Source organism: Streptomyces sp. RKAG293, from assembly GCF_023701745.1.
Taxonomy (GTDB): domain Bacteria; phylum Actinomycetota; class Actinomycetes; order Streptomycetales; family Streptomycetaceae; genus Actinacidiphila.
The window spans coordinates 5,681,556-5,739,226 of record NZ_JAJOZB010000001.1 but is presented as its reverse complement, the minus strand read 5'-3'; the positions used below and the strand labels follow the sequence as shown (position 1 = coordinate 5,739,226).

Below are 57,671 nucleotides of genomic sequence, written 5' to 3'. Positions count from 1 at the left end.
ACCATCGACAGGCCGCGCTCGACCTCACCACCGAAGTCGGCGTGGCCGGGGGTGTCGATGATGTTGATCGTGATGACGTCGCCGCCACCCTTGGGGTGGTACTTCACGGCCGTGTTCTTGGCCAGGATCGTGATGCCCTTCTCACGTTCCAGGTCGTTCGAGTCCATCATGCGGTCGTCGAGGTGCTGGTGGGCAGCGAATGCGCCGGCCTGCTTGAGCATGGCGTCGACAAGGGTCGTCTTGCCGTGGTCGACGTGGGCGACAATGGCGACGTTACGAATATCGTGGCGCGTGGACATGCTGCGGCGCTTCTCCCGGGATCGTGGATGGCTGCGCGTTCCGTGTTGACGCACTCGCCCGCCGGGCAGGACAAGCCGCGGCCTTACCCCATGGTACGGGGCTCGCGGCGACTCGGCCGCCCGGGCGAGGTTTGAACGCCGGTATCACCGGCCCCGCAGGCTCCTTCCGGAGCCGGCGGGACCGGTGGGACGACCGGAAGGACCCGTGGCAGCGGCGGTATCCGCGCGTATTCCGCCATCCGGGCGCCGGGGCGGCCCGATCCGGCAAAAGCGCTGCACGCGGACCCCTACTTACGGAACCCGATGTCCTGGTATCGGGGGGACTCGAAGCCGAAGGCGCCGGCGTTCGCGACCGTGGGCCGCAGCGCCACGAGCTCGGGGCGCTGGAAGAGCGGGACGGAGCCGGCCGCGGCCCAGATCCGGGAGTCGGCCCGTGCGGCGATGTCGTGGGCCGCCTTCTGGTCCAGTTCCGAGCTCGCCTGGTCGAGCAGCTGGTCGATCTGGTCGGTGCCGACCCGTGAGTAGTTCTGCTCGACGGTCAGCGATCCGTCGGGGGCGGGCAGCGGCTTGGCGAAGATCGGCCGGTCGTCGGTGGCCGGGTAGGCCGTGCCGGGCCAGGAGTACAGGGCCAGATCGAAGTTTCCGGCCGCGACGTGGTCGTGGAAGAAGCTCGTGTCGGCGACCTTGGTGATCTCGGTGCGGACCCCGATCTTCGACAGCATCGCGGCGATCCGGTTCCCCACGTCGGCCAGCATCGGCGAGGTGGAGGGGACGACGAACCGCAGGCTCAGCTGCTTGCCGGCCTTGCGGAGCGTTCCGCTGGGCTCGACCACCGTCACGCCGAGGGCCGGGGCCGCCGCGTCGGGCTTGGCCGGTACCGGAGCGGCGGGCTTGGCCGGGTTGGCGGCCTTGGCCCCGGGCTGCGACTGCGGTGCGGTGTGCTCCCAGCCCGCGTCCGCGAGCAGCGCCTGGACCTGGCCCGCGTCCGCGGAGCCGAGGGCCGAGCTGTGGTCCGCGTAGCCGTTCTGCGAGGCGAGGACCAGGTGGTTGCCGAGCGGCTTGGCGGGCAGGCCGAGCGGCTTCAGCACGGCGTCGGCGATGGCCTGCCGGTCGACGGCGCGGGCCACCGCGCGGCGGACCCGTTCGTCGGCCAGCGGGCCCGTGCTGCCGTTGAGGGCGAGCTGCGAGTACGCGGCCCCGGGGGCCTTGCGGACGGCGAGCTTCTTGGCGGCCGCGGCCTTGCGGACCGAGGCGAGGGCGGTCGGGTCCAGCTCCGCGACGTCCAGCTTTCCGCCGGTCAGCGCGGTGGCGCGGCCCGCGGACGGTACGGCGGTCAGCACCAGCTGGTCGAGCTTGGCGCGCTGGCCCCACCAGGCCGGGTTCCTGACCAGGGTGACGGCGCCCCCGGTGCGGTTCACGTCCTTGATCCTGAACGGCCCGGCGACGGCGGTGAGCGCGGAGCGGGCGCCTTCGTTGAAGGCGTCCGGGCTGCCGGTCACGGCCTTGGGATAGAGGGGTGTGAACAGCGACCGCCAGTCGGCGTACGGGGCGGCGAAGGTGACCTTGACCTCATGGCTGTCCGCGCCCTGGCTGACGTCCGCGATCCGGTCGTAGCCGGCGTTGCGCGCGGTCCAGTACGCGGCGTTCCGGCCGCTCAGCGCCTTCCACTGCGCGCTGAAGTCGTCGGCGCCGACGGCCCGGCCGTCGCTCCACTTCGCCTTCGGGTTGAGCTTGTACGACACGACCTGCTTCGGCTCGGTCTCGACGACCGAGGCGTCGGCCAGGAAGTCCGCGTCCCGCTGCGGGGCGCCGCGGTTGTCGAGGCGGAACATCACGGGCAGCACGGCGCCGGCGATCCGGGCCGTGTCCTCGTCGGCGTCCGCCTGGTAGGCGTTGAGGGTGGCCGGTACGCCGTCGACGGCCCAGCGCAGTGTTCCGCCGTCCTTGACGCCGGCGCGGGGCGCGGCCGCGATGTCGGTGCCCGAGACGACCGCGCCCGCGGTGGTCTCGGCGGAGCAGCCGGCGAGGGCGAGCGCGGCGGCGCCCAGGAGGGCCGCACCGCGCAGCCCCGGCCCGGTGGGCCGGGGGCGATGCCGGGGCCGGGGCTCTGCCCCGCCTACGGATGCGGGAATGACGCTGCGGGACATGGGTCAGGTACCTCCGCGGGCTCTCCGGCCGCCTTCGGTCCGGCATACGCCTTCGGGACGTGCACCAGTAATACTCAGTTGGCGGTATTTGTCGCTTATCGCACCTACTGAATGCGACAGGTACCCGCGCGGCGGCGCGACACGGCGCGAACCGGGCCACAGGCCACCCGAACGGCGGCGGGGCGCCCACCGGCGGCCCGCGCGGGCGCGCGGCCGCGGCGTGATCCCGGGCCGGGCGCCATTTCCCCTGCACGCGCTCTTCCCAATGGCGCATGTGACGCGCGACACTCGCTTCCGCATGAGCGTCACCAACCGCACTGCGGCAGAGCTGAGGGCAAATCCATGTCCCTGCAAGACGATCTGACATCGGTTCAGCGCCGGCTGGACGACCTGGTCCGCTGTGTGGGCCGCCTGGAGCAGCACGTCGGGAACAGCCTCGACATGCGTCGTGTACGTGCCGACGCGGACCACCTCCGCGAGAGCCTGACCCTGCTGCGCGAGGCCGCGCCGTCCGCCGCCCCACCGGGCCCGGTGGAGATGGTGATCGTGCCCGACACCCCGTACGACCCCGCGCTGTGGTCCGACTGCGAGGACGAAGGCCTGGGATCACCCCACGGCCACGCGCCGTAACAGCGCCTCCCCGCAGCCGCGGGCCTCCCCGCGACCGCAGAGCCAGCCCGTCACCGCAGCCGTCACCGGCTCCCGCCCCTTCCGCTCCCCTCCGGAGTACGCATTGGCCACCGGAACCACCTCCAGCACCGAGTCCGCCGACAGCAGTCCCGCCCGCCGCGGTGTCCACACGCAGGGGCGCGCGGCCATTCAGAACCGACATCTGCGGACCGACCGGTGGTGGGTTCCGCCCCTGGTGACCGCGCTCGGGCTGGGGGCGTTCGTCGTCTACTCGACGTGGCGCGCGTTCGCGAACGGGGACTACTACGCGGCGCCGTACGTCTCGCCGTTCTACTCCCCGTGCCTGGCGTCGAACTGCACCGACATGAACGGCGGCGCCGACTGGCACCTGTTCGGGAGCTGGTGGGGCATCTCCCCGGCCCTGATCGTGCTGATCTTCCCGCTCGGCTTCCGGCTCACCTGCTACTACTACCGCAAGGCGTACTACCGCGGGTTCTGGGCCTCGCCCCCCGCCTGCGCCGTCGCCGAGCCGCACGCCACGTACACCGGTGAGACGCGGTTCCCGCTGATCCTGCAGAACATCCACCGGTACTTCTTCTACTTCGCGATCCCGGTCGCCGGGATCCTGACGTACGACGTGGTGCTGAGCTTCCGCGACGAGGACGGCAACTGGGGCCACGCGGGCCTCGGCACCCTCGTGATGCTGGTGAACATCACCCTGATCTGGGCGTACACCTTCTCCTGCCACTCCTGCCGGCACATCATCGGCGGCCGGCTGAAGCACTTCTCCAAGCACCCGGTGCGGTTCCGCCTCTGGGGCTGGGTCGGCAAGCTCAACCGGCACCACATGCTGCTCGCCTGGGTCTCGCTGATCAGCGTGGCACTCGCGGACTTCTACGTATATCTCGTCGCCAGCGGCGCCTTCGACGACCCGCGGTTCTTCTAAACGAAGGGGATGCCAACAAGCATGACGCAAGTCGAAAGGCACACTTACGACGTGGTCGTCGTCGGCGCGGGCGGAGCAGGTCTGCGCGCCGCCATCGAGGCCCGCGAGCAGGGCATGCGCACGGCGGTCATCTGCAAATCGCTGTTCGGCAAGGCGCACACGGTGATGGCCGAGGGCGGCATCGCGGCCAGCATGGGCAACGCCAACTCCAACGACAACTGGGAAGTGCACTTCCGCGACACCATGCGCGGCGGGAAGTTCCTCAACCAGTGGCGGATGGCCGAGCTGCACGCCCGCGAGGCGCCCGACCGGGTGTGGGAGCTGGAGACCTGGGGCGCGCTCTTCGACCGCACCAAGGACGGCCGGATCTCGCAGCGCAACTTCGGCGGCCACGAGTACCCGCGGCTCGCGCACGTCGGCGACCGGACCGGCCTGGAGCTGATCCGCACCCTCCAGCAGAAGATCGTCTCCCTGCAGCAGGAGGACTTCGCCGAGTTCGGCGACTACGAGGCGCGGCTCAAGGTCTTCCAGGAGTGCACGGTCACCCGGGTGCTCAAGGACGGCCCGGCGGTCAGCGGGGTCTTCGGCTACATCCGCGAGTCGGGCCGGCTGTTCGTCATCGAGAGCCCGGCCGTGGTCCTCGCGACCGGCGGCATCGGGAAGTCCTTCAAGGTGACCTCCAACTCGTGGGAGTACACCGGCGACGGGCACGCGCTGGCGCTGCTCGCGGGCGCCCCGCTCATCAACATGGAGTTCATCCAGTTCCACCCCACCGGGATGGTCTGGCCGCCGTCCGTCAAGGGCATCCTCGTCACCGAGTCGGTCCGCGGCGACGGCGGGGTGCTGCGCAACAGCGACGGCAAACGGTTCATGTTCGACTACATCCCGGACGTGTTCAAGGAGAAGTACGCGCAGTCCGAGCAGGAGGCCGACGGCTGGTACGCCGACCCGGCCAAATTCCGCCGGCCGCCGGAACTGCTCCCCCGCGACGAGGTGGCCCGCGCCATCAACTCCGAGGTCAAGGCGGGCCGCGGCACCCCGCACGGCGGGGTCTTCCTCGACGTGTCGACCCGGCTGCCCGCCGAGGAGATCAAACGGCGGCTGCCGTCGATGCACCACCAGTTCAAGGAACTCGCCGACGTCGACATCACCGCGGAACCCATGGAGGTCGGTCCGACCTGCCACTACATGATGGGCGGCGTCGACGTGGAGCCCGACACCGCGGCGGCCCGCGGCGTGCCGGGGCTGTACGCGGCGGGCGAGGTGGCCGGAGGGATGCACGGCTCGAACCGGCTGGGCGGCAATTCCCTCTCCGACCTGCTGGTCTTCGGCCGCCGGGCCGGACTGCACGCCTCGGAGTACGTGGCCGCGCTCGGCACCGGGCGGCCCGCCGTCCCCGAGGACCAGATCGACAGCGCGGCCGCCGAGGCGCTGCGCCCGTTCAGCGCGGAGGCCTCCGACCCGGACCTGCCGCAGGGGCAGGTCGCGGAGAACCCGTACACCCTCCACCAGGAACTGCAGCAGGCCATGAACGACCTGGTCGGCATCATCCGCCGAGCCCCGGAGATGGCGGAGGCGCTCAGCCGCCTCACCGATCTGCGGATGCGCTCGCGGCGGGCCGGCGTCGAGGGCCACCGGCAGTTCAACCCCGGCTGGCACCTGGCGATCGACCTGCGGAACATGCTGCTGGTCAGCGAGTGCGTGGCCCGCGCCGCCCTGGAGCGCACCGAGAGCCGCGGCGGCCACACCCGCGAGGACCACCCCGGCATGGACCGGGCCTGGCGGAAGGTCAATCTCGTCTGCGAGCTGTCCGACCCCAGCGGCGGGCTCGCCGACACCGACCCGGACCGCGGCCAGGTCACCCTCCGGCACCGCGACATGGACCCGATGCGGGAGGACCTCCTCGCCCTGTTCGAGAAGGAAGAACTGCTGAAGTATCTGACGGACGAGGAGTTGGCCCCGTGACGTACACAGCACACTTCAAGGTGTGGCGGGGCGACGCCGACGGCGGGGACCTGAACGACTACCAGGTGGAAGTGAACGAGGGCGAGGTCGTCCTCGACATCATCCACCGGCTGCAGGCCACCCAGGCGTCCGATCTCGCGGTCCGCTGGAACTGCAAGGCCGGCAAGTGCGGCTCGTGCAGCGCGGAGATCAACGGCAGGCCGAGCCTGCTGTGCATGACGCGGATGTCGGTCTTCACGGCCGAGGAGACGGTCACCGTCACCCCGATGCGGGCGTTCCCCGTCATCCGGGACCTGGTGACCGACGTGTCCTTCAACTACGCGAAGGCCCGCGAGGTGCCGGCGTTCGTGCCGCCGGCCGGTCTCAAGCCGGGCGAGTACCGGATGCAGCAGCAGGACGTGGAACGCTCCCAGGAGTTCCGCAAGTGCATCGAGTGCTTCCTGTGCCAGGACACCTGCCACGTGGTCCGCGACCACGAGGAGAACAAGATCGCCTTCTCCGGGCCGCGCTTCCTGATGCGGATCGCCGAGCTCGACATGCACCCGCTGGACGCGGCCGCCGAGGAGGGCCTGGACCGCAAGGTGTCGGCCCAGGACGACCACGGGCTCGGCTACTGCAACATCACCAAGTGCTGCACCGAGGTCTGCCCGGAACACATCAAGATCACCGACAACGCGCTCATCCCGCTCAAGGAGCGGGCGGTCGACCGCAAGTACGACCCGCTGGTCTGGCTGGGCAACAAGATCCTGCGGCGGCCGTAACCGCACCGTACGGCCTCCGGCACTCGGCCGGAGGCCGTACGGTCGCGATCCGTACAAACCGCGCATACGCTCCCGAACAGAGCCATGCCGCAGGCGCGTGGCGCGGCGAAGGGCGCGTACCGGATGCGGCGACTCGGCGGAATCGTGGTGCTCCTCGGCGCCCTGCTGCTGCCGCTCGCCGGCACCGCGCACGCCGACGACCCGATCACGCTGTCGCGCACGGGCCAGATCACCGACAAGGTCGGCGCGCTGGGCGACCGTAAGCAGCAGGTGGCGGACGCGCTCGAGAAGCTCTACGCCGGCCATCGGATCCAGCTCTTCGTCGCCTATGTGAACGGCTTCTCCGGGCGGGACGCCCAGGAGTGGGCCAATGCCACCGCGCAGCGCAACGGCCTCGGGCAGAACGACGTGCTGCTGGCCGTCGCGACGCACGACCGGCAGTACGCGGTCTCCGCCGACCAGACCTCGGGGTTCACCCAGGCGCAGCTGGACGAGGTCAACCGCTCGGCGATCGAGCCCGCGCTGAAGCAGAACGACTGGGCGGGCGCCGCCATCGGCGCGGCGAACGGGTTCGGCGCGGTGCTCGGCGGGCAGCCGGTCGTGGCGCCCGCGATCACGCCGGGGACCGAGGATCCGGGCGGCGGCCCGGACGGGAACGGGTCGAGCAGCCTGTGGATCCCGGTCGCGGCGGTCGGCAGCGCGGGTGTGCTCGGCGCGCTGGTGTACTCGCGGCGCAAACGGGGCGGCCGGGGCGTGCCGCCGCAGGGCGGCGGCTGGGGCACCGGGGGCGAGAAGCCCCGGGTCACGCCGCTACCCGAGCTCGACGCCCAGGCCAAGCAGCTGCTGGTGGAGACGGACGACGCCGTCCGCACCAGCCAGGAGGAGCTCGGCTTCGCGGCGGCGCAGTTCGGTGACGAGGCTGCCCAGCCGTTCACCGAGGCGGTCTCGTACGCGCGCGGTGAACTGACCGCCGCCTTCCGGCTGCGGCAGAAGCTCGACGACGCCTTTCCCGAGGACGAGGCGACCCGGCGGCAGATGCTCGACGAGATCCTGAGCCGCTGCACCCAGGCGAACCGCCGGCTGGACGCCGAGTCCGACGCGTTCGACCGGTTGCGGGCGCTGGAGTCCAACGCCCCGCAGGCGCTCGCGCAGGCCGAGGCGACCGCGGCGGCGCTCGACGCGCATGTGACCGCGGCCGAGACCGCGATCGGCACGCTCACCCGGACGTACGCGGACGCGGCCGTCGAACCGGTCACCGGCCATCCGGCCGAGGCGCGGGACCGGCTGGTGTTCGCCGGGACCGCGATCGACGGGGCCCGGAAGGCGATCGACGCGGGCGACATGTCCCGGGCGGCGGTGTTCGTACGGGCCGCCGAGGGCGCCCTCGACCAGGCCGGGACGCTCGCCGAGTCGGTGGTACGCCGTGCGGAGGAACTGGAGCAGGCCGACGCCCGGCTCCAGGACGCGCTGACCGAGACCGACACCGACCTGGCCGATGCCAAGGGGCTGCTCAGCGGGACCGCCGACGGGGCGCCGACGGCCGATCTGCGGGGCCGCATAGCCCGCGCCGAGTCCGTCCTCGCCGACGTACGGCAGGAACTGACGGCCGGCCGCCACGACCCGATCTCGGGGCTCCGCCGGATCGAGGAGGCGGACGCCGCTCTCGACGCGGCACTGACCGGCGCCCGCGAGGGAGCCGTGAACGAACAGCGGGCCCGCGGTCTGCTCGGCCAGGCCCTCCTGGCGGCCCGCAGCGAGGTGGCCGCGGCCCGGGACGTCATCACCACGCACCGCGGCGCGATCGGCAGCCAGGCCCGTACCCGGCTCGCCGAGGCCGAACGGCGGCTGGAGCAGGCCGAGTCGCTGGCCGCCACCGATGCGGCGGGCGCGCTCTCCGAGGCCCAGCAGGCCGATCAACTGGCACGTCAGGCACAGCAGTTCGCCCAGCAGGACGTGAGCGGCGGCGGCTTCGGCGGCGGGGGGTTCGGCGGTGGCGGGCGCGGCGGTGGGGGGATGAGCGGCGCCGTGCTGGGCGGGATCATCCTCGGCGGAATCCTGAACGGCGGCGGGGGCGGGTTCGGCGGCGGTTTCGGCGGTGGCGGGGGTCCCGGGAGCTTCGGCGGCGGCGGTACCCGGGGCCGGATGGGCGGCGGCGGCCGCTTCTGACCAGCTCCTTGCTTCTCCTACCTACCTGTGAAGGAACCCCAGCCATGACGAAGCAGACGATCCTCGGCCGTGTGACCCAGCTCGCGAAGGCCAACATCAACGCGCTCCTCGACCAGGCCGAGGACCCGCAGAAGATGCTCGACCAGCTCATCCGCGACTACAGCAACAACATCTCCGAGGCCGAGGAGGCGGTCGCCGCCACCATCGGCAATCTCCGGCTGATGGAGCAGGACCACGACGAGGACGTGGCGGCGGCCGCGGAATGGGGCGGCAAGGCCCTCGCCGCCAGCAAGAAGGCCGACGAGCTGCGGGCCGCCGGGAACACCGCGGACGCCGACCGCTTCGACAACCTCGCGAAGGTCGCGCTCGGCCGCCAGGTCACGTCGGAGAAGGAGGCGAAGACCGCGGAGCCGGTCATCGCGAGCCAGACCGAGATCGTCGACAAGCTCAAGTCCGGGCTCGACCAGATGCGCACCAAGCTGGGTGAGCTGCAGGGCAGGCGGGACTCGCTGGTGGCCCGCGCCAAGTCCGCGCAGGCGCAGAACCAGATGATGGACGCGGCCAAGAACATCAACGTGCTCGACCCGACCAGCGAGTTGGGCCGCTTCGAGGACAAGGTCCGGCGCGAGGAGGCCAAGGCCAAGGGCAAGGAGGAGCTGGCCGCGTCCTCGCTGGACGCCCAGTTCGAGAGCCTCGACACCCTCTCGGACAGCGCGGAGGTCGAGGCCAGGCTCGCCGCCCTCAAGACCGTCAAGTAGCCGGCCCCGGGCGGCCCGGCGCCTAGTACATGCTCAGCAGCTCGTCCACGGTCGGTTCGCGCCCCGGCCCGCCGGGGCCGCCGCCGCCCGGCAGGGCGAGCTCGAACCAGACGGTCTTCCCGCGGTGGGTGCGGCGGCTGCCCCAGCTCTCGCTGAGCAGGCTGACGAGCTGGAGGCCGCGGCCGCCCTCGTCGGTGTCGCGGGCGCGCCGCCGCCTGGGCTGGACCAGCGCGCCGTCCCAGACCTCGCAGACGAGGGTGCGGTCGCGCAGCAGCCGCAGCCGGATGTCGCCGTCGCCGTGCCGCAGGGCGTTGGTGACCAGCTCGCTGACGAGCAGTTCCGTGGTGTCGACGAGCTCCTCCAGGCCCCAGGAGATGAGCCGTTCGCGGGCGTACTCACGGGCGCGGGCGACCGAGGCGGGGTGCGGCTCCAGCGTCCAGTCCCCGACGGAGTCGGCCGGCAGACCGTGGACGCGGGCCATCAGGAGGGCGATGTCGTCCTCGCCGTGGGCGGTGTCCAGCGTCGCGAGGATGTGGTCGCAGACGTCCTCCAGGGGACGCTGCGGATCGTCGAACGCGGCGCGGAGCGCTTCGAGGCCCTCGTCCAGCGGATGGTTGCGGGACTCGACGAGGCCGTCGGTGTAGAGCCCGAGGAGCGCGCCGTCCGGGAGCTCGACGTCGACCTCCTCGAAGGGCTCGCCGCCCACCCCGAGCGGCATCCCGGTGGGGACCTCCAGCATGAGCGCGGGCCCGCCCGGCTCGACGACCACCGGCGGCAGGTGCCCGGCGTTGGCGATCGTGCAGCGCCGGGTGACCGCGTCGTACACGGCGTAGACGCAGGTGGCGAGGTAGACCTCGGTGAGGTCCGTGCCACCGCGGTCCTTGCCGCGCCGGCTGCGGGTCTCGGGCGGCGCGCCGAGCCCGCGGGCCACCTCGTCGAGTGCGGTGAGCACCTCGGCCGGTTCCAGGTCGAGCAGTGCCAGCGTCCGTACGGCGGTGCGGAGTTCACCCATCGCCACGGCGGCGCGCAGGCCGCGGCCCATGACGTCGCCGACGACGAGCGCGGTGCGGTGCCCCGGCAGCTCGATGACGTCGAACCAGTCGCCGCCGACCTCGGTCTCCATGTTGCCCGGCAGATAGCGACAGGCGATGTCCAGCCCGGCCGCCTCCGGATTGCCCGGTGGCAGCAGGCTGCGCTGCAGTATCAGCGCCCGCTCGTGCTCGCGCCGGTACAGCCGCGCGTTGTCGATACAGACCGCGGCGCGCGCGGCGAGCTCCTCGGCGAGCATCCGGTCCCGCTCCGAGAACGGCTCGCTGCCCTTGGCCCGGGAGAACTGCACCAGGCCGAGGACGGTGTCACGGGCGACCATCGGAACGATCAGCGTGGACTGGACGAGCGCGCCGCCCAGGTCCGGCTCGGGGTCCACCCCCAGCATCTGCGTCTGGGCGGTCCTGAGCGCGCTGGCGCAGGGCGAGTTGAACGGATGGCGGTGGACGGATCCGACGGGCACCGAACCGTCCTCGCCGTCATCGCCCAGGATCGCGGAGGGCGCGTTCGAGACGGCACTGGCGAACGCCACCCGGCGCACCTCGCCGCTGCCGTCCGACGTACCCCCGAGGTCCTCCTCGCCGACGAGCAGCGCCTGGTACAGGTCGACGGAGGCCAGATCGCAGAAGTGCGGCACGGCGACGTCGAGCAGTTCGCGGGCGGTGGTCTCCAGGTCCAGCGAGTTGCCGATCCGCACCCCGGCCTCGTTGAGCAGGGCGAGATTGCGGCGGGCGTGCGCGGCCTCGCGCTCGGCCCGCTGCCGCCCGGTGACGTCCATGGCGAGCCCGGCGACCCCTATCGGCCGCCCGCTGCCGCTGTGCAGCCGGTACAGCGAGATCGCCCAGCGGCGGCGCCCGCTCTCGCCTGGCACGGTGCCGACCAGCGGCATGTCCAGGACCGGATCGCCGCTCTCCAGCACCTGGCGCAGCGCGGCGGTGAGCCGGTCGGCCTCGACCCGGGAGAGGAAGTCGTGCGGGCCGCGGCCGCGGTGCTCCTCGGCGGTGCGGCCGAAGACGGTCGCGAAACGTTCGTTGACGCGCAGCAGCCGCAGATGGGTGTCGAAGAGGACGAAGCCCATCGGGGACTGCCCGAAGACGGCCTGCGAGGCCGCCAGGTCGGTCTCTATCTGCCGCAGCGACGAGACGTCGACGGCGATGCACAGCGCCCCCCGGTCGGCGGGCATCACATAGATCTCGGCGATGCCCTCGGTACCGGCGGCGTCACGGTAGGGCGCGAGACCTATCCACTCCCGGCCGTCCAGGATCTCGGCCACCCGCTCATGGGCGCGGTCCCAGGTGTCCGGCGGCGCGAACGCGGTGATGGGGTCCTTGCCGAGCGCCTGCGCGGCCGGCACCCCGAAGAACTCGGCGGCCCGGTCGCTCCACTGGTCGATCCGCCCGTCGGGGCCGATCGAGAAGGAGGCCACGCGGATGTAGTCGTAGATCGAACCCGGCGGGCTGGACTGCCAGACCGCGGCCCGGGGAGAAGTGCTCCCGCCCCGCTCATCAGACACATCGGCCCCCGCTGGCACGTCGTTCACTAGCCCGACCCCTCCAGCTCAGCACACATGGACCGGTTTGGAGCCGAGTATTCAGCATCACGACCGTCCCGCACACGGTCTTGACGATCACAGCATCATCTCGGCTCCCACTGGTTCCCGTTCGCCTCTACTCGCTACCCGGTGGGGACTCGCTGAACCACTCTGTCAGGTGCTGGACACGGCGGGAGGCATCGCCAGCTCGAACCAGACCGTCTTGCCGAGCCGCCCGTGCCGGGTGCCCCAGCGCCGTGAGGCCCGCGCGACGAGTTGCAGACCGCGCCCGCCCTCGTCCTCGGTGGTGGCCTCGCGTTCCAGCGGCGGATCGGGGAGCGGGTCGGAGACCTCGACGAGCAGCGAGCCGCCGCGCACCATCCGTACGCCGATCGGACCGTGCGCGTACCGCAGGGAGTTGGTGACCAGCTCACTGACGAGCAGCACCGTCACATCGGTCAGCGATTCGAGATGCCAGTCGGCGAGGGTCTCGCGGACATGGCGGCGGGCCCGCCGCACGGCACTGGGCTCGGCCGGGAACGTCCACGAGGCGGTGCTGCCCTCGGGGAGGCCGCCGAGCCGGGCCATCAGCAGGGCCACGTCGTCCGGCTCCCGGCCCGGCACCATCGTCGCGAGCAGGTCGTCACAGGCGTCCTCCAGTGAGGAGAGGGGCCGGGACAGCACCGTGGAGAGCCGGTCCAGGCCGTCGGTGATGTCCTCGCCGCGCGCCTCGACCAGCCCGTCGGTGTAAAGCACCAGCACCGTGCCGTCCGGCACGTCCAGCTCCACGGACTCGAACTCCACGCCCTCGACGCCGAGCGGCGCCCCCGACGGCATCTCCAGCAGGGTCGCCCCGCATCCCGCGAAGCCGCACTCCTCCCCCGGATAGACCAGCACCGGCGGCAGGTGCCCGGCCTTGGCGAGGGTGCAGCGCCGGGTCGCGGGGTCGTAGACGGCGTACACGACGGTGGCCATCCAGCCCTCGTCCTGGTCCTGGGCCAGGTCGTCGCCGAGGTCGTTGACGCGGCGCAGCAGTTCGTGCGGCGGCATGTCGAGCCCGGCGAGGGTCCGGACGGCGGTACGCAGCCGGCCCATGGTCGCGGCGGCGCCGAGCCCGTGCCCCATCACATCGCCGATGACGAACGCGACCCGGCCGCCGGCCAGCGGGATCACGTCGAACCAGTCGCCGCCCACCTCGGTGCCGCTGCTGCCCGGCACGTACCGGAAGGCGACCTCGACGCCCTGCGGCTGCGGAACGGTCTGCGGCAGCAGGCTGCGCTGCAGCATCAGGGCGCCCTCGCGCTCCCGGACGTACAGCCGCGCGTTGTCAAGACCGGAGCCCGCCCGGTCGGCGAGCTCCATCGCCAGCGCCAGGTCGTCGCGGTCGAACGGCTCCCTGCCGTCGGCCCGGCTGACCACCAGCAGCCCCAGCACGACGCCGCGCGCCCGCAGCGGCAGCACCAGCAGCGAGTGGATGCCCAGCTCCATGGTGGCCCGCACCTTGGGGTCGCCGGGGAACGTCGTCGCGAGCAACTGCTCGTTGTTCTCCACCAGCTGCGGCCGCCCGGTGGCCAGCACCGTGCCGAAGATGGACTTGCGGGTGAACGAGATGACCGAGCCCAGCTTGATCATCCGGTCCACCTCGGGACCCTGCCGGATCGCGCCCACGCCCAACTGCCGCATCGGTGTGCTCTCGCTGTACTGCACCGTCGGCAGCTCCCCGCCGTCGGCGACCGCCGCGTGCAGGATCACCCCCGAGTAGTCGCTGAACCTCGGCACCAGCGCCCGCGCCAGCTCCTCCGCGCCCCTGCGCACGTCCAGCAGGCCGCCGATCCGCGCACCGACGTCGTTCAGCAGCGCCAGCCGGCTGCGCGCCCGCTCGACCTTGTCGGCCGCCTCCTTCCGCTCGGTCACGTCCATCACCGTCGCGCTGATGCCCAGCACCCGGCCCGCCCGGTCCTCCAGACGGTGGTAGGAGATGGAGCGGTGGCCGAGGCCGCGCGGAGCCAGCATCATCAGGTCGATGACGGGGCGGCCGGTGGCCAGCACCGCGCGCTGCAACGTGGTCAGCTCGGCGGCCGCCCCCGGGTCGTCGACGATCTCGCTGACGGTCCGGCCGATGTGTTCCGCGGAGGACAGCCCGTTCATCCGGGCCAGCGCCTCGTTGACCCGTACGTAGCGCAGCTCCGTGTCGAAAACCGCGACGCCCAGCGGTGACGAGTCGTAGAGCGCGTCCAGCGCGGCGAGGTCGTGCTCCAGGGTGCGCAGCCGGGCCGTCTCGGCGACCGAGGCGAGGACGAACGGCCGGCCGTCCCCGTCCACCAGCAGCGACGCGCGCGCCTCGACCTGCACGCTGTGGCCGTCGCGGTGCCGCAGCGACAGGATGCCGTCCCAGCGGCCGTTGCGCAGCAGGTCGGCCAGGATCCGCTCGGCCCTGCCGGGCTCGGGCACCGCCGCCATCCGGCGGGCGCCGCCACCTGCCGCCTCACCCATGTCGAAGAGCCCGCCGACGCGCCGCCCGACGATGTGTTCCCCCGCCCACCCCAGCATCTCCTCTGCGAGGGGGCTCCACAGCAACACCCGGCCCGACGTGTCCAGCATGACGACGGCCACCCGCAGCGTGTCCAGCAACGTGCCCGTCGGGCTGTCCCCGGCCTCGGCCACCGGCCCCGGCTGCAGCCCACCGCGCCTCCGCGCCCCCGCCGCCTCATCGCTGCTGCTCAAGCCGTCCACATCGTCCCTGACCGAATCGGGCCGGATCGCCCGGCTATGAAGAGGGATCAACCCCCACATACCCGATATCTCCCCCTCCGTACCGCGCCGCTTCCGGCGCGGTGGGGGAGTACGGCGGGGCGGGGCCCGGTGGCGGGCGGGGGCGGGCGCCGCCAGGGGCGGGGGTCCGCTTGCGGCGCGGTGGGGGGTCATGGCCTCAGCCGGGGACGGGTGCTGCGGCGCGGGGCCCGCCTCCGGTGGCGGGCGAGGGGCCCGCGGTGCCGGGTCCGCCTGCGGCGCGGGGGGGTCGCGCCCTCAGTCGGGGGTACGGCCTCGGCCGGGGGTACGGCCTCGGCCGGGGGCGGGTGCTGCGGCGCGGGGCCCGCCTCCGGTGGCGGGCGAGGGGCCCGCGGTGCCGGGGTCACGGCCTCGGCCGGGGCGGGCGCTCACGGCCGAGGCGGGCGGCTGCGGTTACCACCCGGACGGCCCGGCGGTTGGCCATCCGGCGCGCAAGCGAGCCCCATCTGCCCGGCCGGCGTTTGAGGCCATCGTGCTCAGCCCACCTCGCGCCGGAACGAACCCATTCAGCCCGGCCGGCGCTTGAGGCCACCTGATGCGCAAGGGAGTCCGCTCAGCCCGGCCGGCGCTTGAGGCCACCCCCGCCCCGCCCCGCGCCGGAGCGCATCCGGCGGCACAGGTAGGAGGGGGAAACCTCAGCCGGAGGCGAGGAGGTGGGCGGCGGTCCAGGCGACCGCTGGGCGGTCCTGGTCGAGCCAGTCGACGTCGTGGATGCGGTCCGGCGACAGCCACCGCAGCTCGTCGTGGTCCTCCAGCGGCTCCGGGGTTCCGGACACCAGCCGCGCCGTCCACGCGTGCAGGACCAGCCCCGCGCTCAGCGGCCACTCCCCCGGGATCCGGGCGATCGGCTCGACCTCGACGCCGAGTTCCTCGCGCAGCTCGCGCACCAGGGCCTGCTCGTGGGTCTCGCCCGGCTCGACCTTGCCGCCCGGCAGCTCCCAGCGCCCGGCGAGCGCGGGCGGGGCGCTGCGGCGGGCGGCGAGGAGCCGTCCCTGGTCCAGTACGGCTCCGCCCACGACCACGCGCAATGTCATGCGCGGAACCCTACGACGCCTGGCGGTCGATCCGCTCGACGAGGTAGAGCTGCTTGTGACCGCGCGCGTCCAGCATGTCGGAGACGCGTTCGGCTTCCTCACGCGTCGCGTACCGGCCGACGCGGTAGCGGTTGCCGTTGTCGTCCTGGCGTACGACGACCCACGGGAGATCGGTCATCGGACCGTCTCCCCGACCGGAGCCCCGTCGTGAGCCTCATCCGACGCATCGTCGGCAATCCCGCCGGAAGCCCCGTCGGAACCCCCGATGGAATCGACATGCTCGATGTTGGCCTGGACGTCCGCGTCGCCGCTCGCGACCGCGTCGAACCACGCGTCCAGGATCTCGGAGAGCAGCGCCCCGCTGGTCAGCCGCAGGCTGAGGGCCAGCACGTTCGCGTCGTTCCATTGGCGCGCGCCACGCGCCGTGTAGGCGTCACCGCACAGGGCGGCGCGCACGCCCGCCACCTTGTTGGCGGCGATGGACGCACCCGTACCCGTCCAGCAGCAGACCACGGCCTGCTCGGTACGGCCGGCCGCCACTTCACGCGCGGCGGCCTCGGCGCTCCACGCCCACCCGTCGCCCGCCACCACCCCTCCACCGAGCTCCGCGCCCCTCCTCATTCCCATACGATCTCCGGCCCGCAGCGCCCCGAAGGCGAGCACGGTGTGGCCGCGGTGGCGCAGCTCGTCGACGACCAGCCGCGCCACCGGTTCATCCATGTCCGAGGAAACGGCAATCCGCATATGCCCGACACTACGCCCGCGCTTCACAGCTCGGGTACGAGTTGCCACGAAGAGGTACCGATTCGGCCAACTGTACGACTGGATCAGCTGGTTCGAACGGTGGGCAGCGGCATCAGGACCGGTCCCCCGCCGCCGTCCGCGTCCTTGCAGACGTCTCCGCACCCGGCGTCGAGACTGCAGCACAGCGAGCAGATCGGCCCCGACTGGACCGGACAGTCGGCCACGTCCGGCAGTTCGTACGCGGTCGCGCACACCGCGCAGGTGTGGGTGGCCGTCACATCCGCTACTTCAACCCCTGGACCATTGACCGGATTCGGCCGGGCCAGGTAGTAGCGGCCCTTGGTCGCCCAGGCCAGCAGCGGGCTGAGCGTCAGGGCGAGGCCGAGGGCGATGAAGGTGCTGAACGCCTCCGCGTACTCGCCGAAGAGACCGAAGAAGGCGAGGATCGAGACGGTCGAGGCGATGGCCATCGCGCCGAAGCCGGCCGGGTTCACCGCGTGCAGATAGGCGCGCTTGAACTCGATGTACTTCGGGCTCAGTCCGAGCGGCTTGTTGATGACGAGGTCGGCGGTGACCGCCGCGATCCACGCGATGCCGACGTTGGAGTAGAAGCCCAGCAACTTGCCGAGCATGGAGAACATGTTCATCTCCATCAGCGTCAGCGCGATGCCGAGGTTCAGGAAGATGTACCAGACGCGGCCCGGGTGCTTGTGGGTGATCCGGGAGAAGAAGTTCGACCAGGACAGCGACCCGCTGTAGGCGTTGGTCGTGTTGATCTTGATCTGCGAGACCACGACGAAGACCGCGGCCGCCGGCAGCGCCACCGACCCCAGCCAGGGCTTGAGCGCCTCGATCTGCGGTGCGATCGGCTCCAGCGCGTGCGTCTTGCCGACGGCCGCGAGCGCGCAGAAGGCGAGGAACGCGCCGCCGAGCTGCTTGGCCGCGCCGATGATCACCCAGCCGGGCCCGGCGGCGAGCACCGCGAGGTTCCAACGGCGCTTGTTCTGCTCGGTCTTGGCGGGCATGAACCGCAGGTAGTCGGCCTGTTCACCGATCTGCGCGATGAGCGAGAGCGCCACGCCCGTACCGAGCCCGAAGCCGAGCCAGTGGAAGCCGGAGCCCGCCCCCTCGGTGCCGCCGAAGGAGCCGAACGCACCCCAGGAGTCAGGCGACTTGAAGGCCAGGACGAGGAACGGCAGCACCAGGCCGATCAGCCAGACCGGCTGCGTCCACGCCTGGAGCCTGGCGAGCGCGCCCATCCCCCGGAAGACGAACGGGATGACGATGAGCGTGGTGATCAGATAGCCGACCGCCACCGGGATGTGCAGGGCCGAGTGCAGCGCCTGCGCCATGATCGAGCCCTCGAGCGCGAAGAAGATGAACGTGAAGCTCGCGTAGATCAGCGACGTGAGGGTGGAGCCGAAGTAGCCGAAGCCCGCGCCGCGCGTGACGAGGTCCATGTCCAGGCCGTAGGTGGCGCAGGCGCGGGCGATGGGGATGCCGGTGAGGAAGATGATCGCCGCGGCGCACAGGATCGAGGCGAGCCCGCTGGTGAAGCCGTAGGTGAAGACGATCGACGCGCCGATCGCGAAGTCCGCGAGATAGGCGATCCCGCCGAGGGCGGTGGACGCCACCATCGTCGGCGACCAGCGGCGGAAGGAATGCGGCGCGTAGCGCAGCGAGTAGTCCTCACGGCTCTCGTCGGCCGCGAGCTTGGCGTAGTTCCTCTTGGGCGCGCCGGATGTGCCGGCTGTACCGGCTGGGCCGGGCGGCTCGGGGGTGCCGGGCACTGCCGGCGCCTCGGGTGTCGCGGTGTCCCTGGGTGTCGCGGTGTCCGTCATCGCCGCAAAGTAGGTTCCGGACATGACAAGCGGTGGCGGGACTCGATTGCCCGCCGGTTAAGGCCGTCGGCCTCGCGTTACGTCCGCATGACAGGCCCGGACCCCGATGTCCGGCTATCGATCACTTCACCGGTCACTTCACCGGCAGGTGGTATGCAACGCGGTACCGCTCGGCCGGCACGATGATGTCCGCGGTCTCCACCGGTCGGCCGGACGCGAAGTACGTCCGCCTGACCTCCATCACGATGTGGCCGGGCACTCCGCCGAGCGCCGCCGTCTCGTCCGCGAGACCGGGCCGCGCGCCGACCTCCTCGACCATGTTGTCGACCACGAACTCGATGCCCGCCATCCGCTCGACGACACCCTGGCCGCCGAGCGGCCCCTCCTCCGGCAGCATCACCGGGGTGCGGCCGGTGACCGCCAGCGGCTCCCACGAGGTCGCGAGCATCATCGGCTCGCCGTCGGTCCGGTAGAGGTAACGCGTGCGCATGACGCGGTCCCCCGGCTCGATCCGCAGCCGCTCGGCCACCGGCTGCGTCGCCAGGTCCTGGTTGCTGCTCGACTCCCAGGTGCCCTTCACGCCCTCGTCGCCCTGCTCCTGGCGGAAGGGGCTGGGCGGGCTCGCCGGGCGGTAGCCCGAGCGGATGATGCGGCGCGGTTCGGCGCGCTCGCGCACGTACGTCCCCGAGCCGGAGCGCCCCTCGACGAACCCCTCGGCCATCAGCACCTTGCGTGCCTCCAGCGCGACGGTGTCGGACACCCCGTACTCGGTACGGATGCGCGCCTGGGAGGGCAGCCGGGTGTGCGGCGCGAGCGTTCCGTCGAGGATCTTCTGGCGCAGGTCGTCGGCCACACGAAGGTATGCGGGCTGCTCACCGAAAGGCACGGTGCCCCTCCCTCAGGTTGACTATCTGCGACAGCTTGACAACCCTGGGTGGTTGACCGCAAGCCATGCCCAAAGGTTTACGCGTGGGTTCCCGAGTCCCCCGAGGACGCCTTGACCGAGCCGGTCATCTTCCGGCCGCCGTCGCCGAAGAAGCAGGTCACCCTGCGGTCGCCGTTCGACCAACCGCTCTTGCGCGGCAGCGAGTAGTAGATGCTGAGCGAGTCGACCGACCGGTCGGAGCCGTCGAGGTAGTCCTCCGCGAGCACGTTGCACTTGGTGTCCGCCAGCGTCTGCACCTCGTCGTCGCCCGGGTAGTCCGAGGGCGCGTCCGAGAGGGAGGTGACGCCGAAGGTCTCCGCGTCGTGCTCCTCGGCGCACGGCACCACGTCGACGCCCTTGGACTCCCCGCTGGATTCGCTGAGCGAATCACCGTGCAGGTTGAAGCACTGGCCCGTCCGCAGGTCGTCCGTGCGCGTGCCGCTGTCCAGGGCGCCGACCACCCCGAGGGTGATCACCACCGCGAGGAAGAGCGTCGCCACGCCGGAGACCGCGATACCCGAGATGGCCAGCGCCTTGCCCTGCTGCCCCCGCTTGCGGATCTGGGAGAGCGCGATGATCCCGAACACCACCCCGAACACGGGGATGCAGCTCACGGCCAGCACGAAGGACGCGATGGCCATGCCGTTCATCGACGGCGCGGGCGGCGGCGGGTACCAGTACTGCTGGTACGGCGGCGGCGGGTACGGGCCCTGCCCGTACGGCGGCTGGCCGTACGGAGGCTGCCCGTACGGACCCGGCGGCGGGAACGGCGGCCGGCCGTGCGGCCCCTGACCGTACGGCGGCTGCGGCCCGGCCGGGGGCTGCGGATACGACGGCAGGCCCGAGGCGGCGGGATCGGAAGCGGCAGGGTCGGAAGCGGTCGGATCCGGCGCGGGTGCAGCGGCTGCGCTCGGTTCGGACGCGGCGGGCTCGGGCGTGGCCGGTTCGGCCGACTTCACCAGGCTCGGCCCGTCGTTCGCCGGCGGCCGCGGCGCGTCTTCCGGCTGCGGCTGATCGTTCGCCGGCGGCCCGGGCCGGTCCTCCGGCTGCGGCTGATCGTCCTGCGGCGGCCGGGGCTGGTCCTCCGGCTGCGGCTGGGGCTGGTCTTCTGACGGCGGATGGGGCGGCGGTATGTCCACCCGGGGATCCTACGGACTCCCCGGAACCTTGCCGTACCCCCTTGACCGTATTGGTCTAGGCCAATACTTTCCTGTTCTGCACGTTTCCGCATGTCCCGGCACAGCACTCCCGCACAGCGCACCCCGCACAGCACGGCTACATTCCCGGCTCACGCACAGGAAAGAGCCCCATGCGTCGAAGATTTCTCGGCAGGCTGGCCGTCGCCGCCTGCTCCCTGTCCCTGGTGGTGGGGCTGCCCGCGCTCACCACCGCCGCCAGCGCGCACCAGCCCGAGCACCACCAGGGCCCCGAGTACAAGCGGGTCGGCTACTTCACCCAGTGGGGCATCTACGGGCGCAACTACCAGGTCAAGAATCTGCAGACCAGCGGTACCGCCGCCAAGCTGACGCACCTCAACTACGCCTTCGCCAACATCGGCACCGACGGCAAGTGCTTCGAGGCGAACGTGCCCGGCCAGGGCGACGCCTGGGCCGACTACCAGCGTCCGCTCGACGCCGCGAGTTCCGTGGACGGCACCGCCGACACCGCGGAGCAGCCGCTGGCGGGCAACTTCAACCAGCTGCGCGAGCTCAAGAAGGCCAACCCGCGCCTCAAGACGATGATCTCGATCGGCGGCTGGGGCTGGTCCACGAACTTCTCCGACGCGGCGCTCACGCCCGCCTCGCGGAGCGCCTTCGTCGCGTCCTGCATCGACGTCTTCATCAAGGGCAACCTGCCGCTGCTCGACGGCAAGGGCGGCCCCGGGTCCGCCGCGGGCCTGTTCGACGGCATCGACATCGACTGGGAGTGGCCGGGCTCGGCCGGCAACACCGGCACCGTCTACCGCCCCGAGGACAAGCGGAACTTCACGGCGCTCACCGCCGAGTTCCGCCGCCAGCTCGACGCGTACGGCCGCCGGACGCACCGGCACTACGACCTGTCGGCGTTCCTCCCGGCCGCCCCGGCCAAGATCGACGCCGGCTTCGAGGCCCGCAAGATCTTCAACTACCTGGACTTCGGCACCGTCCAGGGCTACGACTTCCACGGGCCCTACGAGGCCACCACCAACCAGCAGTCGGCGCTCACCACTCCCCGGAACTCCCCCGTTCCGAACGAGTTCAGTGACGCGCAGGCCGTCGGCGACTGGCTGAAGCGCGGCGCGCCCGCCCGGCAGCTCGTCCTCGGCGTGCCCTTCTACGGCCAGGGCTGGACCGGCGTCCCCGACGGCGGCACCCACGGCCTCTACCAACCGTCCACCGGCCCGGCCCCCGCCACCTGGCAGCCGGGCAACGAGGACTACCACGCCCTCAAGGCCCTTGCGGCCTCGGGCACTTACCAGGTGTACCGCGACACCCGTAACGGCTTCGCGTGGCTCTACGACGGCACCAACTTCTGGACCTACGACGATCCCCAGGTCCTCAAGGCGAAGACGTCCTGGATCCGCGACCACGGACTGGGCGGCGCCATGGTCTGGTCCCTGGACGGCGACACCGCCGACGGCGAACTGATCGCCGCCATCGACCGCGGTCTCAGCCACCGCTGAACCGCTGATCCGACCGGTACCGCCGCCCGGTCCACCGCCCTCACCGGCGGCGGACCGGGCGGCACTTCAGACGGCGCTTCGCAATACCGGTTCCACATCATCACGTCAAGCCGCTCAGCGATTCTGCCCGAGTCCGATACGGGTTGCGTTACGTTGAGTTAATGACAGCTCACCCAGCGCGCACCGGGCCCGGGGGCGCATCTGTCCAGCCGCGGAACAGCGGAGCGATGCCGGCTGCCCAGGGTCCCGGGTCCTGGGACCTGGCCGAGTTCCATCAGGAACTGAGCGCGCTCAGCGAGCGGATCTCCGATCTGCGCGGCCGCCGTGACGGCCGCCCCGCGGACATCCTCGGCGCACTCGACCTGGCCCTCGTCGAACTCGAGGTCGCCGAAGACGAGTTGCGGACCTGCATGGAGGAGCTGCACGCGCACGGCGAGCGGATCGCGCAGCGCGTCGAGGGCGCCGACCGTGAGTGGCAGATGCTCAACACCACCTTCCGCGAACTCCCCGTCCCGGTGTTCCTGCTCAGCCCGGAAGGCGCCATCCACCGCGCCAACGACGAGGCCGCGCGGCTGCTCGGCAGCACCGGCGAGCAGCTGACGGGACAGCCCCTGGCGGCGCGGGTCCAGGCCGAGTACCGGCGGGTCTTCCGGTCGGCGCTCGGTGCCGCGCAGCGCGGCGCCCGGCCGGGACCGCTGCCGCTGCTGCTCACCAGCACCGACGGAACGAGCGCGGTGCGGATCCAACTGGCCCAGCTGCGGACCCCGCCCGGCGCCCGCCCGCTGATCTCCGCCGTCGTCCTGTCCCCCGACTCCGGCGAATCCCCGGACGCCCACGACCCTCCCCGTCCCCGCGACGATGCCGCGCGCACGGACCGCGCAGACGCCGGCACCGTGCACCGTGCGATCGCCGCCTCGAACCGTACGAGCATCCGCGACCGGAGCCCGGACACGGCGACCCAGCGGGACGAAGTCGCCATGGGCGTACGGCGGCTGGACGTCGTCTGCAGGATGACGCGGCTGCTGGTCGGCGAGCCGCTGCGGCCGGGCCCCGGCCTGCTCGAACGGGCGGCCAGCCTGCTCGCCGACGAGTTCTCCGCCCGGGTCATCTTCTTCCTCGTGCGGGCCGGGACACCGCACCAGGTCGCCGCGATGCCCGCGGACGCGCCGCCGTACGCCCGTCCGGCGCCCGGTCCCCGGCCGGGGACCCGGGCCGGCCGAGAGGCGTCGACGGCCACGGCGCAGCGCGTGGCCCGTGCCGTCATCAGCTCCGGCGCCGCCCTGCTCGAACCGGCGCCCCCGGTCGACGGCGTCACTCCGCGGCCCCTCGGACCGGTCCTCGGCGTACCGCTGGGCACCGGCCCCGAGACCCTGGGCGCGCTGGTGCTGCTGCGCTGCGGCGGGTCCCACGGCTTCACCCTCCCCGATCTCGGTCTGCTGGAGGAGCTGGGCCAGCACCTCGCGATGGCGCTGCTCGCCGAACGGGACCACCGCCGCCAGGAGAACGCCGCGCAGGTGCTCCAGTTCAGCCTGCTCCCGTCCGAGCTGCCCGAGATCCCGTTCACCGAGGTGGCCGGCCTGTACCGGCCGCCGGGTGGCGGCCCGCAGGTCGGCGGCGACTTCTACGACGCCTTCGCCACCCTCGGCGGCTGGGGCCTGGTCGTCGGCGACGTCTGCGGCAAGGGCGTCGAGGCCGCGTCCGTCACGGCCGCCGTGCGGCACGGCATCCGCACGCTGAGCGTCTGGGAGGAGCACCCGGACGTGGTGCTGGAGAAGGTCAACCACGCGATGGCCGTGCAGCATCCGACCGACCGGTTCGTCACCGCCGTCTTCGCCCATGTCCGGGCGGAGCGCGGGCAGGCCCGGGTGCGGCTGGCCAGCGCCGGTCATCTGCCCGCCGCGGTGCTGCGGGCGGACGGCACGGTCGGGTTCGCCCGGGGCGGCGGGCGGCCGCTCGGGCTGTACGCGTCGCCCGAGGCCGAGGTCGAGGAGCTCGTCCTGAGGGGCGGGGACGTCCTGCTGATGTACTCGGACGGTGTCACCGAGGCCCGCGACCGCGACCGGTCGTTCTTCGACGACGACCGGCTGCTCACGGCCCTGGCCGGGACCCGCGGCCTGTCCGCGGAGGCGGTGGTGAGCGCGGTGGAGCAGCAGGTCATGGAATTCGCCGGCGGCTCCCCGCAGGACGATCTGACGCTGCTCGCACTGCGGGTGGTCCCACAGGAAGAGGACCGCTCATGAAGCAGCAGCCAGGGGCACTCGGGCGGAACGCGCTCCCCGCCGCCGTGCCCGTCTTAGCGACCCCGACGGCCCCGACGGCCCCTTGCGGCCCGGCCCAGGCCGCGATCCCCGCGCAGGTCCCCGTCCCGGCTCCGGGCCCGCCGGGTACGGCCTTCCGGACCTTCCCCGGCACCCCGGCGCATGTCTCCACCGCCCGCCGCTACGTCACCCAGTTCCTCGCGGACCCGGGCTACCGCCATGTCATCGACGACGCCGTGCTCCTGGTGAGCGAGCTGGCGAGCAACGCGATCCTGCACACCAGGTCGGGGGATCCGCTCGGCGGCTTCACCGTCGAACTGGGCTTCTCCGCGGACACGGTGCGCATCGCCGTCCACGACCAGGGCAGCCGCGAGGTCCCGCGGGTGCTGCACGGCAACGGGGAGGGCGGGCGCGGCCTCGGACTCGTCGAGGTCCTCGCCGCCGACTGGGGCATCACGGGTGGTCCGGCCGGTCGCACCGTCTGGTTCGCACTGACCCTGCGGCCGTGATGCCCCCGGGGGCGGTCCTCAGCGGGCCGTGAAGCCGCCGTCCACCGCCAGTGCGGCGCCGGTGATGAACGCCGCCTCGTCGCTGAGCAGGAACGCGGCGAACGCGGCGATCTCCTCAGGCAGCGCGATCCGCCCCATCGGGTGCATCGCGGCGATCGCCGCCACCGCCTCCGGTGTCGCGCCCATCGTGGCCCGGAACAGCGGTGTGTCCACTCCCCCGGTCACCAGCGCGTTGACCCGCACCCCCTGCTCGGCGGTCTCCAGCGCCACCGCCCGCGTCAGCCCGACGACCCCGTGCTTCGCCGCCACATAAGGCGAGACCCCGGCCATTCCCACGACACCGAGGTTGGACGCGTTGTTGACGATCGCGCCACCACCGGCCGCGACGATCGCCGGAATCTGGTACTTGAGTCCGTAGAACACGGTCGACAGATTGTGCGCGATATCCGCCTGCCAGCCGTCGGCGTCGATCGACTGCACCGGCCCGAACGCATTAACTCCGCCGACATTGTTGAAAGCACCGTCCAGCCGCCCGAATTCCGCGACCGCGGCCTCCACCACCCGTGCGGCCTCCTCCTCAACGGTGACATCAGCCCCCACGAACACCGCCCGCCCACCAGCGGCCCGAATCCCCGCCGCCACTTCCTCCCCGACATCCTTCCGCCGCGCGGCAATCACCACACCAGCACCTTCGGACGCGACGCGTTCCGCGACCGCCCTTCCCATTCCGGAATTTCCCCCGGTGACGACAATTACCTTGGAATCAAAGCGAGATGACATGCCTTGAGCCTGCGCCATTGCGGCCGCCGGGTCCGGCGGGAATCAGACGTCGAATCCGGTATCCCTCTTCGGGCCGGAGCGGGAATCGCTCCGCGTGGGCCGCGGGTGCACCCGCACTCTCCGCTCGCACGCCTCAAACGCGCATCCGATCCGCGCGTCCCCTCCGGCCTGCGCGATGAACGACTTCGTGGCCCGGTACCGCCCGAGTCGCTACGGTTGGTGCATGACCGCTCTGCCCGACTGGATGCTCCCACCCCGACCCGAGGGATGGTTCGCGGAGGACCTCGACCACCTCCCGGATGCACCGCGCCACACCGAGCTGATCGACGGAGCCCTCGTTTTCATGATGTCCCCGCAGCGGTCCTGGCACGGCCGCCTCGTCACCGCCCTGACCAACGCGCTCACGGCCCGGGCGCCCGACGGCACCGAGGTCGAGCGGGAGATGACCATGAAGCTCGACGCGCGGAACCGGCCCGAGCCGGATCTTCTGGTGGTCACCACGCCGTACGACCCCGACCGCACCTGGTTCGCCCCCGAGGACGTTCAGCTCGTCGTGGAAGTGGTCTCCCCCGAGTCCGCCCACCGCGACCGTACGGTCAAACTCCGCAAGTACGCGGAGGCCGGCATCGCGCACTACTGGTGCGTCGAGGACGAGGACGGAGCACCCGTGGTCCACGTCTACGAGCTGGACGGGCCGACCGGCTCCTACGCGCCGGCCGGCATCTTCCGGGAGTCGCTCCGGCGGCCGGTGCCGTTCGAGATCAGCCTCGACCTGCAGAAGCTCATCCCGCCCCGACGCCGCTGAGGGTCGGGGCGGGGCAGACGCTGCGTGGGGTGCTCAGAACTCGTCGGCGCCGTTGCGGAGCTCGTAGGTCCAGTAGCCGGTCTTCGCGGCGGACTCGTCGACGGAGAGGCCGCCTGAGGGGGCGGTGACGACGCGGCTGCCTTCGGCGGGGCCGTCGGTGGCGAAGAGGTTGACGTTGAAGGTGGTGACGACCTTGTTGTTCTCGTGGGCGCCGCCCAGGCCGACGCGGACGTTCGCGTAGGCCGGCTCGCCGGACTTCAGGACGATCGTGGTCGCGGGCTTGCTCTTCGCGACGGCGGGGACGTCCTTGGCGGTCTGGATGTCGCCGAAGGCGATCAGCGGGTACTGGAGGAGGCGGCAGGAGCGGCCGGAGGTGTTGGTGGCGGTCAGGACGATGTGCTCGGTGGGCGTCTCGTCCGCCTTCGCCATCGTGATCTTCACGTCCTGGTAGCCGCAGGCAGGGACCTTGGACGTGTCCGCCGAGCCGGTCCCGTTCTTACCGCTGCCGCCCGCGGTGGAGCCCGCCTTGCTCCTGGACGCGGCCGGGTCCGCCGTCGCGCCGGTGCCCGCCGCACCCGCCGTGCCCGCCGCCGGCTTCGACGCGGTGTCCGAGGGGGTCTGCGAAGCGCTCGGGGTCCCCGCGGCCTTCGCGTCGGTGTCGCTGCCGCCGCAGGCGGTCAGGCCCAGCGAGAGTGCGGCGACGACAACGGCGGCGGCGGCGATGGCGTTCTTGCGGTGGATACGCACGGTGGATCTCCCCGTAATGGATGGTCAGCGCACGCATTCGGTGCTGAATACCACCTTCCGGTGGCGCGCTGCCGTCCCGCTTGCGTACCGCTAACGATCGGCTGACAGCCGCGCGAGCTGTTCCGCGGCGCGTGCCGAGCCCTCCGTGAAGCCGGCCGCTTCGGCTGCCGCCGCGGCCTCTTTCAGCTGGTCGGCGGCCTCGCCGGAACGGCCGAGCGCGGCCAGCGCCTCGCCCCGGACGATCTGCAGCTGCGCCCGGCCGACCACCGCGTCGGGGGAGACGATCTCCGCCGCGGACAGCGTGTGCGCGAGCGCCTCCTCGTACGCCTCCGTGGTGAGGCAGTGCCTCGCCAGATGCTGGAGGGTCAGCACCTGGGTGGGGGGATGGCCGGTGCGTGCGGCGAGCGCGACCGCGTGGGTCATCAGTGCCCCCGCCCGCTCGTGGTCGCCGGTGGAGGCCAGGACCGCGCCGAGGTTGACGTAGGCGACCGCTTCACTGATCGCGTCGCCCGCCCGTGCGGCCAGCTCGGGCGCCTGCTCCAACTGGACGAGAGCTTCCGCGTCCCGGCCTTCTTCGTGCAGCACCCAGCCGAGCAGCGCCCGCACCCGCGACTGCGCGTCCGGATCGCCCACGTGCTCCGCCGAGGCGAGCCCGGCCTGGAGGAGCGGCACCCAGCCGTCCCTGATCCGCCACAGCATGAGCGGCCACTGCACGAGGGCGAGCCGCCAGGCCCGGTCGTGCAGGCCCAGTGCTACGGCCGCGGCGACCGCGCCCTCCAGGGCCGGACGCTCCGCCTCGTACCAGGCCAGCGCCGCCGCGCGGTCCTCGAACTCCCTGGTCGCCGGGGGCCGGCGGAAGTCGGCGGGCAGCGAGTAGCAGGGCTGGGAGCCCGGTTCGGCGGCGGCGTCCGCCGCGAGCCCCGTGTAGAGGTAGTGGTCGAGGAGCCGGTGCAGGCCCTGGGGGTCCGCCTGCGGGGCGAGGTGGCGGGCGTAGAGGCGTACCAGGTCGTGCGGCGCCCAGCGGCCGGGGACGGACTCGGTGAGCAGATGGGCCGCGGCGAGCCGGTCCAGGTCGGCGGAGGCCTGCGCGGGGGATGTCCCGGCGAGCGCGCCCGCCGCGAAACGGTCCAGGTCGGATCCGGTGTGCAGGCCCAGGGCGCGGAACATCCGGGCGGCGGGCTCGGGCAGCTGCTGCAGCGTCAGGCGCAGTGCGGCCGAGACCCCGGTGTCCTCGATGTCGAGCAGAGCCAGACAGCTCTGTTCGTCGGCCAGTTCGCCGACCATCGCGTCGAGGGTCCACTGCGGCCGCTCGGCCAGCCGTGCCGCCGTCACCCGCAGGGCGAGCGGCAGCCCGTCGCAGAGTCCGGCCAGCCGCGCGGCGGCGCCGGGCTCGGCGGCGACCCGCTCCGTGCCCAGCACGCTGCGGAGCAGCGCCACCGAGTCGGCCGGCGGAAGGTGCCCGAGCGGTACCGGCCGGGCCGCGTCGGAGGCGATGAGGCCGCCGAGCCGGTCGCGGCTGGTGACGAGCGTCGTGCAGCGGTCGCCGCCGGGGAGCAGCGGCCGGACCTGCTCGGAGGAGCGCGCGTTGTCGAGGACGACGAGGAGCCGGCTGTCCGCGGTGAGGGAGCGGAACAGCGCGCCCATCGCGTCGGGGGTCTCCGGTATCCGCTGCGCCGGGGTACCGAGCGCCAGGAGGAACTCCCGCAGTACGGCGCCGGCTTCGGGCGCCGGGGTGTCGCTGAAGCCGCGCAGGTCGGCGAAGAGCCGCCCGTCCGGGAAGTCGGCGCGCCGGTCGTACGCCCAGTGCACGGCGAAGGCGGTCTTGCCGACGCCGGCGGGCCCGGTGACGAGGCAGACGGGCGCGTCCCCCGCGCTGACGGCCCGGGCGAGCGACGCCAGTTCGGCGCCCCGCCCGGTGAAGCCGCGCGGCGGCCGGGGCAGCTGCTCGGGGATCGCGACCGCGGTGTGCAGGGCGGGCCGCTGGGCCGGCATGGGTTCCGCGGAGCGCAGGAGCGTCGCGTACGCCTCGCTGAGCGCCTCACCGGGGTCCACGCCGAGCTCTTCGGCGAGCAGCCGCCGGGTGCGGTGGTACCAGCCGATCGCGTCCGACTGGCGGCCCGAGCGGCCCAACGCCAGCATCAGCGCGGCCGCCAGGGTCTCCCGCAGCGGGTGCGCGACCGCTTCGGTACGGAGCACGGCGGCGGCCCGGCCGTGCTCGCCGAGCTGGCCGTACGCGTCGGCGAGCGCCTCCACCGAGGCCAGCCGCCGCTCCTCCAGACCGCCGGCCGCCGCCTCCAGCGGCCGGCTCTGCACGGTCCCGGTGAGCGCGGGTCCCTGCCAGAAGGAGAGCGCCTCCCGCAGCATCCGCACGGCGTCGGCGGGCCGCCGCTGCACCCCGGCGAGCGCGACGAGCTCTTCGAAGCGATGGGCGTCCACCAGGGATTCCGGCAGCTGCAGGGTGTACGCCGTCCCCTGCGTGGCGAGCTCGACCCCGTACGCGGACGCCCCGTGCTCGGCGAGCACCGCGCGCAGCCGTGAGACATGGCCCTGGAGGACGGTCTTGGCGTGGGCGGGCGGCTCGTCCTCCCAGAGGGCGCCGATCAGCTGGCTGACGTTCACCGGGGTGTTGGGCCGCAGCAGCATCATGGCCAGCAGGCTGGAGCGTTTGGCGGGCCCCAGTGCCACGTCCCCGTTCTCCGTGACGACGGCGACGGATCCGAGCAGCCGGAATTCCACCTCGTACCTCCATGATCCGCTTCGCCCCGGCCATCGAGGATACGCAGCGGTAGCGGGCCTCCGATGCCACCCCAGCGCCGGTGATCCGGCGGCGATCCCTCAGTGCTGCATCGGTCGGTGATGGGCCGGTGATCTGCCGGTCGTCACCGGCCCGGCCGGGCGGCGGCCGCCCGCCGACGGGCGGGGCCCGGCCGCCCGCCGTAAAATTTGACCATGGAAGACCGACCGGTCACTCCCATGGCACCCGAGCTCGTCGTCGAAGCCGGCGGCGACTCTCAGGTGATGGAACCGAACAGGTCCTACCGTATCGGGCGCGATCCGCAGAGCGATGTCGTGCTCAGCGACGACCGGGTCTCCTGGCACCACGCGGTCCTCCGGCCCGCCACCGGCCACTGGATGCTGGAGGACGACGACAGCACCAACGGAACGTACGCCGACGGACAGCGGGTGCGGCTGTCCTCGGTCGGCCCCGGCAGCGTGATCCGGTTCGGTGACGCGGCGGACGGCCCGCTCGCGGTCCTCAGCGCACCGGCGGTAGACCGCCCGGCGGAGGTCCGGCGGCCGTCGGCCGTCTCGCATCCCGCCGCCACCAGCACCTTCCGCCGGCCGAGTTCCGTGCGGCCGCTGCCCTCCACGGCCCGTACGGTGCGGATCGGCCGCGCTCCCGACAGCGACCTGGTGATCGACGAGCTGGTGGTCTCGCGCCGGCACGCCGAGCTGCGGGCGGGTCCTGACGGCTACGAGATCGTCGACCTGGGCAGCCACAACGGCACGTACCTCAACGGCCAGCCGGTGGCCCGTGCCCCGGTGATCCCCGGCGACATCGTCGGCATCGGCCACTCCGCCTTCTGCCTCGTCGGCGACGAACTCCAGGAGTTCGTCGACACCGGCGAGGTGTCGCTGGACGTGCAGGACCTGGCGGTACGGATCGACAAGGGCCGCCGGACGCTGCTGGACGGGATCTCCTTCCCGGTCGGCGAGAAGTGCCTGCTGGCCGTGGTCGGCCCGAGCGGCGCGGGCAAGTCGACGCTGCTCAACGCGCTGACCGGGCAGCGCCCCGCGGACGAGGGCACCGTCCTCTACGACGGCCGGGACCTGTACCGGGACTACGCCGAGCTGCGCCAGCGGATCGGCCTCGTCCCGCAGGACGACATCCTGCACTCGCAGCTGACCGTGCGACGGGCCCTCGGCTACGCGGCGGAACTGCGCTTCCCCGAGGACACCGTCAAGGCGGAGCGGCAGGCCCGGGTCGACGAGGTGATCCAGGAGCTGGGACTCGTCGAGCGGGTCGGCCAGCCCATCCACAGCCTTTCCGGCGGGCAGCGCAAGCGGGTGAGCGTGGCGCTTGAACTGCTGACGAAGCCGTCCCTGCTCTTCCTCGACGAGCCGACGTCCGGTCTCGACCCCGGCATGGACCGCTCGGTGATGCACATGCTGCGCGGCCTGGCGGACGACGGCCGCACGGTCATCGTGGTCACGCACAGCGTCCTCAGTCTCGACGTCTGCGACCGGCTGCTGGTGCTCGCGCCGGGCGGGAAGATCGCGTACTACGGGCCGCCGGACGACGCGTTGGCGTACTTCGGGTTCGAACAGTGGCCGGAGGCCTTCGAGGCCTTCGAGAACGACACGGAGCGCGACTGGTCGGGCCTGTACCGCGCCTCGCCGCTGCACCGGCAGTACATCTCGGCCGACTCGCGGCAGCCCCAGCACATCCCCGGGCCGGCGCGGGTCCCGGTCGCCCCGCCGAAGCCGCAGAGCTGGGGCGCGCAACTGCGCACGCTGGTCCGGCGGTACGCGGCCGCGCTGACGGCCGACCGGACGTTCCTGATCATCATGGTGGCCCTGCCGTTCGTGATGGGGGCGATGGCGCACGCCCTGGCCGGCAGCAAGCTCACCCAGGAGACGGCGTTGAACGGGCTGCTGATCCTGTGCGTCGGGGCCGTGCTGACCGGCGCCGCCAACGCCGTGCGCGAGCTCGTCAAGGAGCGGGTGATCTACCAGCGGGAGCGGGCCGTCGGGCTGTCCCGGTCCGCGTATCTGATGTCGAAGGTGGTGGTGCTCGGGACGATCACGGTGGTGCAGGCCGTGGTGCTCACCATGGTGGGGCTGTTCGGCGTGGATCTGAACGCCCCTGGAGGAAAAGGGGTGTTCCTGCCACCGCTCCTCGAAATCACCCTCGCCGTGGCGTTGCTGGCCTTCACCGCCATGATGCTGGGCCTGTTCGTGTCCGCGCTCGTGCGGAAGGAGGAGGTCACCATGCCGCTGCTGGTCCTCCTCGCGATCGTGCAGGTCGTGTTCTGCGGTGCGCTGCTGAAGCTGAACGGCGTACCGGGGCTGGAGCAGCTGTCGTGGCTGGTGCCGTCCCGGTGGGCGCTGGGCGCGATGGCGGGCACGGTGGACCTGCACCGGATCGTGCCGCAGGAACTCACCTCGGACCCGCTGTTCCGGCACTCGCCCGGGGTCTGGCTGCTGAACATGGGCATGTTGGTCGTGCTCTCGGCGGTGCTGGGGTTCCTGGTCGCCCGGCTGCTGCGGCGGCACGAACCCGCGATCATGCGGAAGTAGCGCCCACGGCTGTATCCGCCCCCATCCCCACCCCCCGCCTGTGCATGGAGGAGCTGCCCGTGACTGTCGCTCCCGACTTCCTCCCCACTCATGTCGTCCCGCCGGAAGGCCTGATGACCTGGTCGGCACCGGACGCGACGCAGCCGAGCGGGCCGCTGGACCCGCTGCTGCCCGTCCAGGTCGTCGACCGCCGGGGGGACTGGGCGCTGGCGCTGTGCTCCAACGGGTGGTCGGCGTGGGTGGACGGCCGGCTGCTGCTGTCCGTCCCGCACGGACCGCCCGCCGCCGGGCAGCCGTCCGCCAGGACCGCCGATCCCCGGCCGCTGCTGGCGACCGTCGAGGCCGAGGTGGGCCGCTACCGGCGGCTGGTCGAGGAACTGGCCGCCGGACAGCTGGACGGCGAGGAGTTCCGGGAACGCACGCGGGGCATGCGGTCCGGTGTGGTCGTGGACGGCGAGGCGGTCTGGCTCTACGACGCGCGGCACGAGCGGTGGTGCTACTGCGACGGGGTGTCGCTGCGGACGTTCGCCGCCTCGCAACGGCCGTCGGTTGGGGGTGACGACGGTGGTGGCGTGGCCGCGGTCGATCCTTCCGAGGAGTCGGACGTCGGCGCCGACGAGACCCGGGTCGCCGAGAAGACGAGGTTCGTCGACGAGCCGCCGGCCTCGGAGGAGCTCCCGCCCGCCGACAAGACCCGCGTCGTCCCGTCGGCCGACCATCCGCCGACGCGGTTCGGTGAGCCGCGGTGACCAGCCGGGACCCCTCGCCCGACTCCGGACTGCGCGGCCACCGGATCGCGGAGTACCAGCTGGAGGACGAGATCGGCCGGGGCGGCATGGCGGTCGTCTACCGGGCGCGGGACCTGCGGCTCGGCCGGACCGTGGCCGTGAAGGTGCTGGCGCCCGAACTCGCCCGCAACGACAACTTCCGCAAGCGGTTCGCCCATGAGTCGCGGGTGGCCGCGGCCATCGACCATCCGCACATCGTGCCGATCTTCGAGGCCGGCGAGACGGACGGAGTGCTCTACATCGCCATGCGGTACGTCGAGGGCAGCGACCTGCGGGCGCTGCTCGACCGCGAAGGGACGATGTCCCTCGAAGCCACCTGCCGGGTGGCCCTGCAAGTGGCCTCGGCGCTGGACGCCGCGCACGCCCACGACCTCGTGCACCGGGACGTCAAGCCCGGCAACATCCTGTTGGCCGAAGGCACCGACAGCGACCGTCCCGAGCACGCCTATCTGACGGACTTCGGCCTGACGAAGAAGTCACTGTCGCTGACCGGCTTCACCAGCGTCGGGCAGTTCGTCGGCACGCTGGACTACGTGGCGCCCGAGCAGATCTCGGGCCGGCCGGTGGACGGCCGGTGCGACGTCTACAGCCTGGGCTGCGTCGTCTTCGAGATGCTGGCCGGGGCGCCGCCGTTCCGCCGCGACGACGACATGGCCCTGCTCTGGGCGCACCAGTACGACTCGCCGCCGGGCCTGTCCGAGCTGCGCCCCGGACTGCCGCGGGCTGTCGACGCGGTGCTGGGCAAGGCCCTGGCCAAGGCTCCCGATAACCGTTACGAGACCTGCCGGGGGTTCGTCACGGCGCTGCGGACCGCCGGCCGGAGCGGCCGGCCGGGGATGGCGGGGAGTCCGCCGGCGGAGCGTGCCGCCACCCGGGTGAACGCGGCTACGGGAGCGGACGCGCAGCGGCAGCGGACCGCGGCTCCCCCGCCACCACCGGGCTGGGCCGCACCGGTGTTCCCGGCCCGGCCGGGCTGACGTTCACGGCTCGCGGCTCACCGCCCCCTGCCCGTCAGCCCGTCTGCCCGTCTGCCGCTCTGCCCGTCTCAGTCCGCCTTCGCGTCTCGGACGTCGCCCGGCAGATGGCGTACGTGCCGGGCCAGCAGGCTGCCGAGGAACCCGGTGACCAGCCCCCAGAGCGCCGCCAGGACCACCAGCAGGAAGAGGTGCGGTTCCAGGGAGACCTCCCCGCCCAGACCGCCGCCGAGGTCTCCGATGCCGATCAGGGAGAGCCCGTAGCGTGCGGAGATCCGGGTGGTCAGTCCGACGAGGAGCAGGGCGACGGCCGAGGCCACGGCCATGTCCACGGCGTGCCGCCACGCCGGCGTCCGGACCGGGGAACGTACCGCCGCGACGAACGCGGCGCCGAGCAGCGCCACGGCGGCCACGGCCACCAGGAGCCAGGCCCGGCCGTCGTACTGCGCGAGCGAGCTCATGTCGAGGGTCCGGTCCACACCCTTGCTGCGGAGCACCTGGTCGAGCACGTGCGGCATGGGCAGCCCGATGGCCTGGTCCACGTGCCCCTCCCACGTTCCGCCCATGCCGAGGCCCAGCGCGATCCAGACCAGGTTCGGCAGGCCGAGGAGCAGGACGGCGGCGGTCTCAGCCGGATGGCCCCGGGTGATCAGGGTGACCACCCCGGCGATCAGGCCGATCACCACATAGCCGAGCAGCACGAGCAGCATCGCGAAGGCCGGCGGCCGTACGGAGTTCTGGAAGGGCAGCAGCCGGGAGGGCAGCGGTGCCTTCCGGGAGATGAGGAAGGCGAGCGCGAGCACGGCCAGCACCCAGAGGAGGCCGAATCCGAGGGTCGGGGGGACGTCCGCGCGGAATCCGACCTGTGGCGTCGCGCCGAGCGCCTCGCCGAGGTCCTGCTCGATGCCGTCGCCCACCGGGATGCTGAAGCTGTGGCGGGCCGCGAGGGCGAGCAGCAGGAGCAGCAGCAGCCAGAGCACGGCCGTACGGGCGACGCGGCCGAGCAGCTCTCCGACGTCGGTCACCGCCCTCGCGCGCAGCGGGAGCAGGAAGACGACGGCGGTCACGAGGGAGCCGGCCAGTGTCACCGACAGCGGAATGACGTCGATGGCGGCGTCCGTCTGGGCCAGGAACCCGGCACCACCCGTCAGGTCGACAGAACCGCCGACCGCCATGACGACCACGGCTGCGGCCACTTGGGGGAATCCGCCGCCGGGAAGGTCGCCCGCGCCCGCCGCCCACAGGCCGAGCGCGGCCACGACGAGCATGGTGGCGGTCCCCGCCACGGCGGTGGCGAGGGCCTCCCCCCAGGCCCGAAGAGCACTGGGAACGGGGCTGCGCGGCTGACTCACGCTGTCTCCTGCCGGGAACGAAGGCGATGCGGAACCGGGAACGGAGGTGATGCAGAACCGGGCGCAGGACTGGATGCAGAACCGGATGCAGAACTTGCGGGCGACAGTGCACCGGATCACACAATGGACCCAAAACTGATGATTACCGGGCAAATTTCTCACTGCGGCGGACGATCCGCGCGCCGGAAGAGGGACTCGTGACATCTGCACCGCCCCCCGACAGCCACCCGACCGGCCCGCCGTCCGGCCCGCTCGCCGCGCCGCGCCCGTCGGACCCGACGCAGGCCATGCCCCGGCAGCAGCCCGCCCCCTCGGGGCAGGGCGGCTCGCCGGGCGGCCCCGAGGACGGAAGCGGCGGCCGGGGCGGCGGAGGCGGCGGGGACGGGAGCGGGGGGCCGGGTGACCACCGGCCCTGGTGGCGGTCCGCGCCCCGGGTCGCCCTCCTCGCCGTCGTCCTGGTCGCGGCCGTGGCCCTGGTCGTCTTCCTCACCCGTCCGGACAAGAAGTCCGACACGAGCGGTTCCGACAGCACGGGCACGACCCTGTCGCTCCAGCCGGCAGCGGCCGCGGGCACCGACCCCTTCACCCAGTCCACGGCGAAGGACTCCTCAGAGCCCGCCACCGCGAGCCCGATGCCCAGCCTGCTCTCCAGCGGTACGGACGGCGCCGGCACCGCGGAGGGCTCGACGCCCGGCCTGTACGGCGGCACGCTCAAGGTGTCGAGCTGTGACGTCGAGCGGCAGATCGACCTCCTGACGGGCGACGCGGCGAAGGCCAAGGCCTTCGCCGGCGTCGAAGGCATCGAGCCGTCCGAAATCCCCGCCTATCTGCGCTCCCTGACGCCCGTACAGCTGCGCACGGACACCAGCGTCACCAATCACGGCTTCAAGGACGGCAAGGCCACCGCCTTCCAGTCGGTGCTGCAGGCCGGCACCGCCGTCCTGGTCGGTGACCACGGAGAGCCGCGCGTGCGCTGCGCCTGCGGCAACCCGCTCCAGTCGCCTGCGGCGTCCTCGCAGTCCGCGAAGACGACCGGACAGGCCTGGCCGTCCTACGACCCGGCCAAGGTGGTGACCGTGCAGGACGCGAAGAAGGACGTGGACGTCTTCGTCCTCTACGACGCGCAGTCGGACCAGTGGTTCAAGCGCCCGAGGGGCGACACGGGCGCCACGGACACCGTGACGGAGCGCCCGGGCAGCATCCCCTCCACGCCTCCGACGTCCACGCATTCGTCGACCCCGTCGCCGCACTCCTCGACGACGACCCACTCCCCGTCCCCGACCCCGACACACTCCACGTCGACATCACCGACCCCGACCCCCACCCCGACCACCACCGCACCCACCACCCCGCCCCCGACCCCCGCGCCCCTCACGTCCTGACGGCGCCCTGGCGGCGTGTGGTCATTCGACCTGTTCGGTGGTCACGACGGCCCGCCGCAGGGCCCGCCGGGCGACCCACACCCCTTCCTGTTGAAGCGGCTCCACGAGTGGTCGCCATTCAGGACCGTCGCCCTGACTCAGCCGTGGTACCCGATGCGCTGACCGACTCATCGGACTGGCTGCAACGCAAGATCGTCGAGAACCTGGACAGCTCCGCCGCTCTCGCTGTCCTTGCCGAGACCGGCCACACCAGAAGGGTCTGCAACACCGCCAACGCCAGCCCCACCCGCAGACGCAGCTGATGACACGCTTGTCGCTGAGACGGGGGGGCAGGCTCGTCCTGAAGCTGGAGGTAGGCGAGCCGAAGTCAGTTCCTACGCCCTCTGCAGGACGATCTCGGCTCTCGGTCGAATCGACTCATCAGGACCTCCCGGGAGCGTTTCGCCGTAGATCGCCGCGACGACAGCACTGCGAGTCACGGACTGGCTCGCCGGGAAAACGGAGCGGAGTGGGCCATAGCCGAGCATGGGGCCACCTGATGTATAGGCGAGATGGCGATCTGCCTCGCCAGTACGCTTGGCGGGATCCGCCCAGCGAGCTTCCGGAGACCACATGCTGACCCGCATTGAAGTCCACGGGTTCAAGAACCTCCTGGACCTGTCCGTCGACTTCGGCCCTTTCACCTGCATTGCAGGGGAAAACGGCACCGGCAAGTCGAACGTGTTCGACGCCATTCAGTTTCTCTCCTTGCTCGCCGACCAGTCGATGATGGAGGCGGCCCAAGAGGTTCGGGGCGTACACGGTGAGCGTCAGGGTGACCCCCGCGACCTTTTCTGGAAGGGCTTCGAACCTGGCCATCACCGGATGCGGTTCGCCGCCGAGATGATCGTCCCGCTCCACACGCAGGACGATTTCGGCCGGGCGGCCAAGGCCACGACCACCTTTCTGCGATACGAGCTGGAGGTCGGTTACCAGGAGCCGTCCGGCCTGGACCGTTTCGGCCGTCTCACCCTCCTCCATGAGACGCTGAGCCACATCACCAAGGGCACAGCCCCCCGGCACCTTCTCTTCCCCCACAGCGCGAAGCACTTCCGCAACAGCGTCATCCAGGGCCACCGCAGTGGCGCCCCCTTCATCTCGACGACAACCGAATCCGGCGAGTCGATCGTGAAGATCCATCAGGACGGTGGCAGCCGGGGGCAGCCCAAGCCGGCCGCGGCATCGCGGGCGCCCGCAACCGTCGTCTCCACCATCACGAGCAGCGACGACCCAACCATCCTCGCGGCTCGCCGTGAGATGCAGTCCTGGCGACGGCTCGCCCTTGAACCGTCCGCTCTGCGCAGGTCCGACCGATATGCCGACCCGCAGGTGATGGGCGCCGACGGCTCCCACCTGCCCGCGACGCTCTTCCGCGTAGCCCACGACACTCCCGGGACAGATCCCAGCCAGGTATACGCCAGGGTCGCGGGGCGTCTCTCGGACCTGACCGGTGTTCATATCCGCGAGCTGGACGTCGATCAGGACGAGGTCAGACAGCTCCTCACGGTCAACGTGCACGAGGTGGCCGGCATGACGCTGCCCGCCCGCAGTCTCTCCGAAGGCACCCTGCGCTTCCTGGCCCTGTGCGTCCTGCTCGAAGACTCGTCTGTGCGTGGTCTGATCTGTATGGAGGAGCCCGAGAACGGCATCCACCCCGCAAACCTCAACGCTATGGTCGCCCTTGTCCAGGACCTTGCAGTCGACCCATCAGAGGAGCCTGGAACGGACAATCCATTCCGGCAGGTGTTGATCAACACGCACTCACCCGGGGTCGTACAACTCATCGCGCCTGAAGACCTTTTGTTCGCCGATACCGCGATGCAAAAGGCCGAGAACGGCTCGCTGAACCGGGCGCTGCGGCTACGCCCGCTCGCCGAGACCTGGCGGGCCGCGAATGCGGACGGCGCCTTCGTGACGAAGGCCGACATCCTGCCGTACCTCACCACACCCGTCGGAGCGCAGCTCACGTTGGACTGGGGAGCCGCGTGACCACTCGTGTTCTGTTCATCGGCGAGGGCAGCAGCGACAACGGCCTCGTACCGCACGTCGAGTCCATTGGTGTGCGCAAGGGGCTGGCCATCTCGGTCACCGTCCCCGACTTCGGTCTCCTTCGGCTGCCGACCGGTCACTCGCTTCCGGAAAAGCTGCGGGCAGCCCGCGAATTGCACGGGGACTACGATCTAGTGGTGGTGCAACGGGATGCAGACCGAGGCGCTGCCCAGGACCGCAGAGACGAGATCGAGAAGGCAGTTTGCGCTGAGTGGCCCGGCCTCCTGCACGTCGCCGTGGTGCCCGTCCGCATGCTGGAGGCTTGGCTGCTTCTTGACGAAGCATGTCTGCGCCAGGTCGCCGAGAACCCGCGTGGCCGCGTCAGCCTTGATCTCCCCAAGAGCATCGCGGCGGAAAGGGTCGCCGACCCCAAACAGCTCCTCAAGGACTCGCTCGCACGGGCAAGCGAATGCAAGGGGCGCCGCCTCGCCCAGTTCCAGAAGCGTTTCTCGCAGCACCGGTTGCGGATGCTCGAACTCCTGGATCCGGAGGGGCCAGTGGCAGACCTTCCCTCATGGCAGGATTTCGTCAGGGACCTCGACCTCGCGTTCGAGCGCCTCCGTGGGTGACCCATCCCAGCAGATGGTCCGCCGACCCGTCGGCAGAGACCGCCCCGCCGCACACCAGCTCGGCGAGTGGTTCCTGGCCCCGGTCGTGCAGGGGCCGGCCACTGATGCAATCCGGCCCCGCCCTCGGCTGGACGGCCCCACAAGGCGTGGCAGTCGCGCGGATCCGCAGAAGAGGCAATGAGGGGTGGCGGGGCGCCAAAAAATCCCGCACCAGTCCAGCACGGTGAAGGCCCAGGGGCCCACCCCCGGAGGAGTGGACCCCTTCTAGCCTGACTCTTTGTCAGATCAAGACCGTCGCGCCATGGAACCCGCTAGACGTTGAAGCGGAACTCGACCACGTCGCCGTCCTGCATCACGTAGTCCTTGCCCTCCATGCGGGCCTTGCCCTTGGCGCGGGCTTCCGGGATGGAGCCGCAGGCGACGAGGTCGTCGAAGGAGACGATCTCGGCCTTGATGAAGCCGCGCTGGAAGTCGGTGTGGATCACGCCGGCCGCCTCGGGGGCCGTGGCGCCCTTCTTGATGGTCCAGGCGCGGGTTTCCTTGGGGCCGGCGGTGAGGTAGGTCTGCAGGCCGAGGGTGTCGAAGCCGACGCGGCCGAGGACGGCCATGCCGGGCTCCTCCTGGCCCATGGACTGGAGGAGCTCGAGGGCCTCCTCGTCGTCGAGCTCGATCAGCTCGGCCTCGATCTTGGCGTTCAGGAAGATCGCCTCGGCGGGGGCGACGAGTGCGCGCTGCTCGTTCTTGAAGTCCTCGTCGGTCAGCTCGTCCTCGTCCACGTTGAAGACGTAGAGGAAGGGCTTGACGGTGAGCAGGTGCAGCTCGTGCAGGAGCCGGCCCTGTTCGGTGCCGGCGTGGATGCCGGCGGAGTAGAGGGTGCGGCCCTCTTCGAGGATCTTCTGGGCGTCCAGGACCGCGGCCAGGACGGCGGCCTTCTCCTTCTGGAGGCGGGCCTCCTTGGTGAGGCGCGGGACGGCCTTCTCGACGGACTGCATGTCCGCGAGGATCAGCTCGGTGTTGATCGTCTCGATGTCGTCCTTGGGCGAGACCTTGCCGTCGACGTGTACGACGTTCTCGTCCTTGAAGGCCCGGATGACCTGGCAGATCGCATCCGACTCGCGGATGTTCGCCAGGAACTTGTTGCCCAGGCCCTCACCCTCGCTCGCGCCGCGCACGATGCCCGCGATGTCGACGAAGTCGACCGTGGCGGGGAGCAGCTTCTGCGAGCCGAAGATCTTGGCGAGCTGGGCGAGGCGCGGGTCGGGGACGCCGACGACGCCCACGTTCGGCTCGATGGTGGCGAACGGGTAGTTGGCCGCCAGCACGTCGTTCTTGGTCAGGGCGTTGAAAAGGGTCGACTTGCCGACATTCGGCAGACCGACGATTCCGATCGTGAGCGACACGTGGCGACTTCCCGTAACGAGAGGAGCGAGGAGAGTGGAGTGGTCCAGGGACCGATCCACCAGTCTACGGGGCGAGCGCGGGCCCGACCCGTCGCCGTCGAACAGAAGGCCAAGGACCGGGCAAAGGCGTGTCCTGCCAGGGCATACCCGGGGTCGTCCGCCTACTTTGAGTGGGTGGAGCAACACAGTGCGCGCACCGGCACCAGGAACAGCACCAGAAACGGCACCGGGAACGGCAGCAGAGACGCCCAGGGCAGGCCCCGGCTGCCCAGGCCGGCCCGCCCCACGGGCACGGTGGGGGGTTCGGTGGTCTACCGGTCGGCCCGGCGCCGGCCGCTGGCCTCGCTCGCACCCACGATCACGGCGCTCGCCCGGGTGGTGCGGCTGCCGCAGGCCCAGCCGAAGCTCACCGGGCTGGGGACGGGGCTGCTGACCGTCGTCGTCACGGTGACCGGCGGCGCGCTGGACGCCCTGCTCTTCGACGGGCCCGGGGTCTTCTTCGGGCTGGTGTTCGTCGCGGTGTGCGTCACGGCGGGGCTGTACGTCCGGCCGTACGACCTGGTGGCGGCGCCGATCGCCGCCCCCATCGCGTTCGCCACCGCCATCGCGCTCACCGGTGACGACAACGGAGGCGGCTTCGTCGGCCATCTGCTGGGCATGTTCACCGGTCTGGCCCTGCTGACCGGCTGGCTCTACACCGGCACGCTGCTGGCCGCCGGCATCGTCGGCGTCAGAGCTTTGCGGCGTTCATGGCGGCTCCGACGATCCCCGCGTTGTTCTGCAGACCAGCAGGGACGATCTCGGCGCTGATCCCCTCGATCAGCGGCAGGAACTTCTCCGCCTTGCGGCTCACCCCGCCGCCGATCACGAACAGCTCGGGCGAGAACAGCATCTCCACATGGGCGAGGTACTTCGTCAGCCGGTGCGCCCAGTGCTCCCAGCTGAGGTCGTCGTCCTCGCGGGCCTTGACCGACGCGCGCTTCTCCGCGTCATGGCCGTGCAGCTCCAGATGGCCCAGCTCGGTGTTGGGCAGCAGGTGCCCGTCGACGAAGACCGCGCTGCCGATGCCGGTGCCCAGCGTCAGCAGGATCACCGTCCCGCCGCGGCCCCGGCCGGCGCCGAAGGTCATCTCGGCCATGCCGGCCGCGTCCGCGTCGTTCAGGACGGCCACGGGCATGCCCAGCCGCTCCGAGATCAGGGCGCGGGCGTCCTTGCCGATCCAGTCGGAGTCGACGTTGGCCGCGGTCCGGGTCACCCCGTCCACCACGACCCCGGGGAAGGTCACCCCGACCGGCCCCGACCAGCCGAAATGCTCCACGACCTGCTGGACGCCGTCGAGCACGGCGTCCGGTGTGGCCGGGTGCGGAGTCGACACCTTGCAGCGCACTTCCGCCAGATCGCCGCGCTCCAGATCGACCGGAGCGCCCTTGATGCCTGTGCCACCGATGTCCACGCCGAACACGTTCATGACCTCCACGCTAAGCGTGAACCGTCCGGCTCACCCCTCGGCACGTGAGCCGTTCGGCTCACCCCTGGGCAGATGCCCCGGGGGCGGTCTCCGCACGCAGGTCACGCCGCAATTCCTTCGGCAGCGAGAAAACGATGCTCTCCTCCGCCGACCGGAGGATCTCCACATCGCCGAAGCCGCGCTCGGCCAGCCAGTCCAGCACGCCCTCGACGAGGATCTCCGGGACGGAGGCGCCCGAGGTGACGCCGACCGTGGTCACACCCTCCAGCCACGCCTCGTCACACTCGTCGGCGAAGTCCACCAGGTACGAGGCCCGGGAACCGGCCTGCAGGGCGACCTCGACCAGCCGAACAGAGTTCGACGAGTTCTTGGAGCCGACGACGATGACCAGCTCCGCCTCCGCGCCGATCTGCTTCACCGCGACCTGGCGGTTCTGCGTGGCGTAGCAGATGTCGTCGCTCGGGGGGCTGATCAGGTTGGGGAAGCGCTCCTTGAGGGCGTCGACGGTCTCCATCGTCTCGTCGACGGAGAGCGTGGTCTGGGAGAGCCAGACGACCTTGCTCTCGTCGCGGACCTCGACGTTCGCCACGTCGGCGGGGCCGTCGACAAGCGTCATGCGCTCCGGGGCCTCACCCATGGTGCCGACGACCTCTTCATGGCCCTCATGGCCGATCAGCAGGATGTCGTAGTCCTCGTTCGCGAACCGGACGGCTTCCTTGTGCACCTTGGTGACCAGCGGGCACGTCGCGTCGATCGAGGCCAGGCTGCGCTGCGCGGCCTCCTCGTGGACGACGGGGGCGACACCGTGCGCCGAGAAGATCACGATGGCGTTCTCGGGCACCTCCTCCGTCTCGTCGACGAAGATCGCGCCCTTCTTCTGCAGGGTCTGGACCACGTATTTGTTGTGCACGATCTCTTTGCGCACATAGATCGGCGCTCCGTACTGCTCCAGTGCCTTCTCGACGGTGATCACGGCGCGGTCCACGCCTGCGCAGTATCCGCGGGGGGCTGCGAGCAGGACGCGTCGGGCAGTCGTAGCAGTCATGTCAGCCATGGTACGGGGCGGCCGACCGGTCCGAGGAAGGCCGCCCGGCGGCACCGGGGGACGTGTCCGCCCGGCTCCGCTCCGTTCGTGGGCGCGGCACGATTCACGCAAGCTGAGGGGCATGAGCGCACCGATCCCCGCTCCCCCGGACGGCAGGGCGCAGGCCGACGACGGCGCCCTGCGGCGCAGCCTCGGCTTCCGTGACCTCGTCGTTTACGGGATGCTCTTCATCGCCCCGATGGCGCCCGTCGGCGTGTTCGGCGCGCTGGACGCCAAGTCGCACGGGGCGGTCGCGCTGGTCTATGTGTTCGCGACGGTCGCGATGGCGTTCACCGCGTTCAGCTACGCGCAGATGGTGCGGGTCGTCCCGCAGGCCGGCTCGGTCTTCGCGTACGCGCGGGCCGGGCTCGGTGAGGGGCCCGGCTTCATCGCCGGCTGGATGGCGATGCTCGACTATCTGCTGATCCCCGCGGTGGCCTATCTGTTCTCCGGGATCGCCATGCACGCGCTGGTGCCGTCGGTGTCGCAGTGGGTGTGGACGACGATCGCGGTCGTGGTGACGACCGGGCTCAACCTGTGGGGGGTGCGGGCCGCGGCGGCGGTCGGCTTCCTCGTGCTCGCCCTGGAGATCGTGGTGCTGCTGATCTTCGTGGTGTCGGCGGTCGTGGTGCTCGGCACGGACGGGGCGCAGCGCGGCTGGGCCTCGCCCTTCTCCGGCCAGGGCGCGTTCTCCCTGGGTGCGGTGCTGGGCGCGGTGTCCGTCGCGGTGCTGTCGTATCTGGGCTTCGACGCCATCGCCTCGTTCGCCGAGGAGGCGGCGGGCGGCTCGGCGAAGGTCGCGCGGGCCGTGCTGTTCTGCCTCGTCATGGCGGGTGTGCTGTTCCTCGTGCAGACGTATCTGGCGGCGCTGCTCGCCCCGATGTCCGCGGCCGAGCTGGCCGCGAAGCCGGCCGGGCAGGGGTCCGCGTTCTACGACACCGTGGACGCGGCCGTCGGCGGCTGGCTGCACGACCTCGTCGCCGTCAGCAAGGCCATCGGTGCGGCCTTCGCGGCGCTCGCCGGGCAGGCGGCCGCGGGCCGGCTGCTCTTCGCGATGGCCCGCGACCGGCGGCTGCCGGGACCGCTGTCCAAGGTCGACGCGGGCAGCGGGGTGCCCCGGCGGGCGCTGCTGTTCGCGGCGGTCGTCACCCTGGTCGCCGCGGTCTGGGCGGCCCGCCGCGACGACGGACTGGACCGGCTCGTCTCGGTCGTCGACATCGGCGCGCTCACCGCCTTCGCGCTGCTGCACCTGTCGGTCGTCGGCTGGTTCGCCGTCCGCCGCCGGGAGGGGCCGCCCAGCGTGCTGCGCCACATCGTCGTCCCGCTGCTCGGCCTCGCGATCACCGTCGCCGTGATCGTCGAGGCCGCGGGCTCCGCCCAGGTCGTCGGGGCCGTCTGGCTGGCCGCCGGCCTGATCGTGCTGGCCGTCCAGCTCTCCCGGCGGCGGACCGGGCCGGAGCGATAGCGGACCGGGCCGCAGCGATAGCCGTCACCTTCGTGTCGCCGTACACACCGCGGCCGGAAGGAAATCCCGCTGTCGGCGGCGGCCGATACGCTCGGCACATGGCTCTGAGTACGTCGGCGGATACGCCGATCCCCGTCGGCGAAGTGTCACGGCTGATCGGCGGGTGGGTGGACCGGCTCGGCGCCGTCTGGGTGGAGGGGCAGATCACCCAGCTGTCGCGGCGGCCGGGCGCGGGCGTGGTGTTCCTGACGCTGCGCGACCCGTCGCACGACATCTCGATCTCCGTGACGTGCTTCCGGGCGGTGTTCGACCAGATCGCCGACGTGGTCGGCGAGGGCGCCCGCGTCGTGCTGTTCGCCAAACCCGAGTGGTACGGCCCGCGCGGGCAGCTGTCGCTGCGGGCGACGGAGATCCGGCCGGTCGGCGTCGGGGAGCTGCTGGCCCGCCTGGAGCAGCTGAAGAAGGCGCTGGCGGCGGAGGGTCTGTTCGCGCTGGACCGCAAGCGCCCGCTGCCCTTCCTTCCGCAGTGCATCGGGCTGGTGACCGGCCGCGCTTCGGCGGCGGAGCGTGATGTGCTGGAGAACGCGCGGCTGCGCTGGCCCGCCGTCCGCTTCGAGGTGCGCAATGTGCCGGTGCAGGGCGCGCAGGCGGTGCCCCGGGTGGTGGAGGCGGTGCGCGAGCTGGACGCGCATGCCGAGGTCGACGTGATCATCGTGGCGCGCGGCGGCGGCAGCGTGGAGGACCTGCTGCCGTTCTCCGACGAGCAGCTGGTGCGGGCGGTGGCCGCGTGCGTCACCCCGGTCGTGTCGGCGATCGGGCACGAGCCGGACTCGCCGCTGCTGGACCTGGTGGCGGACCTGCGGGCGTCGACCCCGACGGACGCGGCGAAGCGGGTGGTCCCGGACGTGGGCGAGGAGCTGACCCGGGTGGAGCATCTGGGGCTGCGGGCACTGCGCGTCGTGACCGGCCTGCTGGACCGTGAGCAGCGCGGTCTGGACGCGGCGCTCAGCCGGCCGTCCATGGCCCGGCCGCACACGATGGTCGAGCACCGCGAGGAGCAGGTCGACGCGCTGCTGGACCGCAGCCGCCGGACGCTGCGGCATCTGCTGGACCGGGCCGACGGCGAGCTGGAGCACACCCGGGCGCGGGTGGTGGCCCTCTCCCCCGCCGCGACCCTGCAGCGCGGCTACGCGGTGCTGCAGCGCGAGGACGGTTCCGTGGTGCGCGGCCCCGACGAGGTGGCGGCGGACGAGGAGTTGCGCGCCCGGGTCTCCGGCGGTGCGTTCCTGGTGAAGGTCACCGGCGCTGTCGTACCTCCCGCCTAGGCTGTGACCATGGCAGAACAGGACACGCTGGGATACGAGCAGGCGCGGGACGAGCTCGTCGACGTCGTACGGCGGTTGGAGGCCGGCGGCTCGACGCTGGAGGAGTCGCTGGCGCTCTGGGAGCGCGGCGAGGAGCTCGCGCGGGTGTGCCGCCGCTGGCTGGAGGGCGCGCGGGCCCGGCTGGACGCGGCGCTCGCCGAGGGGCCGGACGAGGAGTCCGCCGCGGAGTGACGTGGCGGGGCGGTCGCTTGACCGGTCGAGCACCGGTGGATTTGGCGTTCATGTGACGAGCGTCACCTCGAACCCAGGAATCGTTGAACTTTCACACAGGTTGATGAGAGTGTTCGCGACGTGCCCGATCGGCGCAATATGCCACGATTCCGTAAGAGGTTCTTATGTCTCTCGTACTCGACGCCTCCGCCCAGGACCTGCTCTTCCGTGAGGCCCGCACGGCCAACACCTTCACCGACGAGCCGGTGACCGACGAGCAGATCCAGGCGATCTACGACCTGGTCAAGTACGCGCCGACCGCGTTCAACCAGCAGCCGCTGCGCATCGTCCTGGTCCGTTCCGCCGAGGGCCGCGAGCGCCTCGTGAAGCACATGGCCGAGGGCAACCAGCCGAAGACCTCCGCTGCCCCGCTGGTCGCGATCCTCGCCGCGGACAACGAGTTCCACGAGGAGCTGCCGACCCAGTTCCCGCACTTCCCGCAGGCGAAGGACCTCTTCTTCTCCGAGCGTTCCGTGCGCGAGCAGGCCGCCACCCTCAACGGTTCGCTGCAGGCCGGCTACTTCATCCTGGGCATCCGCGCCGCCGGCCTGGCCGCCGGCCCGATGACCGGCTTCGACGCCGCGGGCATCGACAAGGAGTTCTTCCCCGAGGGTGACCACTCGGTCCTCGCCGTGGTGAACATCGGCAAGCCCGGCACCGACTCCTGGTTCCCGACCCGCAGCCCCCGTCTGGCCTACGACGAGGTCGTCACGACCGTCTGATCCCGCCGCACACTCCCGAACGCCGGGCGCCCGTCACGGGCCGCCCGGCGTTCGTGCGTCAAGAACCATTCGTGCGTCAGGAACCATTCGTGCGCCAAGCCCCCTGCGCCGTGTGCGTCAGGACGCCTTGAGCGCGGCCGCCAGCTCGGCGAGCTGCTCGTCGGGGGCGGTGCCGGTGATCATCGTGGTGACGCCCTTCTCCACCCGCACCAGCGCGTTGTACTTCGGGCCCTTGTACCGGTCCCACGCCACCCCGGCGACGGTGACCGTACGGTTCCCGTCCCGCACCGCGCGCTTGCTCTTGTCCGCGATGAACTTCGCCGCCGGGCCGTTGCCCTGCTCCACGGCCGCGTACTCGTTCTGCGGGTCGACGAAGCCGAGGTGCCATTCGACTGCCTTGGCGTCCTGGGCGTCGTACGTGACCGTCGTCGGGCGCCAGTCCTTGCCGAGCCCTTCGGGCGCGGCCACCGGGAAGGGCGCGTCGCGCCGCGCCTGGCTCAGCTCGGTCTGGAAGCCGATCGGCTTGACCGGGTCCGCGTTGGTGTCGTGCGGGATGAAGATGTAGATGAACGCGACGACGACGCCGAGCACCACCATCGACAGGACCAGGTCCCGCACCGTCTGATTGCCACGCTTGTTTGCCACGCACCTATGGTCCCCCATGCCGGGCGGCGCCCGGGCCCGGGGGTCGGCCGCCGGGGCACCAGGGCGCGCCGCGCGGCCCCGGCCCGGGACACGCCGCCCAGGCCGCGGGGGGCGCCGCTCATGTGACGTGCGCCCTGCTCATATTCGCGATGACCCGATAAGGTCACAGCACCCTCTTTTCCGGCCGTCCTCGTACAGAAAGGTGCGCTGTGATGACCGAACAGCATTTGCCGCCCCAGCTCGAAGTGAGTCCCGAGGCCCCTGATCGCAACCTTGCCCTGGAACTCGTCCGGGTGACCGAGGCGGCCGCCATGGCCGCCGGTCGCTGGGTCGGCCGTGGTGACAAGAACGGCGCGGACGGCGCCGCGGTGAAGGCGATGCGGACGCTCGTCTCCACCGTCTCGATGAACGGCGTCGTCGTCATCGGTGAGGGCGAGAAGGACGACGCCCCCATGCTCTACAACGGCGAGCGGATCGGCGACGGCACCGGTGCGGAGTGCGACGTCGCCGTGGACCCCGTCGACGGGACGACGCTCACCGCCAAGGGCATGTCCAACGCGGTGGCCGTGCTCGCCGTGGCCGACCGCGGCACGATGTTCGACCCGTCGGCCGTCTTCTACATGGACAAGCTGGTCACCGGCCCCGAGGCCGCCGACTACGTCGACATCATGGCGCCCGCGGCGGTGAACATCCGCCGGGTCGCCAAGGCGAAGCACAGCGCGCCCGAGGACGTCACCGTCATGATCCTCGACCGGCCGCGCCACGACGGGCTGGTCAAGGAGATCCGGGAGACCGGCGCACGCATCAAGTTCATCGCGGACGGCGATGTCGCGGGCGCCATCATGGCCGTGCGCGACGGCACCGGCGTGGACATGCTGATGGGCATCGGCGGCACGCCGGAGGGCATCATCGCCGCCTGTGCGATCAAGTGCCTCGGCGGCACGATCCAGGGCCGGCTGTGGCCGAAGGACGACGCCGAGCGCCAGCGGGCGCTCGACGCGGGCCACGACCTGGACCGGGTGCTGCACACCAACGACCTGGTCAGCGGGGACAACGTGTTCTTCGTCGCGACCGGCATCACGGACGGCGAGCTGCTCCAGGGCGTCCGCTACCGCGCCGAGACCGCCACCACCGAGTCGCTGGTGGTGCGCTCCAAGTCCGGCACGATCCGGCAGATCTCCTCGACGCACCGGCTGTCGAAGCTGCGCGCGTACAGCGCGATCGACTTCGACCGCGCGCGCTGAGACCGGCGCAACCGCTTGAGCGCGCGGCCGGCACCCGGCACGCGCCGAAGCACCCGCTGAATCGCCGCTGAGCGCCCTGGGCAGGCGCGAGGGCGGCGGAGAAAACGTACGGGCCGGGGCCCGCCGACTGACGCGGCGGACCCGGCCCGTTCGTCCGTTCAGCCTGCGGCGGCGATCCGGTCCGTCCGCGGCAGTTCCGCCTCGCGGCGGCGCCTGCGGGCGAGGACGACCCGGCGTTCGGCGGCGGTCAGACCACCCCACACGCCGTACGGTTCGGGCTGCCGCAGCGCGTGTTCCCGGCATTCCAGCATCACCGGGCAGCGGGCGCACACCCGCTTAGCGTTCTCCTCACGGGACAGCCGCGCCGCTGTCGGCTCTTTGGACGGGGCGAAGAACAATCCCGCCTCATCACTGCGGCACGCCGCCTCCGAGTGCCATGGGCCTGCCAGATCCCGTGGGTGACTCGGCGGGAGGGCAGTGTCCTTGACGGGCTCGATCGGTTGAAGCACGGGATACTCCTGACGACGGCTCGGCGTTTGTCACCCTTGCCCGTCACCGCGGGTGAGCTCCACGCGTGCTGTTCCAGGGGGTCGCAACGGGGAGGAACCAGGCGAGTGACGTGGTCGAAGCCCTACCCGCTGTGCGCGTGTTCATGCGGACCGTGTTCGCCACCAGGGCCCTTTTGTCGAACATCTGTCCGACTGGGGCGCGCATTGGCGATCGTCCGATCCGGACCACCGAACAACACCCCTGATGAACACTGGCCAGTGGCCAAAACCAGCCAGCTTGCGCGGGGCGTAAACCCGCACCATGCATGGCGTGAACGCGCGGCATGATGCGGGAGTGCGACCGCCCCATCCCTACCCGTCGAGGCGCTTGTTGATCCATTCCTTGAGGCGCTTCCCGCGCTTCGCCTTCGCCTCGACGCCACCGAAGATGGCGGTGCCGGTGACGATGACGACCGGTGCGTTCGGATCCGGGGCCTCGTACGTCTTGACCTCGAAACCACCGAAGATCCCGGTCCCGCTGCCACGCAGAGTGACGTTCTCCGGGACGCGTACTTCGACGCCTCCGAAGATCGCGGTGGCATGGATCACGATCTGCTGATGCTGGAAGACGGCCTCGGTCAGATCGATCTCCACACCGCCGAAGCAGGCGAAGGCGTTGGTGCGCCGGCCGACGAGCCAGCGCCCCTTGCGGGCGGCGCCGCCGAAGACCGCGACGAGATTCTCGGCCACGACGGGCGACGACGGATCGGCCAGCGGCGCGAGCGGCCGCGGCCCGCCCTCCCGGGTCGCCGGCAGGTCCCGCACCAGCGGTTCCAGCTCGCCCAGCGTCTTGGCGGCATAGACATGGTCGAGGCGTTCCGAGTGCTCCTCCGCGCTCAACCGGCCCTCGGCCAGCGCATCGCGGAGAATGTCGGAAATGCGGTCACGGTCGGCATCGGACGCGCGCAGCTCCGCTTCGGTGGTCGGCTTGTGCATCGGCACCGGCTGCTGCGACTTCTTCTGGAGCTGCGATTCATCCACCCGCCCACCGTACACAAACGCGATAGATCGCGACTAGTGCGGGTGAGCCCTACCTCACAACGATCGGACGGCCGGCGGGCTCTACGCTGGAGGGCGTTCGTCGACGCCGCCGAATGACCAGCCGAGTGAGGAAGCCCCCCAAAATGCCCGAGTTCTCCTATACGGATCTCCTCCCGCTCGGCGAGGACACGACGCCGTACCGGCTGATCACCTCCGAGGGTGTGAGCACCGTCGAGGCGGACGGGCGCACCTTCCTCAAGGTCGAGCCGGAGGCGCTGCGGACGCTCGCCGCCGAGGCGATGCACGACATCTCGCACTACCTGCGGCCGGCCCACCTCACCCAGCTGCGGCGGATCCTCGACGACCCCGAGGCGTCGCCGAACGACCGCTTCGTCGCGCTGGACCTGCTGAAGAACGCGAACATCGCGGCGGCCGGCGTGCTGCCCATGTGCCAGGACACCGGCACGGCGATCGTGATGGGCAAGCGCGGCCAGAACGTGCTGACCTCCGGCGGTGACGAGGCGGCGCTGTCGCACGGCATCTACGACGCGTACACCAAGCTCAACCTGCGGTACTCGCAGATGGCCCCGCTGACCATGTGGGACGAGAAGAACACCGGCTCGAACCTGCCCGCCCAGATCGAGCTGTACGCGACCGACGGCGGCGCGTACAAGTTCCTGTTCATGGCGAAGGGCGGCGGCAGCGCCAACAAGTCGTTCCTCTACCAGGAGACGAAGGCGGTCCTCAACGAGGCCTCCATGATGAAGTTCCTGGAGGAGAAGATCCGCTCGCTCGGTACCGCGGCCTGCCCGCCGTACCATCTGGCGATCGTGGTCGGCGGCACCAGCGCGGAGTTCGCGCTGAAGACCGCCAAGTACGCCTCCGCGCACTACCTGGACGAGCTGCCGGGCGAGGGCTCGCCGGATGGGCACGGCTTCCGGGACAAGGGCCTGGAGGAGAAGGTCTTCGAGCTGACGCAGAAGATCGGCATCGGCGCGCAGTTCGGCGGCAAGTACTTCTGCCACGACGTACGCGTGGTGCGGCTGCCCCGGCACGGCGCGTCGCTGCCCGTCGCCATCGCGGTGTCCTGCTCGGCCGACCGGCAGGCCGTCGCGAAGATCACCGCCGAGGGCGTCTTCCTGGAGCAGCTGGAGACCGACCCGGCGCGCTTCCTCCCGGAGACCACGGACGAGCACCTGGACGACGACGTGGTGCGCGTCGATCTGAACCGGCCGATGGCGGACATCCGCGCCGAGCTGTCCAAGTACCCGGTCAAGACCCGGCTGTCGCTGTCCGGCACGCTCGTCGTGGCCCGTGACATCGCGCACGCCAAGATCAAGGAGCGGCTGGACGCGGGCGAGTCCATGCCGCAGTACCTGCACGACCACCCCGTCTACTACGCGGGCCCGGCCAAGACCCCCGAGGGCTTCGCCTCCGGCTCGTTCGGCCCCACCACGGCGGGCCGGATGGACGCGTACGTCGAGCAGTTCCAGGCGGCCGGCGGTTCGTTCGTCATGCTCGCCAAGGGCAACCGCTCGAAGCAGGTGACCGACGCGTGCAAGGCGCACGGCGGTTTCTACCTCGGCTCGATCGGCGGCCCGGCGGCGCGGCTCGCGCAGGACTGCATCAAGAAGGTCGACGTCCTGGAGTACGCGGAACTGGGCATGGAAGCGGTCTGGAAGATCGAGGTCGAGGACTTCCCCGCGTTCATCGTCGTCGACGACAAGGGCAACGACTTCTTCACGGACCCGTCGGGCCCGGTGCTCTCGATCGGCCGCCGGGGCTGACGCTCCGATCCTGAGGACAACAGCAGCACGGACGGGCCCCGCCGCTCCATCGGCGGGGCCCGTCCGTGGTGCGGTGCGAGCCGTTACGCGAAGTGCTGGCTCGCGGAGCCGTCGCAGGCCGCCAGTTTCAGCGGCGAACTCGCGGCGCTCTGGGTCACGCACAGGCCGGTGGCCGCCACCGGGCGGATGGTGCCCGCCGTCATGGTGAACCGCTGGTTGGCACCGCCGTGGCAGTCCCACAGGATGAGGCCGGTTCCGGCGCTGTAGTTCGAGGCCGGGACGTCCATGCACCGGTCCTGGCTGAGCGCGATGTGCAGCGACTGGTACTGGGTGTCGTACGCGAACGACTGGTTGCGGCCGCCGTGGCAGCTCCAGCCGAGCAGCGCGGTGTTGTTGCGCGACGAGCCGCCGTTGGCGTCCATGCACTGGCCGGTGGCCGCGTTGGTGACCGGCTTGAACGCGTCGTCCCAGGCGCCCTGGTGGAGCACCGGAGTGCCGGTGCTGGCCGGGTCGGCGCAACCGGCTTCCTGGTAGCCGGAGTTGTAGAGCTGGGTCAGGCACGACGCGAAGGCGGCGTGGCCGCGGGCGTTCGGGTGGAAGGACTGGCGTACGGAGTTGGCGTCGGGCGGGAACGGGTTGGTGATGTTCACGACCAGGCCGCGCGCCCAGGTGTTGTCCGTGCACGCCTCATGCCCGTGGAAGAGCCGGGAGTTGTCGAGGTACACCGCCCCGGAGGCCTCGGCGGCCTGCCGCATGCCGAGTTCGAAGGTGGGTACGGCGTAGTTCCGGCCCCAGGCGAGGTCCGTGTCGTAGCCGGTGCAGCCGCCGGGGATCTTGCCGGGGAAGCCGGGGTTGTCGTAGATGTCGGGGCTCATCGGGCTGGGGTAGCCCATCACCACGAGCTTGTAGTCGGCGTCCGCGTAGCCGGCGTCGCGCATGACCGTTCGCAGGTCTTGCACGGTCCCCTCGACCTTGGGCACCAGTCCGTCGACGCGGGCCTGCCAGCCGGGCGAGTACTTGGAGTCGCAGCTGCCCTGCAGCAGGAACCAGCGCTCCACGCAGTCGGTGATGACGGGTCCGAACTGCAGGTCGTCATTGGCGCCCGCGACCAGCAGCACCATCTTGATCTTCGTGTTGCGGGCCTTGATGGCGAGGCTGTCGCTCTGCACCAGCTCGTCCGCGTACTGCTTGCTGCCGCCGATCCTGATGTTGCCGGTGTAGGCGCCGGAGCAGGCGACGTTGTACGTCTCGTCGGCGGGGATGCCGGTGCGGTGGATCGCGGAGTCCGGGGAGCGGTGGCACCAGTTCGTGGGGCCGTCCGTACCCGCCTCGTAGGTGCCGACGCCCTCGCCGGATATCTCGCTGTCCCCCAGCGAGATCAGCCCGGTCTTGCGGTCGGCCACCGGCCGGATCGCCGGACTCCCGTACAGGGCCGTCGCCTCGGCGGCGCGGATCTGCTCGAGGTCGGCGGAGAGCGGCTTGACGGTGCTGTTCTGCGGGGCCGCGGAGGCCGTGGTGGTCAGACCGGCACCGCCCGCGAGGACGGTCGCGAGGACGGCCAGCACCGTCCCGGCGGCACGACAACGTCTCTTTCTCGACATGCGCATACGTCGCTCCTTCCACAGGAATGAAATGGGCTACGGCACTGTCCTACTGATGGGTGTTACTTGGAAGTAGTACGACAATGGGAATGTTGTCGCGGAGTTGCCGAGGAAAGGAATCCAGCCATGCCCGAGGAGTCGTCCCAGGACCGGCCTTTCCGGATCGAGCACGATTCGATGGGCGAGGTACGGGTGCCCGCGGACGCGAAATGGCGGGCCCAGACCCAACGGGCGGTGGAGAACTTCCCGATCTCCGGCCAGCAGATCGAGCGCGCGCACATCGAGGCACTGGCCCGGATCAAGGCGGCAGCCGCGAAGGTGAACGCCGGACTCGGCGTCCTGGACAAGGACATCGCCGAGGCGATCCAGGAGGCGGCGGCCGAGGTGGTGGACGGCCGGTGGGACGACCAGTTCCCCATCGACGTCTTCCAGACCGGCTCCGGCACGTCCTCCAACATGAACGCCAACGAGGTCATCGCGACGCTGGCGACGGAGCGGCTGGGCCGTGACGTGCATCCGAACGACCACGTCAACGCGTCCCAGTCGTCCAACGACGTGTTCCCGTCGTCCATCCACATCGCGGCCACCGCCGCCGTCACCCGCGACCTCGTGCCCGCGCTGGAGCACCTCGCGGAGTCCCTGGAACGCAAGGCGGCCGAGTTCGCGGACGTCGTGAAGTCCGGCCGTACGCATCTGATGGACGCCACGCCCGTCACGCTGGGCCAGGAGTTCGGCGGCTACGCGGCCCAGGTCAGGTACGGCGTCGAGCGGCTGCTGGGCGCGCTGCCCCGGCTGGCGGAGCTGCCGCTCGGCGGCACCGCGGTCGGCACCGGCATCAACACCCCGCCCGGTTTCTCGGCCGCGGTGATCGCCGAGGTGGCGCGGACCACCGGGCTGCCGCTGACCGAGGCGCGCGACCACTTCGAGGCGCAGGGCGCCCGGGACGGCATCGTCGAGATGTCGGGGCAGCTCAAGACCGTCGCGGTCGGCCTCACCAAGATCTCCAACGATCTGCGCTGGATGGCGTCGGGACCGCGTACCGGGCTGGCCGAGATCAACCTGCCGGATCTCCAGCCGGGCTCGTCGATCATGCCGGGCAAGGTCAACCCGGTGATCCCGGAGGCCGTGCTGATGGTCGCGGCCCAGGTCGCCGGCAACGACCTGACGATCACGATGGCCGGCGCCGCCGGGAACTTCGAGCTCAACGTGATGCTCCCGGTCATCGCCAGGAACGTGCTGGAATCCGTCCGGCTGCTCGCCAACGTCTCCCGGCTGCTCGCCGACCGCACGGTCGACGGCATCACCGCCAATGTCGAGCGGGCCCGTGAGTACGCGGAGTCCTCGCCGTCGGTGGTCACCCCGCTGAACAAGTACATCGGTTATGAGGAGGCGGCCAAGGTCGCCAAGAAAGCCGTCGCGGAGCGTAAGCGCATCCGGGACGTGGTGATCGAGCTGGGCTATGTCGAACAGGGAAAACTGACCGAGGAGCAGCTGGACGCGGCGCTGGATGTGCTGCGCATGACCCATCCTTAAGGGCTGATCCGTAAGATCTGTTCATGACAGCCGACACTCTTCTTGACGGAAACGGGCCGGGTACCAGCGGCTACTGGTCGCCGGGTGAGCAAGTGTTGTGGCGTTATCGGGGCAACGGCACCGACGAGCTGCACATCTGCCGCCCGGTGACCGTCGTGCGCGATGACGCCGAGCTGCTCGCGGTCTGGATGGCGCCCGGTACCTCCTGTGTGAAGCCGGTGCTCACCGATGGCTCGCCGATCCACCGGGAGCCGCTCGCCACCCGCTATCTCAAGCCGCGCACTACGCGCGTCGAGCAGTGGTGGGGCGCGGGTGTGCTGAAGATCGCACACCCCGGCGAGCCCTGGTCGGTCTGGCTCTTCTGGGACAAAAGGTGGCATTTCAAGAACTGGTACGTGAACCTGGAGGAGCCGCGCCGGCGCTGGTCCGGCGGTCTGGACTCCGAGGACCACTTCCTCGACATCGCGGTCCGCCCGGACCGCAGCTGGCACTGGCTCGACGAGGACGAATTCGCCCAGGCGCAGCTCGCGGGCCTTATGCCCGCCGAACGCGCCGAGCGGGTACGGTCGGCCGGACTGGAGGCGGCCGGGGTCATCAGGTCCTGGGGCCGGCCCTTCCGGGACGGCTGGGAGGACTGGCGCCCGGATCCCGGCTGGCCGGTACCGTCACTCCCGGACGACTGGAACCGTCCGGCAAAGTGACCTCGTGAGCCCCTTGATGCGCCCCGGGTCGTCAAACGTAGGATCGTGCTCCGCAACACCGCGCAATTCCCAACCAGCACCCAGAGCCTGACGCCAAGTCATCAAGCCACGCGCACCAAGGAGGACCGAGGCAGTGGGAACCGGCGGCTACGAGGACATAAAGCGGGACCGCGGCGGCCAGGCCGAGGCGTTCGACGCGATCGGCGACCGGTACGACGAAGCGTTTCCCCACAAGGACGGCCAGCTCACCGCCGGCCGGTGGCTGGCGGAGACGCTGCCCGCCGGATCGCGGGTGCTCGACCTGGGCTGCGGCACCGGCCTGCCCAGCACCCGGCAGCTCGCCGGGGCCGGACACCGGGTCGTCGGCGTCGATCTGTCCGCCGGCATGCTCGCGCTGGCCGCGCGGTACGTGCCGGAGGCCGAGTTCCACCAGGGCGACATCGCCGATCTGCGCCCCGGCGGCACCCTCGACCTCGGACGTTTCGACGGGGTCGCGGCCTTCTTCTCCCTGCTGATGCTGCCGCGCGCGGAGATTCCCTACGCATTGCGGGCCATCCATGATCTGCTGGAGCCCGCGGGTCTCTTCATCCTCTCGATGGTCGAAGCGGATGTGGACGACTTCGCAATCCCGTTCCTTGGTAACACCATCCGGGTATCCGGTTATCTACGGGATGATTTGCACCAGGTAGTGGCGGACGCGGGCTTCGAGGTGATCGAGGAGGAGTCGTACGCCTATGCACCGGCGAGCACCGACGTGCCGCCGGAGGAGCAGCTCTTCCTCTACTGCCGACGACGCGCCTGACACGGCCCAATCCCCGCCGCGGCCAGCGCGTGGCGCACAACCGGATGGAACGACTCGCGTGACCACGGATCGCACGCCCCCGCCCCCGGCGCGGCAACCGGGACCGGATGCCGCCCTGCCGGCACCGCTGCCGGACCCGCGCGGCGGCTTCCGCCTGCCCCCGGGCTCCGACCGGGAGGACCAGCCCGCCTCGCCGCCCCAGGCACTGCCCGACGACCGTCCCGCACGGGACCGGCAGGCGGCGCAGGCCGCGGGCACGCCCCGGCGCGACCCCGGCCCCGACGCGTCGTTCTCCA

General features: G+C 71.3%; 48 protein-coding genes and 1 pseudogene (2 of these 49 cut by a window edge). 28 read left to right on the top strand and 21 right to left on the bottom strand.

Translation table 11 applies throughout. From position 1 onward, the window contains the following. Positions 1 to 299 carry the beginning of a translational GTPase TypA gene (gene typA / locus LNW72_RS25735; RefSeq protein WP_138351040.1) on the bottom strand. It extends 1,567 nt beyond the left edge of the window, so the window shows 299 of its 1,866 coding nt (coding positions 1-299); its start codon is at positions 297 to 299; the stop codon falls past the left edge of the window. A gap of 287 nt (positions 300 to 586) precedes the next feature. Next, positions 587 to 2,446: an ABC transporter family substrate-binding protein gene (locus LNW72_RS25730; RefSeq protein WP_250977538.1), complete on the bottom strand. Its 1,860-nt coding sequence runs from the start codon at positions 2,444 to 2,446 to the stop codon at positions 587 to 589. A 342-nt stretch (positions 2,447 to 2,788) separates the two neighbouring features. Here LNW72_RS25730 and LNW72_RS25725 point away from each other — a divergent pair, with 342 nt between their 5' ends. From LNW72_RS25725 to LNW72_RS25700, 6 genes are all read left to right on the top strand, one after another. Next, a complete protein-coding gene (locus LNW72_RS25725; RefSeq protein ID WP_138351042.1) occupies positions 2,789 to 3,076 on the top strand; it encodes a hypothetical protein in 288 nt (95 codons plus the stop codon). Positions 3,077 to 3,179: 103 nt separating this feature from the next. Beyond that, entirely contained in the window at positions 3,180 to 4,022 is an 843-nt protein-coding gene (locus tag LNW72_RS25720; RefSeq protein ID WP_250977537.1) for a hypothetical protein, read from the top strand. A 21-nt stretch (positions 4,023 to 4,043) separates the two neighbouring features. Further along, a complete protein-coding gene (locus LNW72_RS25715) occupies positions 4,044 to 5,987 on the top strand; it encodes a fumarate reductase/succinate dehydrogenase flavoprotein subunit (protein ID WP_250977536.1) in 1,944 nt (647 codons plus the stop codon). Continuing rightward, the gene (locus LNW72_RS25710) at positions 5,984 to 6,748 is read left to right on the top strand and encodes a succinate dehydrogenase/fumarate reductase iron-sulfur subunit (RefSeq protein WP_250977535.1); all 765 of its coding nucleotides are present in this window, start codon (positions 5,984 to 5,986) and stop codon (positions 6,746 to 6,748) included. Before LNW72_RS25715 ends, LNW72_RS25710 begins: the two co-directional genes overlap by 4 nt. A gap of 84 nt (positions 6,749 to 6,832) precedes the next feature. Further along, a complete protein-coding gene (locus LNW72_RS25705; protein ID WP_374117323.1) occupies positions 6,833 to 8,914 on the top strand; it encodes a TPM domain-containing protein in 2,082 nt (693 codons plus the stop codon). 44 nt (positions 8,915 to 8,958) lie between these two features. After that, on the top strand, positions 8,959 to 9,672 hold the full coding sequence (locus LNW72_RS25700; protein WP_250977534.1) for a PspA/IM30 family protein: 714 nt from the start codon (positions 8,959 to 8,961) through the stop codon (positions 9,670 to 9,672). 22 nt (positions 9,673 to 9,694) lie between these two features. Here the strand turns inward: LNW72_RS25700 and LNW72_RS25695 are convergent, their stop codons facing one another. The 8 genes from LNW72_RS25695 to LNW72_RS41740 all read right to left on the bottom strand — a co-directional run bounded on the left by LNW72_RS25695 (position 9,695) and on the right by LNW72_RS41740 (position 20,723). After that, the gene (locus LNW72_RS25695; protein ID WP_250977533.1) at positions 9,695 to 12,232 is read right to left on the bottom strand and encodes a SpoIIE family protein phosphatase; all 2,538 of its coding nucleotides are present in this window, start codon (positions 12,230 to 12,232) and stop codon (positions 9,695 to 9,697) included. A 192-nt stretch (positions 12,233 to 12,424) separates the two neighbouring features. After that, positions 12,425 to 14,974 (bottom strand): SpoIIE family protein phosphatase, encoded by a 2,550-nt coding sequence (locus LNW72_RS25690; protein ID WP_308402032.1) that lies wholly within the window; start codon positions 14,972 to 14,974, stop codon positions 12,425 to 12,427. Positions 14,975 to 15,675: 701 nt separating this feature from the next. Then, positions 15,676 to 16,074 carry a (deoxy)nucleoside triphosphate pyrophosphohydrolase gene (locus tag LNW72_RS25685; protein ID WP_250977532.1) on the bottom strand — a complete coding sequence of 133 codons (399 nt, stop codon included), beginning with the start codon at positions 16,072 to 16,074 and terminating at the stop codon, positions 15,676 to 15,678. 10 nt (positions 16,075 to 16,084) lie between these two features. Continuing rightward, complete coding sequence (locus tag LNW72_RS25680; RefSeq protein ID WP_250977531.1) at positions 16,085 to 16,252, bottom strand: SPOR domain-containing protein; 168 nt, start codon at positions 16,250 to 16,252, stop codon at positions 16,085 to 16,087. After that, positions 16,249 to 16,818: an RpiB/LacA/LacB family sugar-phosphate isomerase gene (locus LNW72_RS25675; RefSeq protein WP_250977530.1), complete on the bottom strand. Its 570-nt coding sequence runs from the start codon at positions 16,816 to 16,818 to the stop codon at positions 16,249 to 16,251. The genes LNW72_RS25680 and LNW72_RS25675 overlap by 4 nt, the downstream gene beginning before the upstream one ends. A gap of 83 nt (positions 16,819 to 16,901) precedes the next feature. Continuing rightward, on the bottom strand, positions 16,902 to 18,659 hold the full coding sequence (locus LNW72_RS25670; protein WP_250977529.1) for a hypothetical protein: 1,758 nt from the start codon (positions 18,657 to 18,659) through the stop codon (positions 16,902 to 16,904). A 133-nt stretch (positions 18,660 to 18,792) separates the two neighbouring features. After that, positions 18,793 to 19,545: a GntR family transcriptional regulator gene (locus LNW72_RS25665; RefSeq protein WP_250977528.1), complete on the bottom strand. Its 753-nt coding sequence runs from the start codon at positions 19,543 to 19,545 to the stop codon at positions 18,793 to 18,795. A gap of 77 nt (positions 19,546 to 19,622) precedes the next feature. After that, positions 19,623 to 20,723 (bottom strand): DUF4190 domain-containing protein, encoded by a 1,101-nt coding sequence (locus LNW72_RS41740; protein WP_250977527.1) that lies wholly within the window; start codon positions 20,721 to 20,723, stop codon positions 19,623 to 19,625. 170 nt (positions 20,724 to 20,893) lie between these two features. Between LNW72_RS41740 and LNW72_RS25655 the strand changes: the two genes are divergently transcribed. The 3 genes from LNW72_RS25655 to LNW72_RS25645 all read left to right on the top strand — a co-directional run bounded on the left by LNW72_RS25655 (position 20,894) and on the right by LNW72_RS25645 (position 25,013). Continuing rightward, the gene (locus tag LNW72_RS25655; protein WP_250977526.1) at positions 20,894 to 22,246 is read left to right on the top strand and encodes a glycoside hydrolase family 18 protein; all 1,353 of its coding nucleotides are present in this window, start codon (positions 20,894 to 20,896) and stop codon (positions 22,244 to 22,246) included. Positions 22,247 to 22,473: 227 nt separating this feature from the next. Beyond that, positions 22,474 to 24,486, top strand: coding sequence for a SpoIIE family protein phosphatase (locus tag LNW72_RS25650; RefSeq protein WP_250977525.1), 2,013 nt, complete (start codon positions 22,474 to 22,476; stop codon positions 24,484 to 24,486). Further along, positions 24,483 to 25,013, top strand: a complete 531-nt coding sequence (locus tag LNW72_RS25645) for an ATP-binding protein (protein ID WP_250977524.1) — start codon at positions 24,483 to 24,485, stop codon at positions 25,011 to 25,013. The genes LNW72_RS25650 and LNW72_RS25645 overlap by 4 nt, the downstream gene beginning before the upstream one ends. A gap of 18 nt (positions 25,014 to 25,031) precedes the next feature. Here LNW72_RS25645 and LNW72_RS25640 read toward each other — a convergent pair whose 3' ends face one another. Further along, positions 25,032 to 25,793: an SDR family NAD(P)-dependent oxidoreductase gene (locus LNW72_RS25640; protein ID WP_374117322.1), complete on the bottom strand. Its 762-nt coding sequence runs from the start codon at positions 25,791 to 25,793 to the stop codon at positions 25,032 to 25,034. Between the two features lie 223 nt (positions 25,794 to 26,016). On the opposite strand from LNW72_RS25640, the gene LNW72_RS25635 reads away from it, so the two are divergent. Further along, positions 26,017 to 26,598, top strand: a complete 582-nt coding sequence (locus LNW72_RS25635) for a Uma2 family endonuclease (protein ID WP_250977523.1) — start codon at positions 26,017 to 26,019, stop codon at positions 26,596 to 26,598. Between the two features lie 33 nt (positions 26,599 to 26,631). Here the strand turns inward: LNW72_RS25635 and LNW72_RS25630 are convergent, their stop codons facing one another. Then, positions 26,632 to 27,345: a DUF4232 domain-containing protein gene (locus LNW72_RS25630; protein ID WP_250977522.1), complete on the bottom strand. Its 714-nt coding sequence runs from the start codon at positions 27,343 to 27,345 to the stop codon at positions 26,632 to 26,634. Between the two features lie 90 nt (positions 27,346 to 27,435). Then, positions 27,436 to 30,081: an AfsR/SARP family transcriptional regulator gene (locus LNW72_RS25625; protein ID WP_250977521.1), complete on the bottom strand. Its 2,646-nt coding sequence runs from the start codon at positions 30,079 to 30,081 to the stop codon at positions 27,436 to 27,438. Between the two features lie 213 nt (positions 30,082 to 30,294). On the opposite strand from LNW72_RS25625, the gene LNW72_RS25620 reads away from it, so the two are divergent. From LNW72_RS25620 to LNW72_RS25610, 3 genes are read left to right on the top strand one after another with little or no spacing between them, the layout of a single operon-like run. After that, entirely contained in the window at positions 30,295 to 32,646 is a 2,352-nt protein-coding gene (locus LNW72_RS25620; RefSeq protein WP_250977520.1) for an FHA domain-containing protein, read from the top strand. Between the two features lie 59 nt (positions 32,647 to 32,705). Next, the gene (locus LNW72_RS25615) at positions 32,706 to 33,395 is read left to right on the top strand and encodes a hypothetical protein (protein WP_374117321.1); all 690 of its coding nucleotides are present in this window, start codon (positions 32,706 to 32,708) and stop codon (positions 33,393 to 33,395) included. Next, positions 33,392 to 34,411, top strand: a complete 1,020-nt coding sequence (locus tag LNW72_RS25610) for a serine/threonine-protein kinase (RefSeq protein WP_250977518.1) — start codon at positions 33,392 to 33,394, stop codon at positions 34,409 to 34,411. The genes LNW72_RS25615 and LNW72_RS25610 overlap by 4 nt, the downstream gene beginning before the upstream one ends. Positions 34,412 to 34,479: 68 nt before the next feature. Here LNW72_RS25610 and LNW72_RS25605 read toward each other — a convergent pair whose 3' ends face one another. After that, a complete protein-coding gene (locus tag LNW72_RS25605; RefSeq protein ID WP_250977517.1) occupies positions 34,480 to 35,760 on the bottom strand; it encodes a streptophobe family protein in 1,281 nt (426 codons plus the stop codon). A 197-nt stretch (positions 35,761 to 35,957) separates the two neighbouring features. Here LNW72_RS25605 and LNW72_RS25600 point away from each other — a divergent pair, with 197 nt between their 5' ends. The 4 genes from LNW72_RS25600 to LNW72_RS25585 all read left to right on the top strand — a co-directional run bounded on the left by LNW72_RS25600 (position 35,958) and on the right by LNW72_RS25585 (position 39,799). After that, positions 35,958 to 37,142, top strand: coding sequence for a DUF6777 domain-containing protein (locus LNW72_RS25600; protein ID WP_250977516.1), 1,185 nt, complete (start codon positions 35,958 to 35,960; stop codon positions 37,140 to 37,142). A 143-nt stretch (positions 37,143 to 37,285) separates the two neighbouring features. Further along, the gene (locus LNW72_RS25595; RefSeq protein WP_250977515.1) at positions 37,286 to 37,444 is read left to right on the top strand and encodes a hypothetical protein; all 159 of its coding nucleotides are present in this window, start codon (positions 37,286 to 37,288) and stop codon (positions 37,442 to 37,444) included. A 310-nt stretch (positions 37,445 to 37,754) separates the two neighbouring features. Further along, entirely contained in the window at positions 37,755 to 39,170 is a 1,416-nt protein-coding gene (locus tag LNW72_RS25590; RefSeq protein ID WP_250977514.1) for an AAA family ATPase, read from the top strand. Further along, positions 39,167 to 39,799, top strand: a complete 633-nt coding sequence (locus tag LNW72_RS25585) for a DUF4276 family protein (protein ID WP_250977513.1) — start codon at positions 39,167 to 39,169, stop codon at positions 39,797 to 39,799. Before LNW72_RS25590 ends, LNW72_RS25585 begins: the two co-directional genes overlap by 4 nt. A gap of 311 nt (positions 39,800 to 40,110) precedes the next feature. Here the strand turns inward: LNW72_RS25585 and ychF are convergent, their stop codons facing one another. Beyond that, positions 40,111 to 41,199, bottom strand: coding sequence for a redox-regulated ATPase YchF (ychF, locus tag LNW72_RS25580; protein ID WP_250977512.1), 1,089 nt, complete (start codon positions 41,197 to 41,199; stop codon positions 40,111 to 40,113). 174 nt (positions 41,200 to 41,373) lie between these two features. Here ychF and LNW72_RS25575 point away from each other — a divergent pair, with 174 nt between their 5' ends. After that, the gene (locus LNW72_RS25575) at positions 41,374 to 42,009 is read left to right on the top strand and encodes a DUF6542 domain-containing protein (protein WP_250977511.1); all 636 of its coding nucleotides are present in this window, start codon (positions 41,374 to 41,376) and stop codon (positions 42,007 to 42,009) included. Here the strand turns inward: LNW72_RS25575 and ppgK are convergent. Then, positions 41,930 to 42,667 carry a polyphosphate--glucose phosphotransferase gene (gene ppgK / locus LNW72_RS25570; protein WP_250977510.1) on the bottom strand — a complete coding sequence of 246 codons (738 nt, stop codon included), beginning with the start codon at positions 42,665 to 42,667 and terminating at the stop codon, positions 41,930 to 41,932. The genes LNW72_RS25575 and ppgK overlap by 80 nt on opposite strands. 58 nt (positions 42,668 to 42,725) lie before the next feature. Next, positions 42,726 to 43,721, bottom strand: a complete 996-nt coding sequence (locus LNW72_RS25565; RefSeq protein ID WP_250977509.1) for a 4-hydroxy-3-methylbut-2-enyl diphosphate reductase — start codon at positions 43,719 to 43,721, stop codon at positions 42,726 to 42,728. Between the two features lie 112 nt (positions 43,722 to 43,833). Here LNW72_RS25565 and LNW72_RS25560 point away from each other — a divergent pair, with 112 nt between their 5' ends. From LNW72_RS25560 to LNW72_RS25545, 4 genes are all read left to right on the top strand, one after another. Beyond that, the gene (locus LNW72_RS25560) at positions 43,834 to 45,216 is read left to right on the top strand and encodes an APC family permease (protein WP_250977508.1); all 1,383 of its coding nucleotides are present in this window, start codon (positions 43,834 to 43,836) and stop codon (positions 45,214 to 45,216) included. A gap of 98 nt (positions 45,217 to 45,314) precedes the next feature. Beyond that, positions 45,315 to 46,541: an exodeoxyribonuclease VII large subunit gene (gene xseA, locus LNW72_RS25555; RefSeq protein WP_250977507.1), complete on the top strand. Its 1,227-nt coding sequence runs from the start codon at positions 45,315 to 45,317 to the stop codon at positions 46,539 to 46,541. A 9-nt stretch (positions 46,542 to 46,550) separates the two neighbouring features. Continuing rightward, positions 46,551 to 46,772, top strand: a complete 222-nt coding sequence (locus LNW72_RS25550; RefSeq protein WP_250977506.1) for an exodeoxyribonuclease VII small subunit — start codon at positions 46,551 to 46,553, stop codon at positions 46,770 to 46,772. 164 nt (positions 46,773 to 46,936) lie between these two features. Continuing rightward, complete coding sequence (locus LNW72_RS25545; RefSeq protein ID WP_250977505.1) at positions 46,937 to 47,533, top strand: malonic semialdehyde reductase; 597 nt, start codon at positions 46,937 to 46,939, stop codon at positions 47,531 to 47,533. 117 nt (positions 47,534 to 47,650) lie between these two features. Here the strand turns inward: LNW72_RS25545 and LNW72_RS25540 are convergent, their stop codons facing one another. Further along, entirely contained in the window at positions 47,651 to 48,178 is a 528-nt protein-coding gene (locus tag LNW72_RS25540; RefSeq protein WP_250977504.1) for a DUF4245 domain-containing protein, read from the bottom strand. Positions 48,179 to 48,390: 212 nt separating this feature from the next. Between LNW72_RS25540 and glpX the strand changes: the two genes are divergently transcribed. Further along, positions 48,391 to 49,422: a class II fructose-bisphosphatase gene (glpX, locus tag LNW72_RS25535; RefSeq protein ID WP_250977503.1), complete on the top strand. Its 1,032-nt coding sequence runs from the start codon at positions 48,391 to 48,393 to the stop codon at positions 49,420 to 49,422. A 158-nt stretch (positions 49,423 to 49,580) separates the two neighbouring features. Here the strand turns inward: glpX and LNW72_RS25530 are convergent, their stop codons facing one another. Continuing rightward, positions 49,581 to 49,931: a WhiB family transcriptional regulator gene (locus tag LNW72_RS25530; protein ID WP_138358599.1), complete on the bottom strand. Its 351-nt coding sequence runs from the start codon at positions 49,929 to 49,931 to the stop codon at positions 49,581 to 49,583. A gap of 351 nt (positions 49,932 to 50,282) precedes the next feature. Then, the gene (locus tag LNW72_RS25525) at positions 50,283 to 50,906 is read right to left on the bottom strand and encodes a DUF1707 domain-containing protein (protein WP_164295396.1); all 624 of its coding nucleotides are present in this window, start codon (positions 50,904 to 50,906) and stop codon (positions 50,283 to 50,285) included. Positions 50,907 to 51,094: 188 nt separating this feature from the next. On the opposite strand from LNW72_RS25525, the gene LNW72_RS25520 reads away from it, so the two are divergent. Continuing rightward, positions 51,095 to 52,738, top strand: coding sequence for a fumarate hydratase (locus tag LNW72_RS25520; RefSeq protein WP_250977502.1), 1,644 nt, complete (start codon positions 51,095 to 51,097; stop codon positions 52,736 to 52,738). A gap of 83 nt (positions 52,739 to 52,821) precedes the next feature. On the opposite strand, the gene LNW72_RS25515 is transcribed toward LNW72_RS25520, so the two are convergent. Beyond that, a complete protein-coding gene (locus LNW72_RS25515; protein ID WP_374117320.1) occupies positions 52,822 to 54,345 on the bottom strand; it encodes a ricin-type beta-trefoil lectin domain protein in 1,524 nt (507 codons plus the stop codon). Between the two features lie 120 nt (positions 54,346 to 54,465). On the opposite strand from LNW72_RS25515, the gene LNW72_RS25510 reads away from it, so the two are divergent. From LNW72_RS25510 to LNW72_RS25495, 4 genes and pseudogenes are all read left to right on the top strand, one after another. Further along, on the top strand, positions 54,466 to 55,872 hold the full coding sequence (locus LNW72_RS25510) for a class II fumarate hydratase (protein ID WP_250977500.1): 1,407 nt from the start codon (positions 54,466 to 54,468) through the stop codon (positions 55,870 to 55,872). A 23-nt stretch (positions 55,873 to 55,895) separates the two neighbouring features. Then, on the top strand, positions 55,896 to 56,573 hold the full coding sequence (locus LNW72_RS25505) for a DUF402 domain-containing protein (protein WP_250977499.1): 678 nt from the start codon (positions 55,896 to 55,898) through the stop codon (positions 56,571 to 56,573). Between the two features lie 133 nt (positions 56,574 to 56,706). Then, on the top strand, positions 56,707 to 57,375 hold the full coding sequence (locus LNW72_RS25500) for a class I SAM-dependent methyltransferase (protein ID WP_250977498.1): 669 nt from the start codon (positions 56,707 to 56,709) through the stop codon (positions 57,373 to 57,375). Beyond that, positions 57,308 to 57,671 (top strand): annotated as a pseudogene (locus LNW72_RS25495) (SpoIIE family protein phosphatase); it runs 1,975 nt beyond the window's last position. The gene LNW72_RS25500 and the pseudogene LNW72_RS25495 overlap by 68 nt, the downstream one beginning before the upstream one ends.

Coding starts and splice junctions, on each gene's coding strand:
- LNW72_RS25730 (WP_250977538.1), bottom strand. CDS start 2,446: ATGTCCCGCAGCGTCATTCCCGCATCCGTAGGCGGGGCAGAGCCCCGG.
- LNW72_RS25725 (WP_138351042.1), top strand. CDS start 2,789: ATGTCCCTGCAAGACGATCTGACATCGGTTCAGCGCCGGCTGGACGAC.
- LNW72_RS25715 (WP_250977536.1), top strand. CDS start 4,044: ATGACGCAAGTCGAAAGGCACACTTACGACGTGGTCGTCGTCGGCGCG.
- LNW72_RS25705 (WP_374117323.1), top strand. CDS start 6,833: ATGCCGCAGGCGCGTGGCGCGGCGAAGGGCGCGTACCGGATGCGGCGA.
- LNW72_RS25700 (WP_250977534.1), top strand. CDS start 8,959: ATGACGAAGCAGACGATCCTCGGCCGTGTGACCCAGCTCGCGAAGGCC.
- LNW72_RS25685 (WP_250977532.1), bottom strand. CDS start 16,074: ATGACATTGCGCGTGGTCGTGGGCGGAGCCGTACTGGACCAGGGACGG.
- LNW72_RS25680 (WP_250977531.1), bottom strand. CDS start 16,252: ATGACCGATCTCCCGTGGGTCGTCGTACGCCAGGACGACAACGGCAAC.
- LNW72_RS25675 (WP_250977530.1), bottom strand. CDS start 16,818: ATGCGGATTGCCGTTTCCTCGGACATGGATGAACCGGTGGCGCGGCTG.
- LNW72_RS25670 (WP_250977529.1), bottom strand. CDS start 18,659: ATGACGGACACCGCGACACCCAGGGACACCGCGACACCCGAGGCGCCG.
- LNW72_RS25655 (WP_250977526.1), top strand. CDS start 20,894: ATGCGTCGAAGATTTCTCGGCAGGCTGGCCGTCGCCGCCTGCTCCCTG.
- LNW72_RS25650 (WP_250977525.1), top strand. CDS start 22,474: ATGCCGGCTGCCCAGGGTCCCGGGTCCTGGGACCTGGCCGAGTTCCAT.
- LNW72_RS25645 (WP_250977524.1), top strand. CDS start 24,483: ATGAAGCAGCAGCCAGGGGCACTCGGGCGGAACGCGCTCCCCGCCGCC.
- LNW72_RS25640 (WP_374117322.1), bottom strand. CDS start 25,793: ATGTCATCTCGCTTTGATTCCAAGGTAATTGTCGTCACCGGGGGAAAT.
- LNW72_RS25635 (WP_250977523.1), top strand. CDS start 26,017: ATGACCGCTCTGCCCGACTGGATGCTCCCACCCCGACCCGAGGGATGG.
- LNW72_RS25620 (WP_250977520.1), top strand. CDS start 30,295: ATGGAAGACCGACCGGTCACTCCCATGGCACCCGAGCTCGTCGTCGAA.
- LNW72_RS25590 (WP_250977514.1), top strand. CDS start 37,755: ATGCTGACCCGCATTGAAGTCCACGGGTTCAAGAACCTCCTGGACCTG.
- ppgK (WP_250977510.1), bottom strand. CDS start 42,667: ATGAACGTGTTCGGCGTGGACATCGGTGGCACAGGCATCAAGGGCGCT.
- LNW72_RS25565 (WP_250977509.1), bottom strand. CDS start 43,721: ATGGCTGACATGACTGCTACGACTGCCCGACGCGTCCTGCTCGCAGCC.
- LNW72_RS25560 (WP_250977508.1), top strand. CDS start 43,834: ATGAGCGCACCGATCCCCGCTCCCCCGGACGGCAGGGCGCAGGCCGAC.
- xseA (WP_250977507.1), top strand. CDS start 45,315: ATGGCTCTGAGTACGTCGGCGGATACGCCGATCCCCGTCGGCGAAGTG.
- LNW72_RS25550 (WP_250977506.1), top strand. CDS start 46,551: ATGGCAGAACAGGACACGCTGGGATACGAGCAGGCGCGGGACGAGCTC.
- LNW72_RS25545 (WP_250977505.1), top strand. CDS start 46,937: ATGTCTCTCGTACTCGACGCCTCCGCCCAGGACCTGCTCTTCCGTGAG.
- glpX (WP_250977503.1), top strand. CDS start 48,391: ATGACCGAACAGCATTTGCCGCCCCAGCTCGAAGTGAGTCCCGAGGCC.
- LNW72_RS25525 (WP_164295396.1), bottom strand. CDS start 50,906: ATGCACAAGCCGACCACCGAAGCGGAGCTGCGCGCGTCCGATGCCGAC.
- LNW72_RS25520 (WP_250977502.1), top strand. CDS start 51,095: ATGCCCGAGTTCTCCTATACGGATCTCCTCCCGCTCGGCGAGGACACG.
- LNW72_RS25515 (WP_374117320.1), bottom strand. CDS start 54,345: ATGCGCATGTCGAGAAAGAGACGTTGTCGTGCCGCCGGGACGGTGCTG.
- LNW72_RS25510 (WP_250977500.1), top strand. CDS start 54,466: ATGCCCGAGGAGTCGTCCCAGGACCGGCCTTTCCGGATCGAGCACGAT.
- LNW72_RS25505 (WP_250977499.1), top strand. CDS start 55,896: ATGACAGCCGACACTCTTCTTGACGGAAACGGGCCGGGTACCAGCGGC.